43 protein-coding genes, 1 tRNA gene and 2 pseudogenes are annotated in these 43,929 nt (G+C 53.3%); 36 read left to right on the top strand and 10 right to left on the bottom strand.

The genetic code is table 11. The annotated features are described in order from the left end of the window. Positions 1–443 (bottom strand): annotated as a pseudogene (locus INF68_RS21270) (transposase); the annotation flags it as partial. Between the two features lie 261 nt (positions 444–704). Here INF68_RS21270 and INF68_RS21275 point away from each other — a divergent pair. The 6 genes from INF68_RS21275 to INF68_RS21300 are packed head-to-tail and all read left to right on the top strand — an operon-like array spanning position 705 to position 6,630. Then, a complete protein-coding gene (locus INF68_RS21275; protein ID WP_193525418.1) occupies positions 705–1,415 on the top strand; it encodes a molecular chaperone in 711 nt (236 codons plus the stop codon). A 9-nt stretch (positions 1,416–1,424) separates the two neighbouring features. Continuing rightward, the gene (locus INF68_RS21280) at positions 1,425–3,869 is read left to right on the top strand and encodes a fimbria/pilus outer membrane usher protein (protein WP_193525419.1); all 2,445 of its coding nucleotides are present in this window, start codon (positions 1,425–1,427) and stop codon (positions 3,867–3,869) included. After that, positions 3,866–4,828, top strand: coding sequence for a fimbrial protein (locus INF68_RS21285; protein WP_193525420.1), 963 nt, complete (start codon positions 3,866–3,868; stop codon positions 4,826–4,828). Before INF68_RS21280 ends, INF68_RS21285 begins: the two co-directional genes overlap by 4 nt. A 16-nt stretch (positions 4,829–4,844) precedes the next feature. Beyond that, positions 4,845–5,447: a fimbrial protein gene (locus INF68_RS21290; RefSeq protein WP_193525421.1), complete on the top strand. Its 603-nt coding sequence runs from the start codon at positions 4,845–4,847 to the stop codon at positions 5,445–5,447. Between the two features lie 58 nt (positions 5,448–5,505). Further along, positions 5,506–6,048 (top strand): fimbrial protein, encoded by a 543-nt coding sequence (locus tag INF68_RS21295; RefSeq protein ID WP_227412935.1) that lies wholly within the window; start codon positions 5,506–5,508, stop codon positions 6,046–6,048. Between the two features lie 30 nt (positions 6,049–6,078). Further along, positions 6,079–6,630 (top strand): fimbrial protein, encoded by a 552-nt coding sequence (locus INF68_RS21300; RefSeq protein WP_193525422.1) that lies wholly within the window; start codon positions 6,079–6,081, stop codon positions 6,628–6,630. Positions 6,631–7,198: 568 nt separating this feature from the next. Here the strand turns inward: INF68_RS21300 and INF68_RS23345 are convergent. From INF68_RS23345 to INF68_RS21310, 3 genes and pseudogenes are all read right to left on the bottom strand, one after another. Continuing rightward, positions 7,199–7,336, bottom strand: a pseudogene (locus INF68_RS23345) (hypothetical protein); the annotation flags it as partial. Positions 7,337–7,429: 93 nt separating this feature from the next. Beyond that, a tRNA-Arg gene (locus INF68_RS21305) sits at positions 7,430–7,504 on the bottom strand. 75 nt (positions 7,505–7,579) lie between these two features. After that, on the bottom strand, positions 7,580–8,509 hold the full coding sequence (locus INF68_RS21310; protein ID WP_029740160.1) for a formate/nitrite transporter family protein: 930 nt from the start codon (positions 8,507–8,509) through the stop codon (positions 7,580–7,582). Positions 8,510–8,824: 315 nt separating this feature from the next. On the opposite strand from INF68_RS21310, the gene mlaA reads away from it, so the two are divergent. Beyond that, positions 8,825–9,577: a phospholipid-binding lipoprotein MlaA gene (gene mlaA / locus INF68_RS21315; RefSeq protein WP_023312585.1), complete on the top strand. Its 753-nt coding sequence runs from the start codon at positions 8,825–8,827 to the stop codon at positions 9,575–9,577. A gap of 44 nt (positions 9,578–9,621) precedes the next feature. Here mlaA and fadL read toward each other — a convergent pair whose 3' ends face one another. Further along, positions 9,622–10,944, bottom strand: coding sequence for a long-chain fatty acid transporter FadL (gene fadL, locus INF68_RS21320; RefSeq protein ID WP_032659239.1), 1,323 nt, complete (start codon positions 10,942–10,944; stop codon positions 9,622–9,624). 372 nt (positions 10,945–11,316) lie between these two features. Here fadL and INF68_RS21325 point away from each other — a divergent pair, with 372 nt between their 5' ends. The 4 genes from INF68_RS21325 (at position 11,317) to sixA (ending at position 15,990) form a co-directional block, all read left to right on the top strand. After that, positions 11,317–11,601, top strand: coding sequence for a YfcZ/YiiS family protein (locus tag INF68_RS21325; protein WP_023312583.1), 285 nt, complete (start codon positions 11,317–11,319; stop codon positions 11,599–11,601). A gap of 236 nt (positions 11,602–11,837) precedes the next feature. Next, on the top strand, positions 11,838–13,148 hold the full coding sequence (fadI, locus tag INF68_RS21330; RefSeq protein ID WP_109846059.1) for an acetyl-CoA C-acyltransferase FadI: 1,311 nt from the start codon (positions 11,838–11,840) through the stop codon (positions 13,146–13,148). Then, positions 13,148–15,295, top strand: a complete 2,148-nt coding sequence (fadJ, locus tag INF68_RS21335) for a fatty acid oxidation complex subunit alpha FadJ (protein WP_193525423.1) — start codon at positions 13,148–13,150, stop codon at positions 15,293–15,295. The genes fadI and fadJ overlap by 1 nt, the downstream gene beginning before the upstream one ends. Positions 15,296–15,504: 209 nt before the next feature. Continuing rightward, positions 15,505–15,990 (top strand): phosphohistidine phosphatase SixA, encoded by a 486-nt coding sequence (gene sixA / locus INF68_RS21340; RefSeq protein WP_032659231.1) that lies wholly within the window; start codon positions 15,505–15,507, stop codon positions 15,988–15,990. Positions 15,991–16,035: 45 nt separating this feature from the next. Here the strand turns inward: sixA and smrB are convergent, their stop codons facing one another. Next, on the bottom strand, positions 16,036–16,587 hold the full coding sequence (gene smrB / locus INF68_RS21345) for an endonuclease SmrB (RefSeq protein ID WP_033146105.1): 552 nt from the start codon (positions 16,585–16,587) through the stop codon (positions 16,036–16,038). Positions 16,588–16,732: 145 nt separating this feature from the next. Here smrB and prmB point away from each other — a divergent pair, with 145 nt between their 5' ends. The 6 genes from prmB to INF68_RS21375 are packed head-to-tail and all read left to right on the top strand — an operon-like array spanning position 16,733 to position 21,281. Next, complete coding sequence (gene prmB, locus INF68_RS21350; protein ID WP_008502612.1) at positions 16,733–17,665, top strand: 50S ribosomal protein L3 N(5)-glutamine methyltransferase; 933 nt, start codon at positions 16,733–16,735, stop codon at positions 17,663–17,665. Positions 17,666–17,725: 60 nt separating this feature from the next. Further along, positions 17,726–18,811, top strand: coding sequence for a chorismate synthase (gene aroC, locus INF68_RS21355; protein ID WP_029742149.1), 1,086 nt, complete (start codon positions 17,726–17,728; stop codon positions 18,809–18,811). A 2-nt stretch (positions 18,812–18,813) separates the two neighbouring features. After that, positions 18,814–19,638 carry a penicillin-insensitive murein endopeptidase gene (mepA, locus tag INF68_RS21360; RefSeq protein ID WP_024908935.1) on the top strand — a complete coding sequence of 275 codons (825 nt, stop codon included), beginning with the start codon at positions 18,814–18,816 and terminating at the stop codon, positions 19,636–19,638. Next, positions 19,638–20,447 carry a sulfite exporter TauE/SafE family protein gene (locus INF68_RS21365; RefSeq protein WP_045354340.1) on the top strand — a complete coding sequence of 270 codons (810 nt, stop codon included), beginning with the start codon at positions 19,638–19,640 and terminating at the stop codon, positions 20,445–20,447. The genes mepA and INF68_RS21365 overlap by 1 nt, the downstream gene beginning before the upstream one ends. Then, complete coding sequence (locus tag INF68_RS21370) at positions 20,447–20,992, top strand: elongation factor P hydroxylase (protein WP_109846063.1); 546 nt, start codon at positions 20,447–20,449, stop codon at positions 20,990–20,992. Before INF68_RS21365 ends, INF68_RS21370 begins: the two co-directional genes overlap by 1 nt. A 13-nt stretch (positions 20,993–21,005) precedes the next feature. After that, positions 21,006–21,281, top strand: a complete 276-nt coding sequence (locus INF68_RS21375; RefSeq protein ID WP_032659220.1) for a YfcL family protein — start codon at positions 21,006–21,008, stop codon at positions 21,279–21,281. Between the two features lie 97 nt (positions 21,282–21,378). Here INF68_RS21375 and mnmC read toward each other — a convergent pair whose 3' ends face one another. Next, positions 21,379–23,376, bottom strand: coding sequence for a bifunctional tRNA (5-methylaminomethyl-2-thiouridine)(34)-methyltransferase MnmD/FAD-dependent 5-carboxymethylaminomethyl-2-thiouridine(34) oxidoreductase MnmC (gene mnmC, locus INF68_RS21380; protein ID WP_193525424.1), 1,998 nt, complete (start codon positions 23,374–23,376; stop codon positions 21,379–21,381). A 158-nt stretch (positions 23,377–23,534) separates the two neighbouring features. On the opposite strand from mnmC, the gene fabB reads away from it, so the two are divergent. Together fabB and INF68_RS21390 are read left to right on the top strand one after the other, a co-directional pair. Further along, complete coding sequence (fabB, locus tag INF68_RS21385; RefSeq protein ID WP_047652586.1) at positions 23,535–24,752, top strand: beta-ketoacyl-ACP synthase I; 1,218 nt, start codon at positions 23,535–23,537, stop codon at positions 24,750–24,752. 208 nt (positions 24,753–24,960) lie between these two features. Beyond that, positions 24,961–26,139 carry an MFS transporter gene (locus INF68_RS21390; protein WP_193525425.1) on the top strand — a complete coding sequence of 393 codons (1,179 nt, stop codon included), beginning with the start codon at positions 24,961–24,963 and terminating at the stop codon, positions 26,137–26,139. A 42-nt stretch (positions 26,140–26,181) separates the two neighbouring features. Here INF68_RS21390 and flk read toward each other — a convergent pair whose 3' ends face one another. After that, the gene (gene flk, locus INF68_RS21395) at positions 26,182–27,186 is read right to left on the bottom strand and encodes a flagella biosynthesis regulator Flk (protein WP_193525426.1); all 1,005 of its coding nucleotides are present in this window, start codon (positions 27,184–27,186) and stop codon (positions 26,182–26,184) included. A gap of 113 nt (positions 27,187–27,299) precedes the next feature. Here flk and pdxB point away from each other — a divergent pair, with 113 nt between their 5' ends. From pdxB to hisP, 15 genes are all read left to right on the top strand, one after another. Beyond that, complete coding sequence (pdxB, locus tag INF68_RS21400; RefSeq protein WP_193525427.1) at positions 27,300–28,436, top strand: 4-phosphoerythronate dehydrogenase PdxB; 1,137 nt, start codon at positions 27,300–27,302, stop codon at positions 28,434–28,436. A 67-nt stretch (positions 28,437–28,503) separates the two neighbouring features. Then, positions 28,504–29,517, top strand: a complete 1,014-nt coding sequence (locus INF68_RS21405) for an aspartate-semialdehyde dehydrogenase (protein ID WP_032659209.1) — start codon at positions 28,504–28,506, stop codon at positions 29,515–29,517. Then, complete coding sequence (truA, locus tag INF68_RS21410) at positions 29,517–30,329, top strand: tRNA pseudouridine(38-40) synthase TruA (RefSeq protein ID WP_193525428.1); 813 nt, start codon at positions 29,517–29,519, stop codon at positions 30,327–30,329. Before INF68_RS21405 ends, truA begins: the two co-directional genes overlap by 1 nt. A gap of 28 nt (positions 30,330–30,357) precedes the next feature. After that, positions 30,358–31,017 carry a DedA family protein gene (locus INF68_RS21415; RefSeq protein WP_039263236.1) on the top strand — a complete coding sequence of 220 codons (660 nt, stop codon included), beginning with the start codon at positions 30,358–30,360 and terminating at the stop codon, positions 31,015–31,017. Positions 31,018–31,171: 154 nt separating this feature from the next. Beyond that, entirely contained in the window at positions 31,172–32,077 is a 906-nt protein-coding gene (gene accD / locus INF68_RS21420; RefSeq protein ID WP_023312564.1) for an acetyl-CoA carboxylase, carboxyltransferase subunit beta, read from the top strand. Positions 32,078–32,147: 70 nt separating this feature from the next. Continuing rightward, complete coding sequence (folC, locus tag INF68_RS21425) at positions 32,148–33,416, top strand: bifunctional tetrahydrofolate synthase/dihydrofolate synthase (RefSeq protein WP_193525429.1); 1,269 nt, start codon at positions 32,148–32,150, stop codon at positions 33,414–33,416. Next, positions 33,406–34,098 (top strand): cell division protein DedD, encoded by a 693-nt coding sequence (dedD, locus tag INF68_RS21430; RefSeq protein WP_059446231.1) that lies wholly within the window; start codon positions 33,406–33,408, stop codon positions 34,096–34,098. Before folC ends, dedD begins: the two co-directional genes overlap by 11 nt. 229 nt (positions 34,099–34,327) lie before the next feature. Beyond that, the gene (gene cvpA, locus INF68_RS21435; RefSeq protein WP_000262116.1) at positions 34,328–34,816 is read left to right on the top strand and encodes a colicin V production protein; all 489 of its coding nucleotides are present in this window, start codon (positions 34,328–34,330) and stop codon (positions 34,814–34,816) included. Positions 34,817–34,849: 33 nt separating this feature from the next. Then, positions 34,850–36,367, top strand: a complete 1,518-nt coding sequence (gene purF, locus INF68_RS21440) for an amidophosphoribosyltransferase (RefSeq protein WP_021241570.1) — start codon at positions 34,850–34,852, stop codon at positions 36,365–36,367. 89 nt (positions 36,368–36,456) lie between these two features. Further along, positions 36,457–37,026, top strand: a complete 570-nt coding sequence (locus INF68_RS21445) for a UbiX family flavin prenyltransferase (protein WP_047346638.1) — start codon at positions 36,457–36,459, stop codon at positions 37,024–37,026. Between the two features lie 291 nt (positions 37,027–37,317). After that, a complete protein-coding gene (argT, locus tag INF68_RS21450; RefSeq protein WP_008502593.1) occupies positions 37,318–38,100 on the top strand; it encodes a lysine/arginine/ornithine ABC transporter substrate-binding protein ArgT in 783 nt (260 codons plus the stop codon). Positions 38,101–38,326: 226 nt separating this feature from the next. Beyond that, a complete protein-coding gene (gene hisJ, locus INF68_RS21455; RefSeq protein WP_109846070.1) occupies positions 38,327–39,109 on the top strand; it encodes a histidine ABC transporter substrate-binding protein HisJ in 783 nt (260 codons plus the stop codon). Positions 39,110–39,197: 88 nt separating this feature from the next. Beyond that, positions 39,198–39,884 carry a histidine ABC transporter permease HisQ gene (locus tag INF68_RS21460; protein ID WP_014832782.1) on the top strand — a complete coding sequence of 229 codons (687 nt, stop codon included), beginning with the start codon at positions 39,198–39,200 and terminating at the stop codon, positions 39,882–39,884. After that, positions 39,881–40,597, top strand: a complete 717-nt coding sequence (locus INF68_RS21465) for an ABC transporter permease (protein ID WP_014071132.1) — start codon at positions 39,881–39,883, stop codon at positions 40,595–40,597. Before INF68_RS21460 ends, INF68_RS21465 begins: the two co-directional genes overlap by 4 nt. Positions 40,598–40,605: 8 nt before the next feature. Further along, positions 40,606–41,379 (top strand): histidine ABC transporter ATP-binding protein HisP, encoded by a 774-nt coding sequence (hisP, locus tag INF68_RS21470; protein WP_045354320.1) that lies wholly within the window; start codon positions 40,606–40,608, stop codon positions 41,377–41,379. A 110-nt stretch (positions 41,380–41,489) separates the two neighbouring features. On the opposite strand, the gene INF68_RS21475 is transcribed toward hisP, so the two are convergent. Then, positions 41,490–41,999, bottom strand: coding sequence for a GNAT family N-acetyltransferase (locus INF68_RS21475; RefSeq protein WP_193525430.1), 510 nt, complete (start codon positions 41,997–41,999; stop codon positions 41,490–41,492). A gap of 83 nt (positions 42,000–42,082) precedes the next feature. Further along, positions 42,083–42,343 carry a helix-turn-helix transcriptional regulator gene (locus tag INF68_RS21480; RefSeq protein ID WP_047363525.1) on the bottom strand — a complete coding sequence of 87 codons (261 nt, stop codon included), beginning with the start codon at positions 42,341–42,343 and terminating at the stop codon, positions 42,083–42,085. A 122-nt stretch (positions 42,344–42,465) separates the two neighbouring features. Between INF68_RS21480 and INF68_RS21485 the strand changes: the two genes are divergently transcribed. After that, positions 42,466–42,711, top strand: a complete 246-nt coding sequence (locus tag INF68_RS21485; protein ID WP_193525431.1) for a helix-turn-helix transcriptional regulator — start codon at positions 42,466–42,468, stop codon at positions 42,709–42,711. Positions 42,712–42,741: 30 nt separating this feature from the next. Further along, on the top strand, positions 42,742–43,929 hold a 1,188-nt coding region (locus tag INF68_RS21490; RefSeq protein ID WP_216786943.1), incomplete at its 3' end, for a hypothetical protein.

Genomic DNA, 43,929 nt, shown 5'->3' on the forward strand with positions numbered 1-43,929 from the left:
TGAGTCACGGATAAGCGTTAGCAGGCGCTGGTTATCTTTATCGCGTGCCGAGACCGGGTTATGCAGTCACGCGTAGAACCCGGCCCGGTCGACATTCAATACCCGACACATTGTCATCACACCCCATACAGTGCGGTGCTCATTGATAAAGCGGTACTTCAGTCGGGCTCCCTTGCAAAGTACCGCGCGGCCTTTTTCAGGATATCCCGTTCTTCTTCGGTGCGTTTTAGCTGCGCCCGGAGTTTCAGGATCTCGCTTTTGGCTTCCAGTAAATCCCGGGCATGCTGTTCGCTGTTATCAGGTTTGATAGCCCGTTGCCACTTGTAGAGGCTGTGTGCAGACACGCCCAGGCGGTCAGATACTTCGGCAACGGAATAACCGCGTTCCGTTATTTGACGGACGGCTTCTTCCTTAAATTCAGGTGTAAATCGTGGTGTGCCCATACGCTCCTCCTATGCTCAAACTATAGGGCAGGATCGTCTACCGGGGTGGGGTCAGTCCAACTATAGGGCAGGATCGTCTACCGGGGCGGGGTCAGTCCAAGTGATGAATATTTTCATGGTGAATAGAATGATCTCCTGTTGCCTGAAAATAAAGCATCTTCAATAATCGCGGGCATAGAAGTCTAAAAAGAGACTCTTAAACATTTTGAATCTATAAAATCGTCCTTAAGATGAGCGCATGTTTTACTAAGGATGGCATGTATGAAAAAGGGAATCGGATTTATATCGGCGGTATCATTTCTGTTTTGTTTAAATGCTAATGCATCGTTGACATTAAGCGCCGATCGTCTGGTCTACAATGCAAAGTCTGATGAAGCTTCTGTTACTATTCATAATAGCGAAAGTCGTGGTTATCTTATTCAGTCATGGCTTGATACAGGCGACAGTACCAAAAAAACAGGTAATATTCCTTTTGTCGTTACTCCACCTCTTTTCAAATTAGCTCCGGGCACGGATAATCTTATCCGTATCGTTTATCTTGGCTCAGGATTGCCAGCCGATCGTGAAAGTTTGCTCTGGCTTGATGTAAAAGGGATCCCCGGTTTAAACGAAGAAGAGTCTAAAGCAAGTAGCCGCATGGTTGTCGCCATTAACAACCGAATTAAATTTTTCTATCGTCCGGCAAATCTAAAAGGCGAACCGGGAGAGGCTGCTAAAAATTTGACCTGGAGTAATGAAGGCCAGGTTGTTTCAGTAACGAACAATTCTCCCTACTACGCCGTTTTGAGTAAAATTGTCGTGGATAAAGAAGCAATTCCGGTATCTGTCGATACCAATAATACTGTTATCCCTCCATTTGGTAAAAAAACGTATAAATTAAAACATTCCTTGCCGCAAATAAGCGATGTTGAATGGCAGTCAATAAACGATTTTGGGTTGGAGTCAAAACCATATAAGTACAGCATGCATTAATGGTGACTCATGAGTACCATTAAATCTTCTGCGAAGATGGTTGCGCTGTTTTTTTTATTTAGTCGAGTGGTTGTATCAAAAGAATATTTTGACCCAATGTTGCTACAGTCGATAGATGGCAAACAAACAATAACAGATACCAGTATGTTTTCTACCGGTGGGCAGCCACCGGGAGTTTATCGGGTTAATGTTAAAGTTAACGAACAGACGGTTTTAAATACCAGCCTGGAATTTAAGCAAAACGACACTGATGAATTAGTGCCATGCATGTCGTTTGATTTATATAAAAAATTAGGACTGGATATGGAAAAACTGACAGCTAACGCGAAGGATAACGCTAAGAATTCATCATGTACGCCGATTGAATCTCAGTTTCCAGATGTTAAGGCAACGTTTAATTTTTCTAACCTTGAGCTTAATATTGCTGTTCCACAATCTATGCTGGATGAGCAATATGATGTTGTACCTGTAGAGGAATGGGATGACGGCGTACCCGCTATTCTCAGTAATTATCAACTTTCTGGTCAAAAATATATTGGCGGAAATACGAATAGTAGCGATAGTGTGTTCCTCAATCTACAAAATGGAATTAACATTGGGCGCTGGCGGTTACGAAATAATTCGACTGTTTCAGAAGAAGGTACTCAGAATTTAAGCACGTATATCGAAACTGCGATTAGTGAGATCAAAGGTGAACTCACCGTTGGCGACTCGAATACGTCCGGCGAGATTTTTGACAGTTATAGTTTAAGAGGAATACAGATCGCTTCGGATGATGATATGCGCGCTGACCAGCTTACCGGTTTTGCGCCGCTTATTCATGGGATAGCTAAAAGTAATGCTGTCGTCAAAATCCAGCAGAATGGGCATACTATTTATCAGCGGAATGTGCCTGCGGGGCCTTTTACCATCAACGATCTTTCTTCTGTATCGGATGGTGGAAAACTGGATGTGATCGTTACAGAAGCGGACGGTTCGGAAACACATACTACCGTCTCTTATGCCAATGTTCCGCAATTGCTCAGAACAGGGCAGGTAGAATACAACGTCGCGTTGGGAAAGGCACAGTCCAGTTCAGCCAATGCGCAAGATAAAGATATTATTCAGTCATCGCTTTCGGTTGGCTTGCCTCTTGATACGACTTTGTATGGCGGGATCCAATATCAAAATAAATTCAGTGCTGTCGATGCCGGGTTGGGGGTTAATCTCCATAGCAATGGCGGTATTGCGATTGATATGATGAAAAACGAAAGCCATTTTAAGAGTCGCGATCATAGTGGAAAAATGATCCGCATGGCATACCGCAATTACCTGGATGCGACGAATACACAGATTGAACTGGACCAACGATTTTATCAGGACCAGTTTATCTCTTTTAGCGACTGGTCTTCCGAGAATTATGATTCATTCTCTTCACAGAAAAAGAACGAGTACAATCTGAATATCAATCAGAGTGTGGATGATAAAAATAACTTCTTTATTACCTTAAACAGGTCAGAAAATAAAGATGACTCTGTTTCACGTTCCTGGATGTTGGGATGGAATAGTTCATGGAAATATATAAGTTACTCAATTAATTATAGTATGAGCAAAGATAGTAGTAATCCTGAATGGGACAAACAATTGTCTTTGAATTTATCAGTTCCCTTTTTTGATTTGTTTCCAAAGACTCATCCTGTTTTGAACTACACTGCCACAAGTGGGTTAAAAGGTGATTTAAGCAATCAGTTAGGGATGACCGGAACAATTAACGGCGATTCTAATTTAAACTGGAATACGCAGGTTAGCTATGCATCTCAACCTGGGCAAACGGATACCACATCTGGATCTGCGGGGATTGATTATCAGGGAAGCCGTGGTGATATGAATGTTACCTACAACGCTGACAGGAATAATTATATTTCGTGGAACGCATCAGGGAGTATAGTGGGTCATCGACATGGTATTACGTTTGGTCGAACTATTTCAGGAAGCGCGGCAATAGTGGCGGTACCTGGAATAGACTCTGTACCACTCTCCGGTGGTTATAATATCACCACCGATCGGTTTGGTTATGCTATTTATCCGGACTTACGCCCTTACCATCGTAATACCGTTAACGTTGATGTTCAGAATGATGACCGCAAACTTGATTTTGACACGACATCAAAAAATGTTGTTCCGACAAAGGATGCTATCATCTGGGCTCCATTTAAAGCTATTAACGGTCATAAAGCCGTGTTTAATGTTATATATAACCAAGAACCATTACAATTTGGTATTCGTGCGAAAGTGGATGGCGATGATAAGACCTATTATATTGGTGATAATGGGCAGCTTTACGTAAACGTTGAAAATGACTCTGGAAATATTAAATTTTATCTGGATGATGGGCTGACATGTAATGCGTCCTACGATTTTCCGCCTACTAACGACCGGACGAAAATACTTGTTAAGCAACTGGAGTGCAGATGATGAAAAACGCGACTATTTTATTTTGTGCATTTATATTTTTTTCTCGTTTTTCGTTTGGCAGCGAATGCCGCTATCAGCCAGAGGGCGGGTTAACAACTATCCCGATCTCGTTTCGCATTCCTGATGATATTCAATCTAAATCTATCGGGACAGTATTGTTTAGAAAAGAGGCTACGCTGACGGAATTAACCGGAAAAAGTAAGGATTTAACAAGCGATTGCATTGCCAAAGCAAGTCAGGTTTTTACCGGTCGTTTACCTGATGTTAAATCAGGAAATAATGTATTTAAGACACGTGTCGATGGTGTTGGTATCAGAATAACGGTTGTTTTTTCGAAGAAAGGTGTTGTTCATAAAGAGCTCTTCATACCATTTGCGATTTCTCTTGGGCAGTATGCAAATAAACAGATTAAGACGGATGATATTAGTATCAGGCTTGAACTTGTTAAAATAGGTAATGTTGAAACACAGGGTGTTGAAACGTTCAATATTCCTGATTTACTGACATTAAATGACGGATCTTTCATTGCCGGTTTGGCAGTAAAAATCGCGCCAGCCAGCCCGCATTGCGCTATAAAAATGAACGCGCCGCAGGTCGTTCTCACGGCAGTGAAAACCAGTCAGTTTAAAAATAGCCCGGCCAGTCCGCCACAGCCTGTTGAAATAGGTGTTGAGTGTATCAATACCACTCATGCCAGTATCAGTATCGAAGGAATGTCTAAAATAGACTCCGGTTGGGTATTAGAGAATTTACTGAAAGAGAAGGCATCCTCTGGCGTTGGTATTGAGCTTTTATACGATGGAAAAACGATTATACCACATCAGATTATTGACATCGGCCTTTCAAAGGAGAACCAGTCAAAATCTTTACCTTTTACGGCGCGATATTTAAAGATTGCTGATGAAGTTAAAGCTGGTGAAGTAAAAACTCAATTTACACTACGGCTTGATTATTTATGACAATACGGAAGAACACTTGGAAAGTATTCTTCGCTTATTATCAATTAAGAAGGAATTTAAAGTGAAAAAGTCAATTATTGGGATGTTTGTATCTGCAATGTTTGTTATGGGTACGGCGCACGCTGCTGATACATCTGCAGTTGTAAGTATCACCGGTACTGTGGTTCAGGACATTGATGACGCTTGTACGGTTGTTCCGTCTACTAACGTGATCAATTTAACCAGCGATATTAATGTTCTGCCTACGCAGGGTAATAATGCGACCAGTTCTGTTCCGGGATCACAGACTCTCAGTCTGACCGTTACTGGTGCTGGGAACTGCTTAGATAAAGTCGCTGAGGGGCACATTTCCTACAAATTTGTAGGACAAGCTGATGCTTCCTTAGGTACCGTGCTTGCAAATACTGCAACAGGTGATAATGCTGCTCAGAATATCGGTGTGGGTATTTATGATCAGGCACTTCATACTGTTGCTGTCAATTCTACCCTCATCCCGGCTAAGAAAGATGAAGCCACGACTGTAACGCTTCAACTGGTGAAACTGGCTGGCTCAGAAGATATGGTTTACAAGGCAGGTGCTGTTGACGCCGGCGTAACTATTGAAATTGAGCGTTTGTAATAATGAGCGCCCCCTCGGGGGCGTTTTCATTGGTTATTGTATTAACAAGGTAGTGACTATGAAAAAGATTATTCTTGCTATCGGCCTTTCATCATTAGGCTTGATGAATGCCTATGCACAAGATTCGACTGATATATCTGTTTCAGGTTATATTTCTGACACAGCAGGCGCTTGTGCGGTACAAATTGATAAATCTTCAATTCAGCTTTACGCGGATCCCGCACATATTAACAAGCAGGCTGAACAAAAGCTGAACTATTACAGCCCGGATGGTGTAGTCAATATTACCGTTGACGGTGATGAAGGTTGTCATAACACCTTAAAGTCAGGCCGTATCTACCTGAAATTTACAGGTGTTGCGGATAATGCCGATGGCACCGTACTGGCTAATACAGCGGAAGGTGAAAATGCTGCAAAAGGCGTAGGTGTAGGCATTTTCTCTGGTAGCTACAGTAATATCATGTTTCACGTAAATCAATCTATCATGCCGGTTTACGATAAGCCGACGAGTGTGAATTTAGGAGTTGTACAATTAAGCAACCAGAGCGTTGTCCCTGGAGATGTACAGACCTCAATGACTGTTAACATTGAGCGTTTATAACTTAACCTTCAAGGAAAACTGGGAACTATTATGAATAAAATTATTAAAGGAATTGTTATTCCTGCACTATTAGTATCAGGTTCAGCCATGGCAGTGGGATCAACAACCGATAACTCGGCTTATGTTTCAATAACCGGCTCGGTATCAGATTCTTCTGCGGCAGAATGTACAGTGACTTCTTCAGTTCATACTGTAAGTATTCATAGTGATATTTCTAATATGATTGAGGCTGGGGATAATGCAACTAATATGAGCTTTGTACCTATTCAGGTCTCAGGCGATATTGGATGCCGGCAGCTTATTGATCAAGGCAGAATCGGATATAAAATTACAGGGATTGCAGACGAATCTGACGCAACTGTCCTGAAAAACGCCGATTCAACCGATACTCATGCTGGCGGAATCGGCATTGGCCTCTTTTCTCTCGATCAAAGTCCTTATGAGCTTGGCAAAACGGTGGTCGTGACCAGCGAGAATATGTCAAAGACCGGTATTGGCTTCCAGGCTGTTAAATTGCCGGGACAAACCGTCACCAGCGGCTCCTTATTGGGCAATGTGACCGTTGAAATTGAACGTCTCTAACTGCTGTTAATTAATAAACAATGGGGTTTATACCCGTAATAGTTCAGGTTGCATGGGCGTTGGCTGCACTCGTTCACTCCAGTCACTTACTTATGTAAGCGCCTGGGATTAATGTGAGACATCCTGTCTCTTACCGAATGCCAGCCTGCTGCTGGTCAAATTCGTTCCCGACGAATTTGTCACTTTTTTGCCGCCTTACCGCAACGCGTATTATTTAGGGTGTACATACCCCATTGTTATTCCTTCCAAGTTTATACGATGTGCCTGCCGAGGAAAACGTGCTGTTCGGCCACCATGTTGTGACGATTGCCGGGCAGACAAAGCCTTCAGTCCGAATGACAGGGTGAGTGTTCTGACGATTGCCAATAAGTTCCAGATGATGATCGGCAGCGGCGCTCTTCCTCTTTATCAAATCAACGCTCACCTTGCTGAAAGAAAATGAGCCGTCGGCGAAAGAAACGCTGTAGGAGCCGAGGCCGGAAAATGCGCATGAGATAGTGGTATATACTGTTGCTGGCGCTTGCGCACGTGAGGCCGGAAAGCATACACGCGATCAGGTGTTTAGGTTTTATTTCACCATCCCGGCTTTGGAGGAGCGGCAGCCGGCAAACAACATCAGGAGTCCGTTAATCTGTTTGAGGCGTGAAAGTTCATCGGCATCCATTCCCAGCTCCTGAACGATCTTTTCATCGCTCCACCCCAGTAAAGTGGTTGATGGGGATGGATGAAGGTTATTGACAATAAGGAAGGGGAGAAATTCGTAATTGGCAGATTTTAAAGGATAGTATTAGCATCGGTATGGTGTCCCCTGCAGGAATCGAACCTGCAACTAGCCCTTAGGAGGGGCTCGTTATATCCATTTAACTAAGGGGACGAGGCGGCACGAGTATAGCCTTATTTACACTTTGCGTTAAGCGCATCGCCGCCTGACTGCTCAAAGAGTCACCATTCAGGTCGATTTTTTTGTCGATTTATCATCATTTTCCCGTGCCTTAAGCTCAGCTTTGCGTTTGTTCGACATGTCGTTACGAATTTGGGCATGGCTTAACAGCGCGAAGATAAACGTTCCGCCGCAAATGTTTCCCGCCAGCGTCGGAAGGGCAAACGGCCAGAAGAAATCGCTCCAGTGAAGCGTACCGTTAAAGACCAGATAGAGGATTTCAACGGTACCGACCACAATATGCGTGGTGTCCGCCAGCGCAATTAGCCAGGTCATCAATATGATCACCACAATTTTGGCGCTTCCCGCTGAAGGAAACATCCAGACCATCGTGGCGATAATCCAGCCAGAAATGATGGCGTTTGAGAACATCTCGACCGGCGTGTTTTTCATCACGTCCATGCCGATTTTCACAAACGCATCCCGGGTGGGTTCATCAAAGATCGGCATATATTCAAACGCCCATGCCGCGATGCCCGTGCCAATGATATTACCCAGCAGGACCACGCTCCAGAGCCGCATCAATAAACCGAAATTACCGAGTGTGGGGTTTTGCATCACCGGCAGAACGGCGGTCACCGTGTTTTCGGTAAACAGCTGCTGGCGGGCCATGATGACAATAATAAAGCCGAAGGTATAGCCGAGGTTTTCCAGTAAAAATCCACCGGGCACGCCTTCCAGCTGCACATGAAATATCCCTTTCGCAAGAAGAGATGCGCCCATTGATAGCCCGGCAGCGATGGCTGACCAGAAGAGGGCCATCGCGTCGCGCTCCATCTCTTTTTCACCATCCTGGCGTATATGCTCGTGGATGGCCATTGCGCGGGAGGGGAGGCGATCTTCATCAATTTCTATCTTCTCGCCGCGCGCCTTCTCCTCGCTTTCAATTTCAAGCTCCTCAGTGCTCTCGCCAATTTTTTCTTCGCCTACATCTTTCATATCTGCTCCCGGAGGTTGATCTTTCTGTTAAGCGTAGCGGCTTTTGTCGGGATGCCTGTGGGGATGCTCTTAATTTGGCTGCAATGACAACAAAGGTGATACATCTCTTTCAAAGACATTATAAAATTGCCAGCGAAACGAATTCCAAAAGCCAGGCTATGCTGAGATCAGAGTCACGGTGGTTACTGCCCGTAATTGTGCTCATAGACATCGGTAAACGTGCTGTTACAATCACTTGCACGTTTACAGACGGAGCGTCAACGGCTCCGTTACGGATGGCAATCAACGATAGCCATACTGAACAGGGAGATATTTATGAAACTTCGGCTGTCGGCGCTTGCGCTTGGCGCGACGATGCTTGTGGGCTGCGCCAGCTCCGGGGAGCAAACGGGACGCTCCGATCCTCTCGAAGGATTTAACCGCTCAATGTATAGCTTCAACTACAACGTACTGGACCCGTATGTGGTTCGTCCGGTGGCAGTAGCATGGCGCGATTATGTTCCACAACCCGCGCGTAACGGGTTAAGTAACTTTACCAGCAACCTCGAAGAGCCTGCGGTCATGGTGAACTACTTCCTGCAGGGCGACCCCTATCAGGGGATGGTCCACTTTACCCGCTTCTTCCTGAACTCCATTCTGGGGATGGGTGGCTTTATTGATGTTGCAGGTATGGCTAACCAGAAGCTGCAGCGTGAACAGCCGCACCGTTTCGGCAGTACGATGGGACACTATGGCGTCGGGTATGGTCCGTACGTGCATTTACCGTTCTACGGTAGTTTCACCCTCCGTGATGATGGCGGCGATATGGTGGATACGCTGTATCCGGTCCTGTCGTGGCTGACCTGGCCGCTGTCGGTGGGTAAATGGACGGTGGAAGGGATTGAAACTCGCGCGCAACTGCTCGACTCTGATGGTCTGCTGCGCCAGTCTTCTGATCCGTACATTATGGTGCGCGAAGCGTACTTCCAGAATCATGACTTTATTGCCAACGGCGGCAAGCTGAAGCCTGAAGAGAATCCAAACGCGAAAGCGATCGAAAACGAACTAAAAGATATCGATTCGGAGTAAATAAAAAAGGTGAGCAATGCTCACCTTTTTTGATTCCAGCGCGATTAGAACGCGTAGTTGAAGTTCATGCCGTACAGCCAGGCTTTACCTTCGGAAGAGAACTCATACGGACCTTCCTTGAAGTTAACTTTTTGACCGTGCATATAAGATATGCCCGCATCAATAGAAGCATCCTTGTTGAATGCATAGGTCGCACCAGCGCTCAGCCAGAAGCGGTCCTGATCGGGAATCGAGATAGAGCGTTTGTCTGCTGGTACCGGACTATCATCGAAGGCAATACCGGTGCGGAATGTCCAGTTGTCATCCATATAGTAGGTTGTCCCCAGCGCGATGCGGTAAGCATCACGGAAGCTCTCATCTTTATAGAAGAGCGTGTCGCCGTTGCTATTGGTCGCCTTCAGCTCCTGGAACTGGCTCCAGCTGGTGTAGGTCAGGCTATAGTGAACTGCCCACTGTGGCGCCACTTTGTTATAACCTGACAATTCCCACATTTCTGGTAAGTGCAGGCTCAGAGAGCCGCCAGTGGTTTGTCCATTGGTTCCCATCGGAAGACCGAAGTTGCCGAGGATCTGGTTATAAGCAGAAGGGAGGCTGCTTTTATAATCTCCATCAAAATCGATTTTTACTTCTGAACGGTAGGTAAAGCCGTAACGGTTGTTTTTATCGAGTTCATAAAGGATACCGGCGTTCCAGCCAAAGCCCCACTCATCGCCCTTCAGATAAGCGATCTGAGTATCTGCTGGGATTCCAGCCACACGCTGTGCCAGGGCTGGTGGAAGTGCGCCTGAGCCAGCGACGACTTTGCCCAGGTCGCCCGCGTAACGTTCGATCTTCGCTTTAGCATACACAGCGTCAAAGCCAACGCCGAAACTCCAGTGATTATCCAGACGGTAAGCACCGCTCAGGTTCAGGTTCAGGGTTTCGAGGTCGGTTTTACCGCCAAACGCCCCAGCTGCATAGTCGTTATTGAACTCGGTTGCTAAACCGTAGTTAGAGGTCACGGATGCGCCCCAGCCGAACTGGTCGTTAATTGGCGCCACGAAGTGCATGTTTGGAACCCATGCCGTTGGGGCAATGTTATCCGACTTCAGATCGGCACCTGTCGGAGAACGGCCCGAGATATCAACACCTGGATCGACAAAAATTGCACCGGCAGAGAAAGTCGGACGATCGAACATCATGATCAACGCGGGGTTACGACTCGCGTTACCCGCATCATCAGCAATGGCGCCTTCCCCTGAATACGCGCGGCCAAGGCCAGAGGAAGAAAATTCGTTTAACTGAAAGCCCGCTGACCAGGCGGAAGTGGAGACGAGTGCCACTGCGACTGCCAGCGCAGTCTTGTTGAACAGGGTTTTCTGGCTCATGACCATAACCTCATTGAGTTATTTTTATTCAATAATTGTTACATACCGTAACAGGAGCGCGAAGTGTAGGGTCTGAGGTATGACAGACAAATCAGACCAGTGGCCAGAGTATAGGTCCGACCAGCCTGAATGTTGCAAGTTTGTTTATTAATATTTTCAAACATGTTTCGTGAAACGAGATCTGCTTGGCAAAATTGTGACCATCGCGACTCACCCAAAAGGGTGGTTTTTGTTTTAGATCATTTTTTAGTGTGATATTGGTCACTTAACCGGTTTTGCGCCATTAACGGCTGGAGAGAGCCCGCGCCGGGGCGTAAAATATCAGCATCGTGTTTATCTCGCGCTCTGCGCGAATACAGAGGAAATTGAGCTATGAGTAAATGCAGTGCTGATGAAACCCCGGTTTGCTGCTGTATGGATGTTGGGACCATCATGGACAACTCCGATTGCACCGCGTCTTACAGCCGCGTGTTCACTACCCGCGCTGAAGCGGAAGAGACCCTGACCGCGCTGAGCAAGCGTGCGCGTGACGTTGAATCCGATCCGTGTGAAATCAAGTCAACCTTTACCGAAGTGGAAGGCGGCGTGAAGCTGGACATTGACTTTGTTTTCGCCTGCGAAGCGGAAACGCTGATTTTCCAGCTGGGCCTGCGTTAATTTCTGCGGTCGGATCCCTCTCCCTAACACTCTGCCACGGGAGAGGGCTCAAACATCAAAAACGGTAACCTCAGGGTTACCGTTTTGCTTTTATCACGCCGGCATTTTCTTTTTCTTCTCTGTGTTTTAGCTCGCACTTTTTCGTTTCCCCGATTGGCTGAATGTAAAAAAATGGTTAAGACTATTATCAGGTCAGACCACTTTATGTTGGCGAAAATTTTTTACAGGGGAGTGTTATGAGTCAGGCATTACCGCTTATTACCCGTCAGGGCGATCGCATTGCCATAGTCAGTGGATTGCGCACGCCGTTTGCGCGGCAGGCAACGGCGTTTCATGGCATACCGGCCGTTGACCTGGGCAAAATGGTAGTGGGGGAGATGCTGGCTCGCAGCGAAATTCCGCCGGAGGTCATCGAACAGCTGGTCTTCGGTCAGGTCGTGCAGATGCCTGAAGCCCCCAATATTGCGCGTGAAATCGTCCTCGGTACCGGGATGAACGTGCATACCGATGCCTACAGCGTCAGTCGCGCCTGCGCGACCAGCTTCCAGGCCGTGGCTAACGTCGCTGAAAGCCTGATGGCGGGTACGATTCGCGCCGGGATCGCGGGTGGAGCGGATTCCTCTTCGGTGCTGCCGATTGGCGTGAGTAAAAAGCTGGCGCGCATCCTGGTGGATGTCAATAAAGCCCGCACGACGGGTCAGAAACTCAAGCTCTTCTCGCGTTTACGCCTGCGCGACCTCATGCCCGTGCCGCCTGCCGTAGCGGAATATTCTACTGGCCTGCGCATGGGCGATACCGCCGAGCAGATGGCAAAGACGTACGGCATTACGCGTGAACAACAGGATGCCCTGGCACATCGCTCGCATCAGCTTGCGGCAAAAGCCTGGTCGGAAGGCAAGCTAACCGACGAGGTCATGACCGCCTATATTCCCCCCTACCGTGAACCGCTTGTGGAAGATAACAATATTCGCGGCACCTCAACGCTGGCGGATTACGCCAAACTGCGCCCGGCGTTTGACCGCAAGCACGGCACGGTGACGGCGGCGAACAGTACGCCGCTGACGGATGGCGCCGCCGCCGTGATCCTGATGACCGAATCCCGCGCGAAGGAGCTGGGCATCACTCCCCTGGGCTATTTACGCAGCTATGCCTTCACCGCCATTGATGTCTGGCAGGACATGCTGTTAGGTCCGGCGTGGTCCACGCCGCTGGCGCTGGAGCGCGCGGGGCTGACGCTGGCTGATTTAACCCTGATTGATATGCACGAAGCGTTTGCCGCGCAAACCTTGGCAAACGTACAGCTGCTGGCAAGCGAGCGTTTCGCGCGCGATGTGCTGGGCCGCGCCCATGCCACGGGCGAAGTGGATCAGAGTAAATTCAACGTGCTGGGCGGCTCTATCGCCTACGGTCATCCGTTTGCCGCCACAGGGGCGAGGATGATCACGCAAACATTACATGAACTCCGTCGCCGCGGCGGCGGGTTTGGCCTCGTTACCGCCTGTGCGGCGGGTGGCCTTGGCGCAGCAATGGTTCTGGAGGCTGAATAATGGATATGCCATCTGCATTTAATCTAACGGTTCGCCTCGATAACGTGGCCGTTATCACTATTGATGTGCCTGATGAAAAGATGAATACCCTGAAGGCCGAATTTGGTGTTCAGGTGCGCGCGATGCTAAAGCAGATCCGCGACAACAAAGCGATTCGTGGTCTGGTCTTTATCTCTGCCAAGCCGGATAACTTTATCGCCGGCGCGGATATCAACATGATCGCCCGGGCGCAAAGCGCTCTGGAAGCCGAAGAGTTGGCGCGTCAGGGCCAGCAGGTGATGGCGGAGATCGGCGGCCTGCCGATCCCGGTCATTGCCGCAATCCACGGCGCCTGTCTGGGCGGTGGGCTTGAGCTGGCGCTGGCCTGTCACAGCCGAATTTGCACCGACGATGCGAAAACGATTCTGGGCCTGCCGGAAGTGCAGCTGGGCCTGCTGCCTGGCTCCGGCGGAACGCAACGGTTGCCGCGCCTGGTGGGCGTTAGCACGGCACTGGAGATGATCTTAACCGGTAAACAGCTGCGTGCCCGTCAGGCGCTGAAAGCCGGTCTGGTCGATGACGTCGTGCCGCAGTCCATTTTGCTGGAGGCCGCCGTTGAGCTTGCGCTGAAAGGGCGTCAGGCAAAACGTCCTCTGCCGGTACGCGAGCGCGTGCTGGCCGGCCCGCTGGGAAGAACGCTCCTGTTCAACATGGTGGGCAAAAAGACCGAACAAAAAACCAAAGGCAATTACCCGGCGGCAAAGCGGATCCTGGAAGTGATCGAAACCGGGCTGTCGCAGGGCAGCAGCAGCGGCTATGCAGCGGAGGCCAAAGCCTTCGGCGAACTGGCGATGACGCCACAGTCACAGGCGCTGCGCAGCATCTTCTTCGCCAGCACGGAAGTGAAAAAAGATCCGGGCAGCGAGGCGCAGCCTGCGCCGCTGCGTGCCATTGGCGTACTGGGTGGGGGGCTCATGGGTGGCGGAATCTCTTTTGTTACCGCCAGCAAAGGCAAATTGCCTGTACGAATTAAAGACATTAATCCTAAGGGGATCAACCACGCGCTGCAGTACAGCTGGCAGAACCTTGATCAAAAGGTCAAGCGCCGCCATATCAAGGCAAGCGAGCGTGATAAAACCCTGGCGATGATATCCGGTACGACGGATTACAGCGGTTTTGCGCACCGCGATCTTGTGATTGAAGCCGTGTTTGAAGATCTGGCGCTTAAACAACAGATGGTGGCAGACGTTGAGCAACATTGCGCCCCGCACACCATTTTTGCCTCTAACACGTCGTCATTACCGATTGGCGATATCGCGGCGAAAGCCGTGCGTCCGGAGCAGGTGATCGGACTGCACTTCTTTAGCCCGGTAGAAAAAATGCCGCTGGTGGAGGTTATTCCTCACGCGACTACCAGTCCGCAAACTGTTGCCACCGTGGTGAAGCTGGCGAAAAAACAGGGCAAAACCCCGATTGTGGTAGCGGACAAAGCTGGCTTCTACGTCAACCGCATACTGGCGCCCTACATTAATGAAGCCATGCGGTTGCTGACGGAAGGGGAGAAGATTGAGCACATCGACGAGGCGCTGGTAAAGTTTGGTTTCCCCGTTGGCCCAATCCAACTTTTGGATGAGGTGGGAATAGACACCGGCACTAAAATTATACCAGTGCTGGAGGCCGCATATGGCGATCGTTTTAGCCCACCAGCAAACATTGTTTCTGCGATTTTGAAGGACGATCGCAAAGGTAGAAAAAATGAACGCGGTTTCTATCTTTACGGCGCGAAAGGGCGTAAAAGCAGGAAACAGGTCGACCCTTCGGTATATGGACTCATTTCGACCACAGGTCAGGGAAAACTGTCCGCCGTTCAGTGCGCTGAGCGCTGCGTGATGATGATGCTCAATGAAGCGGCGCGCTGCTTTGATGAGCAGGTGATCAAGAGTGCACGCGATGGCGACATCGGCGCGGTATTTGGCATTGGTTTCCCGCCGTTCCTTGGCGGCCCGTTCCGTTACATGGATACGCTCGGCGCGGGTGAAGTGGTTGCAATCCTGCAACGTCTGGCTTCGCAATATGGCCCCCGGTTTACGCCGTGTGACGAATTATTGCAGATGGCGGAACGCGGCCAGACATTTTGGCCTGCAAGGGAAACTGTCCTCGTAAGCTGAGGTCAAAGAAGGGTAAATCCTGAAGTGAATGGACCTGTTCTGGCGATTTTGTAAACAGAGATTGACTATACTTACGCCATTGAGGTAAAAAACAGCGTTTCATTCACCGAATGGATCAGGCACAATGCCCGGCCATCGGGTTTTCTACCTCACAGCATTTATCGCGGGTAGTTAACGCCGGTGATTCTGGTTAACAAAAGCGGTGCAATATGCAAGTTTTTATCATGCGTCACGGCGACGCGGCACTCGATGCCGCCAGTGACTCAGTACGTCCTTTGACCGTCTGTGGCTGCGACGAATCTCGTCTGATGGCGACCTGGCTTAACGGTCAAAAAGTGGACATCGAACGCGTTCTGGTGAGTCCGTTCCTGCGTGCAGAACAGACGCTGGATGTGGTAGGGGAGTGTATGAACCTGCCGACCAGTGTGGATGTTCTCCCTGAACTCACCCCGTGTGGCGATGTAGGCCTTGTCAGCGCTTATCTTCAGGCGCTGTGCAATGAAGGTGTCGCTTCCGCGCTGGTCATTTCCCACCTGCCACTGGTTGGCTATCTGGTATCTGAGCTGTGCCCGGGCGAAACCCCGCCGATGTTCACGACATCCGCCATTGCCAATGTTTCTCTCGACGAAACGGGCAAAGGTGTCTTCAACTGGCAAATGAGTCCGTGCAACCTGAAGATGGCAAAAGCGATCTGACGTGACGTGCGATATGGCGGGTGCAATGTGCTTCCCGCCATTCTGTCAGGGCAACTCTGGCGGCTGCCACTCTTCCACTTCAATCAACACCAGCAACGCGGCATCTCCGCCGTACTCTTTCGGTGCCTGATGAAAAGCCATTACGTGTGGGTGCTGAGCCAGCCACAGCGGCGTCTGTTGTTTAAGGATATGTTTACCGTGGCCGTGCATCACGCAGGCGCAAAAAACATGTTCACGGCGACAGGCGGCGATCAATGCCCCCAGCTCCTGTTTCGCCTGCATCTGCGTTAAACCGTGCAGATCGAGAAACAGCTCCGGCGAATAATCTCCGCGGCGTAATTTTTTCAGTTCAAAATGGCTGACGTCTTCGCGTACGTACTTCACAGCCCCTTGCGTGTTGAGCAGCGGCTGAAATTCATCTGAAAAATAGTGGCTGTTATCCGCCTGCTCCTGCAGAAGACGCTTGACCGGTACTTCGCTGATTTTTTTACGCAGCGGGCGATGGACAATCGTGTCCTGCGTGATTTTACGCGTCCCGGTCATCAGCTGACGGAAGAGCGCCTGATCCTCCTCGCTAAGCGATGTTTTCTTTTTCATTCGTCATTCTCATCTCGTATTTCCGACAGTGTACCCGACTAAACGCATTTTTTAACCTCAAGCGCGACGTGTCATTGCTGATTTATCGCCGTCTTCATGGCAAACTAGCCGCCGAAAATTATGCGAGCATGCCCTGGAGGAAAGAGTGGATAAAATATTTGTCGATGAAGCAGTAAACGAGCTGCATACCATACAGGACATGTTGCGCTGGTCGGTTAGCCGCTTCAGCGCCGCCAATATCTGGTACGGTCACGGTACCGATAACCCGTGGGATGAAGCCGTGCAGCTGGTGCTGCCGTCTCTCTACCTGCCGCTGGATATTCCGGAAGACATGCGCACCGCGCGCCTGACCTCCAGCGAAAAACACCGCATCGTTGAGCGTGTGATCCGCCGCGTGAACGAGCGCATTCCGGTCGCCTACCTGACCAACAAAGCCTGGTTCTGCGGTCACGAGTTCTATGTCGATGAACGCGTACTGGTGCCGCGCTCGCCGATTGGCGAGCTGATTAACAACCACTTTGAAGGCTTGATTGGCCATCAGCCGCAGCACATTCTCGATATGTGTACCGGCAGCGGCTGCATCGCGATTGCCTGCGCGTACGCCTTCCCGGAAGCGGAAGTAGACGCGGTAGATATTTCCACCGACGCGCTGGCCGTGACCGAGCATAACATCGAAGAGCATGGGCTCATCCATCACGTTACGCCAATTCGCTCCGACCTGTTCCGCGATCTGCCGACGCTGCAGTACGATCTGATCGTTACCAACCCGCCGTACGTCGATGCGGAAGACATGTCCGATCTGCCGAACGAATACCGTCACGAGCCGGAGCTCGGTCTGGCGTCAGGCTCTGACGGCCTGAAGCTGACGCGCCGCATTCTGGCCTGCGCGCCGGATTACCTGACCGACGACGGCGTTCTGATTTGTGAAGTGGGCAACAGCATGGTACATCTGATAGAGCAGTACCCGGATGTGCCGTTCACCTGGCTTGAGTTCGACAACGGCGGTGACGGCGTCTTTATGCTGACCAAAGCGCAGCTGCTCGACGCGCGCGAACACTTCAGCATCTATAAAGATTAATCCAGCGGGCTTCGGCCCGTTTCACAACGCTCAAACACAAACAACAACATCGGAGCCGTGATGGCAGGAAACAGTATTGGACAGTTATTCCGCGTGACCACCTTTGGCGAGTCACACGGGCTGGCGCTGGGCTGTATCGTTGATGGCGTACCGCCAGGCATCGAACTGACCGAAGCCGATTTACAGCACGACCTCGACCGTCGTCGCCCGGGCACCTCTCGCTACACCACGCAGCGTCGCGAGCCGGACCAGGTCAAAATTCTCTCCGGCGTCTTTGAAGGCCGCACCACCGGGACCAGCATCGGTCTGCTGATCGAAAACACCGATCAGCGTTCTCAGGACTACGGCGCCATCAAAGACGTCTTCCGTCCGGGCCACGCCGACTACACCTACGAACAAAAGTACGGCTTCCGCGACTATCGCGGCGGCGGACGTTCTTCCGCGCGTGAAACCGCGATGCGCGTGGCGGCAGGGGCGATTGCTAAGAAATACCTGCAGCAGAAATTTGGCATCGTTATCCGCGGCTGTCTGACCCAGATGGGCGACATTCCGCTGGCGATCAAGGACTGGGACCAGGTCGAGCAAAACCCGTTCTTCTGCGCCGATGCCGACAAGCTTGAGGCGCTGGATGAACTGATGCGTGGCCTGAAAAAAGAGGGCGACTCCATTGGCGCGAAAGTGACCGTGGTGGCAGACGGCGTCCCGGCGGGCTGGGGCGAGCCGGTATTTGACCGTCTCGACGCCGACATTGCCCACGCGCTGATGAGCATCAACGCGGTGAAGGGCGTAGAGATTGGCGACGGCTTTGACGTGGTTCAGCTTCGCGGCAGCCAAAACCGCGATGAGATTACGAAAGCGGGCTTCCAGAGCAACCATGCGGGCGGCATCCTGGGCGGTATCAGCAGCGGGCAGCAGATTGTTGCCAACATCGCGCTGAAGCCAACTTCCAGCATTACCGTGCCGGGCCACACGATTAACCGCGATGGCGAAGAAGTTGAGATGATCACCAAAGGACGTCACGATCCGTGCGTGGGGATCCGCGCGGTGCCGATCGCAGAAGCGATGCTGGCGATCGTGCTGATGGATCACTTCCTGCGCCAGCGCGCGCAGAATGCGGATGTGACGACCACCATTCCACGCTGGTAAACATGAAAAAAACCGCAATTGCTCTGCTGGCGCTGCTTGCCAGTGGAGCCAGTCTGGCCGCGACGCCATGGCAAAAAATCACCCACCCGGTGGCGGGGAGCGCGCAGTCTATTGGCGCCTTTTCCAACGGCTGTATCGTCGGTGCCCAGGAGCTTCCTCTCCAGTCTGATACCTATCAGGTGATGCGCACCGATCAGCGACGTTATTTCGGCCACCCGGATCTGGTGCTGTTCATCCAGCGTCTGGGCAATCAGGTGCATAACCTGGGGCTGGGCACGATGCTGATTGGCGATATGGGAATGCCTGCCGGCGGCCGTTTTAACGGTGGGCACGCCAGCCACCAGACCGGACTGGATGTCGATATCTTCCTGCAGCTGCCGAAAACGCGCTGGACCTCCGCCCAACTGCTGAAACCGCAGGCGCTGGATCTGGTGGCGAGCGACGGTAAGCGCGTTGTGCCATCACTCTGGACGCGGGATGTTTCCAGCATGATCAAGCTGGCGGCTGAAGATAACGACGTCACGCGGATTTTCGTTAACCCGGCCATCAAGCAGCAGCTCTGCCTGGATGCCGGAACCGATCGCGACTGGCTGCGCAAAGTGCGCCCGTGGTTCCAGCATCGTGCGCACATGCACGTTCGTCTGCGCTGCCCGGCGAATAGCCTGGAATGTGAAGATCAGCCGCTACCTCCGCCAGGCGATGGCTGCGGTGCGGAACTGCAAAGCTGGTTTGAGCCGGCAAAACCTGGAACCTCTAAGCCTGAGAAGAAGACACCGCCTCCGTTGCCGCCTTCCTGCCAGGCGCTACTGGATGAGCATGTACTTTAATGGATAATTTCGTCGATCTGTTTATGGTGTCACCGCTGCTGCTGGTGGTGCTGTTCTTTGTGGCCATGCTGGCCGGTTTTATCGACGCGCTCGCGGGCGGCGGCGGGTTGTTAACCGTGCCCGCTCTGCTGGCGGCGGGCATGAGCCCGGCGCAGGCGCTTGCCACCAACAAGCTGCAGGCCTGCGGCGGCTCGCTCTCGGCGTCGCTCTATTTTATCCGCCGTAAGGTGGTGAGTCTGGCCGATCAGAAGCTCAATATCCTGATGACCTTTATCGGCTCCACATCGGGCGCGCTGCTGGTTCAGCACGTGCAGTCCGATATTTTGCGCCAGATCCTGCCGATTCTGGTCATCTGCATCGGGCTTTACTTCCTGCTGATGCCAAAGCTCGGTGAAGAAGACCGCCAGCGTCGCCTGTACGGCCTGCCGTTTGCCCTGGTTGCCGGGGGCAGCGTGGGTTTTTACGACGGTTTCTTCGGCCCGGGGGCGGGTTCATTTTATGCGTTGGCGTTCGTGACGCTGGCTGGGTTTAACCTCGCCAAATCCACCGCCCATGCCAAAGTGCTCAACGCGACCTCAAACGTCGGCGGCCTGCTGCTGTTTATCATCGGCGGCAAGGTTATCTGGGCCACCGGATTTGTGATGATGGCAGGGCAGTTCCTGGGCGCGCGCGCGGGCTCGCGTCTGGTGTTGAGCAAAGGACAAAAACTTATTCGCCCGATGATCGTCATCGTCTCGGCCGTAATGAGCGCCAAACTTCTTTATGACAGCCATGGACAGGAGATCCTCACCTGGTTGGGGATGCACTAATGAACAGTACGCATAAATACGAACAGCTGATTAAGATTTTCGACGGCTGTTTTGCTGACGATTTTAATACCCGTCTGATTAAAGGCGACGACGAACCGATCTATCTTCCTGCTGATGCAGAGATTCCGTATAACCGCATCGTCTTTGCCCACGGCTTTTACGCCAGCGGCTTGCACGAGATTTCGCACTGGTGCATTGCGGGTAAAGCGCGGCGCGAGCTTGTGGACTTCGGTTACTGGTACTGCCCGGACGGACGTGATGCCGCCACTCAGGGCCAGTTTGAAGATGTGGAAGTGAAGCCGCAGGCGCTGGAATGGCTATTCTGCGTCGCGGCGGGTTTCCCGTTCAACGTCAGCTGTGACAACCTCGAAGGCGACTTCGAGCCAGACCGTATTGTCTTCCAGCGCCGCGTTCACGCGCAGGTGATGGAATATCTTGAGAAAGGCATCCCCGAACGTCCGGCACGCCTGATCGAGGCCTTACAGAATTATTACCACACGCCGGTTATCACGGCGGAATGCTTCCCTTGGCCGGAAGATCTTTAACAGAGGAAAGAAGATGATCGCAGAATTTGAATCACGCATTCTGGCGTTAATTGATGACATGGTGGAACACGCCAGTGATGATGAGCTGTTCGCCAGCGGTTATCTGCGTGGTCACCTGACGCTCGCGGTAGCCGAGCTAGAAGCGGGGGACGATCACTCTGCCGACGCCGTTCACGCCGAAGTGGCCCGCAGTCTGGAGAAAGCCATTCAGGCCGGAGAGCTCTCGCCGCGCGATCAGTCTCTGGTGTTAGGCATGTGGGACACTTTGTTCCAGCAGGCTAAACGCTAAGTCATCGTATTTCGCCCGGTGGCGCTGCGCTTACCGGGCCTGTGAATATCCCCTCTCCCTGTGGGAGAGGGTTAGGGTGAGGGCACCAGACCGCACCCTACTTAACCTTCTTCCCCTTCAGCAGTTTCCGTACCCACAATCGATTCGGATTCAGCCCCGCAAGCGTAACCCTGTCCAGCGGAATCGGCTCGCCGCTCATTTGCGCGGCTAACACTTCTGCCAGCAGCGGTGCGGAACAGAGCCCGCGAGATCCTAATCCACCCAGCATAAACAGCTCCTGATACACCGGCGAGGCCGCCGCCGTTTCCTTGCGTTCAGCAAGATCCTGATAGGCCTCAAGCGTTGCCTCATAGTCCGGCACATTTCCAGCCATCGGCAGATGATCGCGGGTGGCGCAGCGCACGCCGCAGCGCGCGTCACCCTCGCTGACGTCAACCTCTTTCGCCCACGCCGCATCCGGGAAGCAGTCAATCAGGCGCTGGCGGTTCTGGGCCTGATCCGCTTCGCTGTAGCGCATATCCGTTTCGCCACGATGATAGCTGGCCCCGATGCAGTGGTGGTCGTTAGACGGATTTTGCGGCGTCAGATAGCCGTCATAGCACAGCACCTGACGCAGTTTGCTCAGTTCAGGCGCGGAAGGAATATGGCTTACCTGGCCGCCGACCGGATAAACCGGCAATGACTCTGTCTGGATAGACTGGCTGATGTTATGCCCGTTTGCCAGCACAACGCTGGCATGACTCGCCTCTTTGCCATCGGCAAAACGCAGATTCCAGCGTTCTGTCCGGCTCAACGATTCAACCTTGTGAGCATAATGCGCCGTCAGCCCGCGCGACTGCGCCAGGGCAATGACCGCCGCGGTCAGTTCAGCCGGGCACAGCCAGCCGCCGAGCGGATACTGAATGCCCCCACACCCGGTTTCCACGCCAGCGGTCTCTGCCACCTCTTGCGCACCTACCGCACGGGCAATCTCGTCAGGCAGACCCAGCGACAGCATCTGCGTGATTTTTTGCTGGCTTTTTTCATCCCAGCCGAGCTGCGTCACGCCGCACCAGTCATGGTCAAACGCCACCGGCAGGGCATCGTACAGGCGACGAGCGAAGGTAAATGCCGCCGGGAAAAACCGGAACAGGGCCGGGTCGTGCGCGCTTAAAAGCGGATAGAGCGCCCCCTGGCGGTTGCCGGACGCGCCGCTTGCTGGCGCGTCGTCAGCACAGTAGAGCGTGACCTGCCAGCCGCGGTGAAGAAGCGCGAGAGACAGCAGGGCGCTGGCGATCCCCCCGCCGACTATCGCCACCTCACGTGATGCGCTGGCGTGGCGCGCAAACCAGGGTGCACTGGCGGGGATATCCAGCGTCTGCTCCATTCTGCCGACCAGCATGTCGCGCTTGCGGCCAAAACCTTTGGTCTTCTGCATGGTAAAGCCCGCCTCCTGCAGTCCGCGGCGGACAAAGCCTGCCGAGGTGAAGGTGGCGAGCGTTGCGCCCGGGCGCGCCAGCCGCGCCATCGCGCTAAACAGATGCTGGCTCCACATGTCCGGGTTTTTGGCGGGGGCAAAGCCGTCAAGGAACCAGGCGTCCACCGTCTGGTTCATCGAATCATCGAGCGTATCGGTCAGGTCATTGATGTCGCCAAGCCATAAATCCAGCGTCACGCGTCCGCCGTCCAGAATCAGACGGTGGCAGCCGCCGATGTGGGGCGGCCACTGCGCCTGAAGCTGCTCCGCCCAGGCTGCAAGCTCTGGCCAGCGCTGATGAGCGAGCCGCAGATCGTGCGCGGTGAGCGGGAATTTTTCGAAACTGATGAAATGTAATCTTTGTAGCGTAGCCTCAGGGTGGGCAGCGTGAAACTGGTCAAACGCCTGCCAGAGGGTCAGAAAATTGAGCCCGGTGCCGAATCCGCTTTCCGCTACAACGAACAGGCTCCGCGGATGCTCCGGGAAGCGGGTGCTGAGCTGGTTTCCGTCGAGGAAAACATAGCGAGTTTCTTCGAGTCCGTTATCATTAGAAAAATAGACGTCATCAAAATCTCGGGAAACAGGTGTACCCTCAGCGTTGAATTCCAGGTTGGCGGGTTGTATAGCGTTTTGTTTCACGTAAGTTACTCGTCTGACAGGCAGTGGCACGATCTTAACGATGTGAGTCCATCGGTGCAAATTTCCGCAGAAAATGTCTGATCGGACTTGTTCGGCGTACAAGTGTACGCTATTGTGCGACTCGAAACTTACTATAGTGCGACTTACAGAGGTATTGAATGAAACGTGCAGTGATTACTGGCCTGGGCATTGTTTCCAGCATCGGTAATAACCAGCAGGAAGTCCTGGCATCTCTGCGTGAAGGACGCTCCGGGATCACTTTCTCTGAAGAGTTTAAAGATTCAGGTATGCGTAGCCACGTATGGGGTAACGTCAAACTGGACACCACCGGTTTGATTGACCGCAAAGTGGTTCGTTTCATGAACGATGCCTCTATTTATGCTTATCTCTCCATGCAGGAAGCGATCAAAGATTCCGGCCTGAGCGAAGAGGTTTATCAGAACAACCCGCGCGTGGGTCTGATCGCCGGTTCCGGTGGCTCATCAAAAGCGCAGGTATTCGGCGCTGACGCAATGCGAAGCCCGCGTGGTCTGAAAGCAGTAGGTCCGTACGTGGTAACCAAAGCTATGGGTTCTGCGGTTTCCGCGTGCCTGGCGACCCCATTCAAAATCCACGGTGTGAACTACTCCATCAGCTCCGCGTGTGCGACCTCCGCGCACTGCATCGGTAATGCTGTTGAGCAGATCCAGCTGGGTAAACAGGACATCGTATTTGCTGGCGGCGGCGAAGAGCTGGGCTGGGAAATGGCCTGTGAATTCGACGCGATGGGCGCACTGTCCACCAAATACAATGAAACCCCGGATAAAGCCTCCCGTACCTATGATGCGCACCGTGACGGTTTCGTTATCGCGGGCGGCGGCGGTATGGTTGTGGTTGAAGAGCTGGAGCATGCCCTGGCACGTGGCGCGCACATCTACGCTGAAATCGTGGGCTACGGTGCAACGTCTGACGGCGCCGACATGGTTGCGCCATCCGGCGAAGGCGCGGTGCGCTGCATGAAGATGGCGATGCACGGCGTTGACACCCCAATCGACTACCTGAACTCCCACGGTACCTCTACTCCGGTAGGCGACGTGAAAGAGCTGGGTGCGATCCGTGAAGTCTTCGGCGACAACAGCCCGGCAATCTCTGCGACCAAAGCCATGACCGGTCACTCTCTGGGTGCGGCTGGCGTGCAGGAAGCGATCTACTCTCTGCTGATGCTGGAAAACGGCTTTATCGCGCCAAGCATCAACATTGATGAGATGGACGAGCAGGCTGCAGGCCTGAACATCGTGACCAAACCAACGGACGCGACGCTGACTACCGTCATGTCAAACAGCTTCGGCTTCGGTGGCACCAACGCCACGCTGGTAATGCGTAAGCTGAAAGCATAAGTTTTACGTTTGAATCCGGAAGGGAGCCATAAGGCTCCCTTTTTTTATGCATTGACAAGCGGCTGATCTCACAGGCAAACTTCACCACTCAACATTATCCTCACGATAATGCGTAAGCGTTTAACGTCAACCAACGCACCTTAATCCTGATTATCAGGTAGAGGGGGCGTGGCATTTCCCCGCCTTACTCTTCATTTCGGAGTAAAGCATGACTGCAGTAACTCAAACAGAAACAACCCCTTCAGCGAACGTCTCGCTGTTCCGTATCGCTTTTGCGGTATTTCTGACCTATATGACCGTTGGCCTGCCGCTGCCGGTGATCCCGCTGTTCGTTCATCAGGAACTGGGCTATGGCAACACCATGGTCGGCATCGCCGTGGGCATTCAGTTTTTAGCCACGGTATTAACCCGCGGTTACGCCGGACGGCTGGCGGATCAGCACGGTGCAAAACGCTCGGCGTTACAGGGGATGTTTGCCTGTGGGCTCGCGGGCGGCGCATGGCTGCTGGCTGCTCTCCTGCCGGTAGATGCCGCGTATAAGTTTGCGCTGCTGGTGCTGGGCCGTTTAATCCTTGGCTTTGGTGAAAGCCAGCTGCTGACCGGCACCCTGACCTGGGGAATGGGGCTGGTGGGGCCCGCACGCTCCGGCAAGGTGATGTCCTGGAACGGTATGGCCATCTATGGCGCGCTGGCCGCAGGCGCACCGCTTGGGTTGCTGATCAATAGCCAGTTTGGGTTTGCGGTGCTGGCTGCCACCACGATGGCTTTACCCCTGCTGGCGTGGGCGTTTAACGGTTCGGTGCGTAAGGTGCCCGCGCACAAAGGCGAGCGACCTTCCCTGTGGAGCGTGGTCGGCCAGATCTGGCAGCCGGGTCTTGGCCTGGCGCTGCAGGGCGTGGGTTTTGCGGTGATTGGTACCTTCGTCTCGCTCTATTTTATGAGCCGCGGCTGGGCGATGGCCGGTTTTACGCTCACCGCGTTTGGCGGCGCGTTTGTGCTAATGCGCGTCTTCTTCGGCTGGATGCCGGATCGCTTCGGCGGCGTGAAGGTGGCGGTGGCGTCGCTGGTCATTGAAACCATCGGTCTTCTGCTGTTGTGGAATGCACCCGTGGCATCCGTGGCGCTTCTGGGGGCGGCGCTGACTGGCTGCGGCTGTTCTCTGATCTTCCCGGCGCTGGGCGTTGAAGTGGTGAAGCGCGTGGCCCCTCAGGTGCGCGGGACGGCGCTGGGCGGCTATGCGGCGTTTCAGGATATCTCATACGGCGTTACCGGGCCGCTGGCCGGGCTGTTAGCGACCTCGTTTGGCTATCCGTCCGTCTTCCTGGCCGGTGCGGTTTCCGCGGTGGTGGGGATCGTGGTGACACTGGTGGCGTTTCGCAGGACTTGAGCCGCTGTAGGCCCGGTAAGCGCAGCGCCACCGGGCAAATCCTCAGGCAACCAGCCAGAAAATCGCCAGCGCAATCAGTAGTGCAATAAACATCAGTCCCGGACGCGCAGAGAGCGTTCTGAAGGACTCCACGACCGGCGCAAACAGCGGGCTGTAGATCGGCTGAATGTTTCTCACCTCGGGCACGCCGCCTTCGCGCTCGGCGCGGCGAACGAAGATTTGATTGAGCAGATCCTGCACCTGCGCGGTGGTCAGTACCGTTTGCGGCGTGGCCTGCCAGTTTTGCTGGGCGTAATCACGAATGACTTCAAACTCGTGCGGCTCAAGCGGCTGCTTCAGTGCCGCCTGGACGGTATGCAGGGTAGGGGCATTCTGGGTGCTGAGCGTCTGGCGCGCCTGAAGCCAGGTCACCAGATGGGTAAACTGTCTGGCCGGGATTAACTCACCCGCCTTCACGCCGGACAGCTCCAGCATGGATTGCCAGATAAGCTTCGTCGGTTCGCCGGTGGCCGCAGCCAGCTTCGTCACCATCTGCTTGAGCGTGTTGTGCTCGGCTGGCAGCAGCGGACGCTCGGTTGCCTGGCGCACCTGAGGCTGCGGAATAGACAGCTCGTTGTTCTGCAGCAGGGTCAGCACGGTTTTGAGCTGGTCGGGCGTCAGCTGGCCCAGCGCGGTCTGACCATACTGCTGGCGAATAAAATCGCTCACCGCCTGGCGGTTATTTCCCTGGCCCAGCAGCTCCGTCAGCTGAGCAACAATCTGGCGGGTGGTGTGGTTCTGCTGCGCGGTCGTAATACGCTGGTTCAGATTTTGTTCGGCCGCCGGGAAATGGCGCGACTGCAGCGGTGCGTCGTTCCTCACGCCTAAATCATGCTTTACCCCGGCCCAGACTTCCGCGTTTTGCTGCGAAGTCAGCGCAATCAGGCGCGTGATCAGTCGCTCCAGCACGGTGCGCTGTTGCGTGGATAGCGGTTGTTCACCGGCAACGTTTGGCGTGACCGGGCCTTCACCCGGAGGGCGTGGCGGCGTACCTGAAATGGGCTGCATCGTCAAAAATCCTTAAAGTCAAAACTCAGCGTAAACCAGGCATACATATATGCCTGGCGGCCAGATTATGGCACACTTGGCAGGTTTTCTTCCTCTCAAACAGGTACTCAGACGTGAAAATCCTCGTTGATGAAAATATGCCTTACGCCCGTGAGCTGTTTAGCCGCCTGGGTAACGTTAAGGCTGTCCCTGGTCGCCCGATCCCGGTCAACGAACTGGATGACGCAGACGCGCTGATGGTGCGCTCGGTGACTAAAGTAAATGAGGCGTTGCTCGCCGGTAAAGCGATTAAGTTTGTCGGAACCGCAACGGCAGGGACCGATCATGTGGATGATAAATGGCTGAAGCAGGCCGGAATCGGTTTTTCCGCCGCGCCGGGCTGTAACGCCATCGCCGTTGTGGAATACGTCTTCTCCTCCCTGCTGATGCTGGCCGAGCGCGACGGGTTTGCGCTTAAGGACCGCACCGTGGGGATTGTCGGGGTGGGTAACGTCGGCGGGCGCCTGCAAAAGCGCCTTGAAGCGTTAGGGATCCGCACGCTGCTGTGCGATCCGCCGCGTAAAGACAACGGCGATGACGGGGATTTCCGCTCGCTGGATGAGCTGGTTGAACAGTGTGACGTGCTGACTTTCCACACGCCGCTGTTTAAAGAGGGGCCGTATAAGTCGCTGCATCTTGCTGACGAGGCGCTGATCCGTCGTCTGAAGGCTGGCACTATTCTGATAAATGCCTGTCGTGGTCCGGTCGTCGATAACGCCGCGCTGCTGACATGCCTGAACGAAGGTCAAGACCTCAGCGTGGTGCTGGACGTCTGGGAGCCGGAGCCGGATCTCAGCGTTGAGCTGCTTAACAAGGTGGATGTGGGCACGGCGCACATCGCCGGTTATACCCTGGAAGGCAAAGCACGCGGTACCACGCAGGTCTTCGAAGCCTACAGCGCCTTTATTGGCCATCCGCAGCAGGTAGCGCTGGATACCTTACTCCCCGCGCCTGAATTTGGCCGCATTACCCTGCACGGCCCGCTCGATCAGGCAACGCTGAAAAGGCTGGTGCATTTGGTGTATGATGTGCGCCGCGATGATGCGCTGCTGCGTAAAGTGGCGGGGATCCCGGGTGAGTTTGATAAGCTGCGCAAGAACTACGTAGAGCGCCGCGAGTGGTCTTCCCTGTATGTAATATGCGACGACGCGTCGGCGGCGACGCTGCTGCATAAGCTGGGATTTAACGCCGTTCATCACCCGGCGCATTAATGTCTTCTTAATGCTCCCTGTCGGATACTCCGACAGGGACGCTTTTTTATTTCTGGAGTAAACCACCATGTCTGAAGGCTGGAACATTGCCATTTTAGGTGCCACGGGTGCCGTGGGCGAAGCCCTGCTCGAAACCCTTGCTGAGCGTCAGTTCCCGGTGGGCGATATCTATGCGCTGGCCCGTACCGACAGCGCAGGTGAGCATCTGCGTTTTAACGGTAAATCCGTCATGGTCCAGGACGCGGCCGCGTTCGACTGGACGCAGGCGCAGCTGGCGTTTTTCGCCGCGGGCGCTGAAGCGACGGCTGCGTACGTTGAAGAGGCGACTAACGCAGGCTGCCTGGTGATCGACCTGAGCGGTCTGTTCTCAATGGAGCCGGATGTGCCGCTGGTGGTGCCGGACGTGAACCCGTTTGTGCTGGCTGACTACCGCAACCGTAACGTTATTGCGGTTCCGAACAGCCTAACCAGCCAGCTGCTGACCGCCCTGAAACCGCTGATCGACGACGGCGGCCTGTCGCGCATTTCCGTCACCAGCCTGCTGTCCGCGTCCGCGAACGGCAAAAAGGCCGTTGACGCGCTGGCCGGGCAGAGCGCGAAGCTGCTGAACGGTATCCCGATTGACGAAGATGATTTCTTTGGCCGCCAGCTGGCGTTCAACATGCTGCCGCTGCTGCCGGACCGCGAGGGCTCCGTGCGCGAAGAGCGTCGTATCGTCGATGAAGTGCGCAAAATTCTGCAGGACGATGGCCTGATGATCTCCGCGAACGTCGTGCAGTCCCCGGTCTTCTACGGCCATGCGCAGATGGTCGGCTTTGAAGCCCTCCGTCCGCTGGCGGCAGAAGAGGCGCGCGACGCGTTTGGCCGCGGTGAAGACATCGTGCTCTCTGAAGAGAGCGAGTTCCCGACCCAGGTTGGCGATGCCACCGGTAGCGCGCATCTTTCCGTTGGCTGCGTGCGTAACGATTACGGCATGCCGGAGCAGGTTCAGTTCTGGTCCGTTGCTGATAACGTTCGCTTCGGCGGCGCGCTGATGGCGGTCAAAATCGCTGAAAAACTGGTGCAGGAGTACCTGTACTGATGTCAGACGTGGAACAAAAGTCGGTCCATAGAATTGCCCTCGGAATTGAGTACGATGGCAGTAAATATTATGGCTGGCAGCGTCAGAACGAGGTGCGCAGCGTCCAGGAGAAGCTGGAGAAAGCGCTCTCTCAGGTGGCAAACGAGCCGATTAACGTCCTGTGCGCGGGCCGTACGGACGCGGGTGTTCACGGTACGGGGCAGGTGGTTCACTTTGAAACCACCGCCGTGCGTAAGGATGCCGCCTGGACGCTGGGTGTAAATGCGAATTTGCCTGGTGACATTGCGGTGCGTTGGGTAAAAGCTGTGCCGGATGATTTTCATGCGCGCTTTAGCGCCACGGCGCGTCGCTACCGTTATGTCATCTACAACCAGCGCCTGCGTCCTGCAGTGTTAAGCCAGGGCGTCACGCATTTTTATGAACCGCTTGATGCAGAACGTATGCATCGCGCGGCGCAGTGTTTGATTGGTGAAAATGACTTTACGTCGTTTCGTGCGGTGCAGTGTCAGTCCCGCACGCCGTGGCGAAACGTCATGCACATAAACGTCAGCCGTTTTGGCGCATATGTGGTGGTGGATATCAAAGCCAATGCCTTTGTACATCATATGGTTCGGAATATTGTAGGCAGCCTGATGGAAGTGGGTGCCGGACACCAGCCGGAGAGCTGGATTGCAGACCTGCTGGCAGCGAAGGACAGAACGCTTGCGGCAGCCACGGCGAAAGCGGAAGGATTGTATCTGGTCTCAGTAGACTATCCGGATCGATTTGACCTGCCGAAACCGCCAATGGGCCCGCTATTTTTAGCGGACTAAACAAAGGTGCAATTAGGGCTTAGACAATATGGACGTAATACGTTTTCTGATTGATTTCATTCTGCATATTGATGTTCACCTGGCAGAGCTGGTCGCGCAGTATGGCGTCTGGGTTTACGCCATTCTGTTCCTCATTCTGTTTTGTGAAACCGGTCTGGTCGTTACCCCATTCCTGCCAGGGGATTCACTGCTGTTCGTGGCTGGGGCGCTATCGGCGTTACCCACTAACGATCTGAACGTGCATCTTATGGTTGTGCTGATGGTGATTGCCGCCATTGTCGGTGATGCGGTCAACTATACGATTGGACGGGTGTTCGGTGAGCGGCTTTTCAGCAATCCTGATTCGAAAATTTTCCGTCGCAGCTATTTAGATAAAACCCATGCGTTTTATGAACGCCATGGCGGCAAAACCATTATCCTTGCGCGCTTTGTGCCTATTGTGCGCACATTTGCACCGTTTGTGGCGGGAATGGGGCATATGTCCTATCGTCATTTTGCGGCATACAACGTGGTTGGCGCGCTGCTGTGGGTACTGCTGTTTACCTACGCAGGCTATCTGTTTGGCGATCTCCCGGTGGTGCAGGAAAACCTTAAGTTACTGATTGTAGCGATTATTGTGCTTTCCGTACTGCCGGGCGTTATCGAAATCATTCGTCACAAACGTGCGGCGGCAAAACAAGCGAAGTAAATGCACGCTGGCGGTTCGACCACTTTTTTATCCAAAGTTTCGGGCTGTTATGTTTTAATGTGCAACATTCATGGTCTGTTGGAGGCAAAAATGGCATTATTCGCCTCTTATAGCAAAACTGGCATACGACCAGGTTCAGGCAGAAAGGTTATCAATGAGCTGGATTGAACGAATTAAAAGCAACATTACCCCAACGCGCAAAGCGAGCATTCCTGAAGGGGTATGGACGAAGTGTGATAGCTGCGGTCAGGTTCTGTACCGCGCAGAGCTGGAGCGCAACCTTGAGGTGTGTCCGAAGTGTGACCACCATATGCGTATGTCGGCGCGCAACCGCCTGCATAGCCTGCTGGACGAAGGCTCTCTGGTAGAGCTGGGTAGCGAACTTGAGCCAAAAGATGTGCTGAAGTTCCGCGATTCCAAAAAATATAAAGATCGTCTGGCCTCTGCACAGAAAGAGACCGGCGAGAAAGATGCGCTGGTCGTTATGAAAGGCACCCTGCATGGGATGCCGGCTGTTGCCGCTGCGTTTGAGTTCTCCTTCATGGGCGGCTCGATGGGCTCCGTGGTCGGTGCGCGCTTCGTGCGTGCCGTTGAGCAGGCGCTGGAAGACAACTGTCCGCTGATCTGCTTCTCTGCCTCCGGCGGTGCGCGTATGCAGGAAGCTCTGATGTCGCTGATGCAGATGGCGAAAACCTCTGCTGCGCTGGCGAAGATGCAGGAGCGCGGTCTGCCGTACATCTCCGTGCTGACCGACCCAACCATGGGCGGCGTCTCCGCGAGCTTCGCGATGCTGGGCGATCTGAACATCGCTGAGCCAAAAGCGCTGATCGGCTTTGCCGGTCCTCGCGTTATCGAGCAAACCGTTCGTGAAAAACTGCCGCCGGGCTTCCAGCGCAGTGAGTTCCTCATTGAGAAAGGCGCTATCGATATGATCGTCCGCCGTCCGGAAATGCGCCTGAAGCTGGCGAGCATCCTGGCGAAGCTGATGAATCTGCCAGCGCCGAACCCGGATGAGCCGCGCGAAGGCGTGGTGGTACCGGATCAGGAACCCGAGGCCTGATAACTGAAAAGGGCAGGGCCGGTTGGCGCTGCCCTTTTGCTTTCTAATCTGTTAATGACAACCGGGCATTATGGAAAATAAAAGCATTCCCCAAGCCACGTCGCCCCTGGCCGCGTGGCTTTCTTATCTGGAAAACCTGCACAGTAAAACCATCGATATGGGGCTTGAGCGCGTAAGCCAGGTCGCCGCGCGTCTTGATGTGCTCAAACCGGCACCTTTCGTGTTCACCGTCGCGGGTACCAACGGTAAAGGCACGACCTGCCGCACGCTGGAATCTGTCCTGATGGCCGCGGGTTACAAAGTTGGCGTGTACAGCTCTCCACACCTGGTCCGCTACACCGAGCGCGTTCGCGTGCAGAACAGCGAGCTGCCGGAATCGGCGCATACGGCGTCGTTCGCGGAAATTGAAGCCGCACGCGGTGAGATCTCATTAACCTATTTTGAATACGGCACCCTATCGGCGCTGTGGCTGTTCAAACAGGCGCAGCTGGATGTCGTGATCCTTGAGGTCGGCCTCGGCGGACGTCTTGATGCGACCAATATGGTGGATGCGGACGTGGCGGTGGTCACCAGCATCGCGCTGGACCATATCGACTGGCTGGGACCGGATCGTGAAAGCATTGGCCGCGAGAAGGCAGGTATTTTCCGGGCGAATAAACCCGCCGTGGTCGGCGAGCCGGACATGCCGTACACCATTGCTGACGTGGCAAACGAGAAGGGCGCGCGTCTGCTGCGCCGCGGTGTTGACTGGCAGTATGAGGTTCAGGATAACGGCTGGCGCTTCAGCGATGGGCAGGGCGCGCTGGACAACCTGCCGCTGCCGCAGGTGCCGCAGCCGAACGCGGCAACCGCGCTGGCGGCACTGCGCGCCAGCGGCCTCGTGGTCAGCGAGCGGGCGATCCGCGACGGTATTCAGAGCGCAATTCTGCCCGGGCGTTTCCAGATTGTCAGCGAGTCACCGCGCCTGATTCTGGACGTGGCGCATAACCCGCATGCGGCGGCGTATCTCGCGGGACGTCTCAAATCGTTACCAAAAACCGGGCGCGTGCTGGCGGTTATCGGTATGCTTCATGATAAAGATATCGGCGGGACGCTGGCCTGCATGGAGAGTATGGTCGATAGCTGGTATTGTGCTCCTCTGGAGGGGCCGCGCGGCGCGACGGCTGAGCAGCTGATGGAACATCTCGGCAAAGGCGCAATCTATAGTAGCGTGGCTCAGGCCTGGCATGCCGCGATGGCGGATGCTAAACCAGAAGATACCGTGCTGGTGTGTGGTTCATTCCACACGGTGGCACATGTCATGGAAGTGATGGACGCGGGGAGAACCGGTGGCGAGTAAGTTTCAGAACCGTTTAACAGGAACCATTGTGCTGGTCGCGCTCGGGGTGATTATTCTCCCGGGTCTGCTCGACGGGCAGAAAAAGCATTATCAGGATGAGTTTGCCGCTATTCCGCTGGTGCCGAAGCCGGGTGACCGCGATGAGCCGGATATGCTGCCCGCGGCGACGCAGGCGCTGCCTGCCCAGCCGCCGGAAGGGGCGGCGGAAGAGGTGCGGGCAGGCGATGCCGCCGCACCGTCGCTCGATCCGTCTCGCCTGGCGGCAGCGAGCAGCAGCGATATCGATCCGGTGCCGGTAGAGCAGCCTAAACCTGTTGAAAAACCGAAGCCGGTTGAGAAGCCGCAGCCGCAGTCGAAACCGCAGCGGGATAAAGCCGCAGAGCAGCTGGCTGCCGCGTCAGAAACCCCGCCGCCGGCAAAACAAGACGCGGCGCCGACCGGAAAAGCTTACGTTGTGCAGCTCGGCGCGCTGAAAAACGCCGATAAGGTCAACGAGGTCGTGAGCAAACTGCGCAGTGCGGGATATCGTGTTTACACTTCACCTTCCACGCCGGTGCAGGGTAAAATTACCCGCATTCTCGTGGGGCCAGAAGCGTCCAAAGATAAGCTTAAAGGTTCGCTCGGTGAGCTGAAGCAGATCTCCGGCCTGAGCGGTGTGGTGATGGGCTACAGCGCGAACTGATAAGATCTACCCCTCCCCGGAGTGGTTTGCTCTCTCTCCCTAGAGTGAGAGGGCTGGGGTGAGGGGGAATGGCAGACGTCCAAAGAGACGTAATGAGCCAACGGCGTTGAACATTTTTTCAGCGCCTTTTTTATTTACGCGCGGGAAGGAAATCCCTACGCAAACGTTTTCTTTTTCTGTTAGAATTCGCCCCGAACTGGATGACAGGGCGTTAAATCGTGGGACACATATGGTCTGGATTGATTACGCCATCATTGCGGTGATTGGTTTTTCCTGTCTGGTTAGCCTGATCCGTGGCTTTGTTCGTGAAGCGTTATCGCTGGTAACCTGGGGTTGTGCTTTCTTTGTTGCCAGTCATTACTACACTTACCTGTCTGTCTGGTTCACGGGCTTTGAAGATGAACTGGTCCGAAACGGAATTGCCATCGCGGTGCTGTTTATCGCAACGCTGATTGTCGGCGCTATCGTGAATTACGTGATAGGTCAGCTGGTCGAGAAAACCGGTCTGTCAGGAACGGACAGGGTGCTCGGGATCTGTTTCGGGGCGTTACGAGGCGTGCTGATTGTGGCCGCGATCCTGTTCTTCCTGGATACCTTCACCGGGTTCTCCAAAAGCGAAGACTGGCAGAAATCGCAGCTCATTCCAGAATTCAGCTTCATCATCAGATGGTTCTTTGACTATCTGCAAAGCTCGTCGAGTTTTTTGCCCAGGGCATAAACCCTGAGATGTGGCTTAACGAGGAAAAGACGAATGTGCGGTATTGTCGGTATCGCCGGTTTCATGCCGGTAAACCAGTCGATTTATGACGCGTTAACGGTGCTTCAGCACCGTGGGCAGGATGCTGCGGGTATCATCACCATTGATGCAAACAACTGCTTCCGTTTACGCAAGGCCAATGGTCTGGTAAACGATGTGTTTGAAGCCCGCCATATGCAGCGTCTGCAAGGTAATATGGGGATCGGTCACGTTCGTTATCCTACTGCTGGCAGTTCCAGCGCCTCCGAGGCACAGCCTTTCTACGTCAACTCACCGTATGGCATCACCCTTGCTCATAACGGCAACCTGACCAACGCGCATGAGCTGCGTAAAAAGCTGTTCGAAGAGAAACGTCGCCACATTAACACCACCTCTGATTCTGAAATCCTGCTCAATGTGTTCGCCAGCGAGCTGGATAACTTCCGTCATTACCCGCTGGAAGCAGACAACATCTTTGCTGCGATTGCCGCGACCAACCGCCAGATCCGCGGCGCGTACGCCTGCGTGGCGATGATCATTGGTCACGGCATGGTTGCCTTCCGCGATCCAAACGGCATTCGTCCCCTGGTGCTCGGCAAGCGCGACCTTGGCGATGGCCGTACCGAATATATGGTTGCCTCTGAGAGCGTGGCGCTGGATACCCTGGGCTTTGAGTTCCTGCGTGACGTTGCGCCGGGCGAAGCGGTCTATATCACCGAGAAGGGCCAGCTGTTTACCCGCCAGTGTGCCGATAACCCGGTCAGCAACCCGTGCCTGTTTGAATACGTTTACTTCGCCCGCCCGGATTCCTTCATCGATAAGATTTCCGTCTACAGCGCGCGCGTGAACATGGGTACCAAGCTGGGCGAGAAGATTGCCCGCGAGTGGGACGATCTCGACATCGACGTGGTTATTCCTATCCCGGAAACCTCCTGCGATATCGCGCTGGAGATCGCCCGCATTCTGGACAAGCCATACCGTCAGGGCTTCGTGAAGAACCGCTACGTTGGCCGCACCTTTATCATGCCGGGCCAGCACCTGCGCCGTAAGTCAGTGCGCCGCAAGCTGAACGCCAACCGCGCGGAATTCCGCGACAAGAACGTTCTGCTGGTGGATGACTCCATCGTTCGCGGCACCACCTCTGAGCAGATTATCGAGATGGCGCGCGAAGCGGGTGCGAAGAAAGTCTACCTGGCCTCTGCCGCGCCGGAGATTCGCTTCCCGAACGTGTACGGCATCGATATGCCAACCGCCAACGAGCTGATCGCTCACGGGCGTGAAGTGGATGAAATTCGCCAGATCATCGGTGCCGACGGCCTGATTTTCCAGGATCTGAACGATCTCATCGACGCGGTGCGTGCCGAGAACCCGGAAATCCAGCAGTTTGAATGTTCCGTGTTCAACGGTATTTACGTGACCAAAGACGTTGACCAGCAGTATCTCGACTATCTTGATTCGCTGCGCAACGACGATGCGAAAGCCGTTCAGCTGCAGAACGATCTCGAAAGCTTAGAGATGCACAACGAAGGTTGATGCTCCGGCAAGTGAGGGCTTATGCCCTCACTTGCAACTCCCCGCAAAATCCTGCACAGTCTGCCCTGAAATCAGTAAGGGCGAAAATCATGAAACGACTCATTGTTGGGCTCAGCGGCGCCAGCGGCGCGATCTACGGCGTACGTCTGTTACAGGTTCTGCGTAACGTGGCGGAAGTCGAGACCCATCTGGTGATGAGCCAGGCGGCGCGGCAGACCCTCTCTCTGGAAACCGATCTCTCCCTGCGCGATGTTCAGGCACTGGCGGACGTGGTTCACGATGCCCGTGATATCGCCGCCAGCATCTCCTCAGGCTCGTTTAAAACGGCCGGCATGGTTATCCTGCCCTGTTCAATTAAAACGCTCTCCGGCATTGTGAACAGCTATACCGACACCCTGGTGACGCGCGCGGCGGATGTGGTGCTGAAGGAGCGTCGTCCTCTTGTGCTCTGCGTGCGGGAAACGCCGCTGCATCTCGGTCATCTGCGTTTAATGACCCAGGCCGCCGAACTTGGGGCCGTCATCATGCCGCCGGTACCGGCGTTTTATCATCGCCCGACCTCGCTGGATGACGTGATTAATCAGACCGTTAACCGCGTGCTGGATCAGTTTGACATCGACCTGCCCGAAGATCTCTTCACCCGCTGGCAAGGGGCCTGATTCTGTGCACAAACAGAGTGCATGAAAAGAGACGTTGCCCTGTTTCAGGGCAATTATGCAACGGCGATCATATCCTCGACATTTAATTCGTTTTTTCCCTTTTTCTCTTTCCGGTTCGTTCGGCAGACCTGCTATCTTTCACCATTAAGGCAATATCGCAACGTTTTATTAACATATTTAACGTCGAAGTTTTGACCAGACGGCAATGTGGCATAAGACCTGCAAGATGAAGCCTGCAACACAACACACAACACAATACATAATAAAATCACGGTACTTGAGGGTAAATGTATGAAGAAGACGGTTCTGGCTCTGTCTTTGCTCGTGGGGTTAAGTGCGGCGGCAGGTAGCTACGCAGCGCTTCCACAGACGGTTCGTATCGGTACAGACGCAACCTACGCGCCATTCTCTTCCAAGGATGCGAAAGGCGATTTCGTGGGGTTTGATATCGATCTGGGAAATGAAATGTGCAAACGCATTGCGGTGAAATGCACATGGGTGGGCAGCGACTTTGACGCGTTAATCCCGTCGCTGAAAGCCAAGAAAATCGACGCCATTATCTCTTCTCTCTCCATCACCGAAAAACGCCAGCAGGAGATTGCCTTCTCTGACAAGCTCTACGCCGCGGATTCTCGCCTGATTGCGCCGAAAGGCTCCCCGATTAAGCCAACCATCGATTCGCTGAAGGGCAAACACGTCGGCGTACTTCAGGGATCGACGCAGGAAGGTTATGCCAATGCTAACTGGCGCGAGAAGGGCGTAGACGTGGTGGCTTACCAGAACCAGGATCTGATTTACTCTGACCTGGCCGCAGGCCGTCTGGATGCCGCATTCCAGGATGAAGTCGCCGCGAGCGAAGGCTTCCTGAAACAGCCTGCGGGTAAAGATTATGCGTTTGCGGGCCCGTCGGTAAAAGACAAAAAATACTTTGGTGACGGCACAGGTATTGGCCTGCGCAAGGATGATACCGAGCTGAAAGCCGCCTTCGACAAAGCCTTTGCAGAGCTGCGTAAAGACGGGACTTACGACAAACTGGCGAAGAAATACTTCGACTTCAACGTATACGGTGAATAATACCTGGCGCTAACGCACCGCAAAGGTGCGTTGCGGGAGCGGTTGATCCAATGCGGTGCATTTGTTGCACCGTATTGGATCGCTTTGTGCATACTTACGCATTTATAATGCAAAAATTCCCGCCTGAAGGGCATTAGTCTTTGCCTGACAGAGGGGATTGATGGCACATTAGCACCACCCCGTCGTCGTAAAAATCCCGTATGAAGACAGTTTGTTGAGGACAAATATGAAAAAACTCGTGTTGTCACTATCTCTGGTGCTGGCCTTTTCCAGTGCCACCGCGGCATTCGCAGCCATTCCGCAGAAAATTCGGATTGGTACCGATCCAACCTATGCGCCTTTCGAATCGAAGAATTCAAAGGGTGAACTGGTCGGTTTTGACATCGATCTGGCCAATGAGCTGTGCAAACGCATCAAAGCACAGTGTACCTACGTTGAGAACCCGCTGGATGCGCTGATCCCGTCCCTGAAAGCGAAAAAAATCGACGTAATCATGTCCTCGCTCTCCATCACCGAAAAACGCCAGCAGGAGATTGCCTTCACCGACAAACTCTACGCGGCCGATTCTCGTCTGGTGGTGGCTAAAGATTCTGACATTCAGCCAACGCTGGAGTCGCTGAAAGGCAAACGCGTCGGCGTGCTGCAGGGCACCACGCAGGAAACCTACGGCAACGAACACTGGGCGCCGAAGGGGATTGAAATCGTCTCCTATCAGGGCCAGGAAAATATCTACGCTGACCTGACGGCAGGCCGAATTGATGCGGCATTCCAGGATGAAGTCGCGGCGAGCGAAGGCTTCCTGAAAACGCCGGTGGGTAAAGATTACAAGTTTGGCGGCCCGTCTATTAAGGACGTGAAGTTGTTTGGTGTGGGCACCGGTATGGGCCTGCGCAAAGAAGACAACGAGCTGCGTGAGGCGCTGAACAAAGCGTTCGCTGAAATGCGCGCTGACGGCACCTACGACAAGCTGGCGAAAAAGTACTTTGATTTTAATGTTTACGGCGGCTAATCGCCCCGTCATATAACGTGCAGCCCCTCCCGCTACGGGAGGGGAAAAGACACGGTTCCACCACTCACGATACGACAGGGCTTGCGGTATGCTGTACGGATTTTCTGGCGTTATTTTACAGGGCGCGCTTGTCACCCTTGAGCTGGCTATCAGCTCCGTGGTGCTGGCGGTGCTGATAGGTCTGGCAGGCGCAGGGGCGAAGCTTTCGGCTAACAAACCGCTGGCGCTCATATTTGAAGGCTACACCACGCTTATTCGCGGCGTTCCCGATCTGGTGCTGATGCTGCTTATCTTTTACGGTCTGCAGATTGCGCTGAACAGCGTAACGGATGCGATGGGCATGGGACAAATTGATATCGACCCGATGGTGGCCGGTATTATTACCCTCGGTTTTATCTACGGTGCCTACTTCACCGAAACCTTCCGTGGTGCCTACATGGCCGTGCCGAAAGGCCACATTGAGGCGGCAACCGCATTTGGTTTTACCTCTTCACAAACGTTTCGTCGGATTATGTTCCCGGCCATGATGCGTTATGCGCTCCCGGGCATCGGCAACAACTGGCAGGTTATCCTCAAAGCGACAGCGCTGGTCTCGCTGCTCGGTCTGGAAGACGTCGTAAAAGCGACTCAGCTGGCGGGCAAGAGCACCTGGGAGCCGTTCTACTTTGCGGTGGTCTGCGGCGTGATTTATCTGGTCTTTACGACCGTCTCCAATGGTGTGCTGCTTCTGCTCGAGCGTCGCTACTCCGTGGGTGTGAAGAGGGCTGACCTGTGATTGAGATTATTCAGGAATACTGGAAATCGCTGCTGTGGACGGACGGCTACCGCTTTACCGGCGTGGCGATTACGCTCTGGCTGCTGATCTCCTCCGTGGTGATGGGCGGCGTTCTGGCGGTGTTTCTTGCCATCGGCCGCGTATCGAACAATAAATTTATCCAGTTCCCGATCTGGCTGTTTACCTACGTGTTTCGCGGTACGCCGCTGTACGTGCAGCTGCTGGTGTTCTATTCGGGGATGTACACGCTTGAGATCGTAAAAGGCACTGAGATGCTGAATGCGTTCTTCCGCAGCGGCCTGAACTGTACGGTGCTGGCATTGACGCTCAACACCTGCGCCTACACCACCGAGATTTTCGCCGGGGCAATTCGCTCTGTCCCTTACGGTGAGATTGAAGCGGCGCGCGCGTACGGCTTTTCCTCGGTGAAACTTTATCGCTGCATTATTCTGCCGTCGGCCCTGCGTATCGCGTTACCGGCGTACAGTAACGAAGTGATTTTGATGCTGCACTCCACCGCGCTCGCCTTTACCGCGACGGTGCCGGATCTGCTCAAAATCGCGCGCGATATTAACTCCGCGACCTATCAGCCGTTTACCGCGTTTGGCATTGCGGCGGTGCTTTATTTAATTATCTCTTATGTTCTGATTAGCCTGTTCCGTAAGGCTGAAAAACGCTGGTTGCAGCATATAAAACCTTCTTCGACGCACTGAGAAAGATGATGGCTGAGAACAAATTAAACGTTATTGATTTGCACAAACGCTACGGCGAACATGAAGTGCTGAAAGGGGTGTCGCTGCAGGCGAATGCGGGCGACGTGATCAGTATCATCGGCTCATCCGGCTCGGGTAAAAGTACCTTCCTGCGCTGCATTAACTTCCTCGAAAAGCCGAGCGAAGGCTCGATTGTGGTGAGCGGGCAGAATATTAACCTGGTCCGTGACAAAGACGGCCAGCTGAAGGTCGCGGATAAAAACCAGCTGCGACTGCTGCGTACGCGCCTGACGATGGTGTTCCAGCACTTCAACCTCTGGAGCCACATGACGGTGCTGGAGAACGTGATGGAAGCGCCGATCCAGGTGCTGGGTCTGAGCAAGCAGGAAGCCCGCGAGCGTGCGGTGAAATACCTGGCGAAAGTGGGTATCGATGAGCGCCAGCAGATGAAATACCCGGTGCATCTCTCCGGCGGTCAGCAGCAGCGTGTCTCTATCGCGCGCGCGCTGGCGATGGAGCCCGAAGTGCTGCTGTTTGACGAACCGACTTCCGCGCTGGACCCTGAACTCGTCGGCGAAGTGCTGCGCATCATGCAGAAGCTGGCTGAAGAGGGCAAAACGATGGTGGTGGTGACGCACGAGATGGGCTTCGCCCGTAACGTCTCGAACCACGTTATCTTCCTGCATCAGGGGAAAATTGAAGAGCAGGGCCACCCGGACGAGGTGCTGGCGAACCCGCAAAGCCCGCGCCTGCAGCAGTTCCTCAAAGGATCTCTGAAGTAAAGAGGGCATCAGCCCGCAGTGCAGCCCAATCGCCCGGTGGCGCTTCGCTTACCGAGCCTGCGGGCTGGATGTTCTCCCTCTCCCTGTGGGAGAGGGTCGGGGTGAGGGTATCAGACCGCACCGCACTCCAGTCGATACACCCAGTCGTCATAGCGCACGCCGTCAATTTCATACGCCTTTTCCAGCACCTGCGTACGCACAAACCCTGCTTTCTCCAGCACGCGCACCGAACCGCCGTTGTCCGCCAGGACGTACGCGTTAATCGCCTTTACGCCGGTCTGGTTGAACGCATAATCACACACCGCGCGCAGCGCCTCGCTGGCAATCCCTTTTCCCTGCGCGGCAGGCACAACCGTATAGCCGATATCCGCCTCTTCACGATTCTCTGCGCTGATTTGCAGGCCGATATCGCCCAGCGGCGTATCATCATCCCGGGCGCGAATGACAAACACATGAGCAGCAGCGAGTCGCGCGGCAAACACGCGTCGGGTCTCTTTTTCCGGGGCGATGGCGGCCATATAGCGCATGATGCGGCGATCTTCACGTAGCGAGCGGAAGAAGGCCCAGTCAGCGGGTTCAAAAGGGGTGAGGTGAAGCCGGGGTGTGGTGATGGTTGCCATTGTTACGCCATTCCGATGGATCAGGCTTATTACCTTAACACCGGAATGGAACTGGCGAACAGAATGGATTTTTGTGATGGGGGCTAGCGTTTGGTTCTCATGAGCTTCGAACGATCGACATAATTGCCATATTGATCGTAATAGCGACTGGGCCAGATAGATGCCGCATCTCTTTCTAGTGCCTCCGCGATGATCTGTTCCCCCTTGGGCCATGGCCTGGAGAGCGCGTTTGCAAGCGTAGAAGAACTTAAACCCGCCTGGCGTGAAAGCGCTGCAAGTGACAGCTTACGCTTATGGAGCATGGCGATAATATCCGCTGGGTGCATATCCTGATCTCTGTTCATACATTTTCCTTTATATATGATTTTGTTCAAATTGTAGATACGAATACTAAGTAATACTTAGTGCATTTTCAATAACGTGATACCAGAATCATGACTCTACTTCCAGATTTTGAAGAGTCATCATGCTTCCCCATCGACTAAAAGCGGCTCGACTGAAGGCCGGACTATCACAGCAAAAACTTGGGATCCTCGCGGGGATTGATGAAGCGACGGCAAGCGCACGTATGAACCAGTATGAGAAGGGGATCCACACGCCTGACTTTGCGCTGGCATGCAAGTTGGCGGAAGTATTGAATATCCCGGCTTGTTATTTTTATACGGTAGAGGATGATTTGGCTGAATATATTTATGGTTATTATCTTAAATAATGTTGATCATTATACGAAAAAGGCATTTGAATGAGAATAGAGCAAAGATTGAGGAAATTGGCTGACGAAAATCCTAATTATTCGTTATTATGGGCCCAGTGGGAATTTGATAAAAAATTATTATCTAGAGCTTTGAATACAATCTCAAGAGATTTCCCCCATTATAGTCTCCATGACTCCTCGCACTCGTCAACAATAATCACGCAAATTGAAAAAATCATTTCACCTAATATTGATGACTTATCGGCCACTGATTGTTGGCTATTACTAGAGTCTTGTTATTGGCATGATGCAGGAATGGTTATAACAAATGAGGAGAAAAAAAATTTATTAAGTGATCAGGGTTTTTTATTTTATCTTCAAGAACTATCCTGCCAAAATAGTGAATTGTCTTGCCACGCGAAAGAAATTTTAGAAAGCAAAGATGAAAATGACATTGAGAAAGCTTTAAATATATCAAATTCACTAACATTTATTATTGCTGATTATTTTAGAACTTTACATGCCAATAGATCCGGAGTTTTTGTCAATGAGCCTACAAGAATAAATGTATTTTCACCTCGGACTTCTTTGATTCCACAAAGATTATTTAATTTTGTAGCTCAAATTGTGCAATGCCATGGTAAAGATTATTCAGCTATTCTGGATCTTGCAAAATATAATGATGGTATGGATGCGGAGGATTATGCTCATCCGCGATATATTGCTGCTCTTTTGAGAATAGGTGATTTACTGGATATTGATGATGGAAGATTTTGTCCGACCCTACTTGCCAATATAGGTGATAGGCCTATTTCTTCTTATCATCATCATGAGAAACATGCATCAATTAAACATTTGCTAATTAATAGTGAAGTCATTGAAATTAAGGCAGAGTGCGAACATTACGGTGCTTATCATGTTCAGCAAGGTTGGTTTAATTATATACAAAATGAATTTGATTATCAAAAACGAATATGGAATGAAATTGTCCCTAAAAGTGAGTATCGAGCGCTCCCAACAATTGGAGTGCTTGAATGTAGTATAAAAGGTTATATTGCAATTGATGGTAAAATCCCTAAAATAACGTTGGATCCAAAAAGAGTCTATGATTATATAACAGGCTCACAAATTTATAGTGAAAAGTATCCCTTTGTAAGAGAGTTGTTACAAAATTCAATTGATGCGACGTATTATAAAATTTGGGATGATTTATTTTCAACAGACATGTTATTAAAT

The organism is Enterobacter cloacae complex sp. P16RS2 (assembly GCF_014982155.1).
GTDB classification, from domain to species: Bacteria; Pseudomonadota; Gammaproteobacteria; order Enterobacterales; family Enterobacteriaceae; genus Enterobacter; species Enterobacter cloacae_M.

Bases quoted from the DNA above. Each gene is read 5' to 3' on its own strand.
- INF68_RS21275 (WP_193525418.1), top strand. From the start codon at position 705: ATGAAAAAGGGAATCGGATTTATATCGGCGGTATCATTTCTGTTTTGT.
- INF68_RS21280 (WP_193525419.1), top strand. From the start codon at position 1,425: ATGAGTACCATTAAATCTTCTGCGAAGATGGTTGCGCTGTTTTTTTTA.
- INF68_RS21285 (WP_193525420.1), top strand. From the start codon at position 3,866: ATGATGAAAAACGCGACTATTTTATTTTGTGCATTTATATTTTTTTCT.
- INF68_RS21295 (WP_227412935.1), top strand. From the start codon at position 5,506: ATGAAAAAGATTATTCTTGCTATCGGCCTTTCATCATTAGGCTTGATG.
- INF68_RS21300 (WP_193525422.1), top strand. From the start codon at position 6,079: ATGAATAAAATTATTAAAGGAATTGTTATTCCTGCACTATTAGTATCA.
- INF68_RS21310 (WP_029740160.1), bottom strand. From the start codon at position 8,509: ATGAAAGATGTAGGCGAAGAAAAAATTGGCGAGAGCACTGAGGAGCTT.
- mlaA (WP_023312585.1), top strand. From the start codon at position 8,825: ATGAAACTTCGGCTGTCGGCGCTTGCGCTTGGCGCGACGATGCTTGTG.
- fadL (WP_032659239.1), bottom strand. From the start codon at position 10,944: ATGAGCCAGAAAACCCTGTTCAACAAGACTGCGCTGGCAGTCGCAGTG.
- INF68_RS21325 (WP_023312583.1), top strand. From the start codon at position 11,317: ATGAGTAAATGCAGTGCTGATGAAACCCCGGTTTGCTGCTGTATGGAT.
- fadI (WP_109846059.1), top strand. From the start codon at position 11,838: ATGAGTCAGGCATTACCGCTTATTACCCGTCAGGGCGATCGCATTGCC.
- fadJ (WP_193525423.1), top strand. From the start codon at position 13,148: ATGGATATGCCATCTGCATTTAATCTAACGGTTCGCCTCGATAACGTG.
- sixA (WP_032659231.1), top strand. From the start codon at position 15,505: ATGCAAGTTTTTATCATGCGTCACGGCGACGCGGCACTCGATGCCGCC.
- smrB (WP_033146105.1), bottom strand. From the start codon at position 16,587: ATGAAAAAGAAAACATCGCTTAGCGAGGAGGATCAGGCGCTCTTCCGT.
- aroC (WP_029742149.1), top strand. From the start codon at position 17,726: ATGGCAGGAAACAGTATTGGACAGTTATTCCGCGTGACCACCTTTGGC.
- mepA (WP_024908935.1), top strand. From the start codon at position 18,814: ATGAAAAAAACCGCAATTGCTCTGCTGGCGCTGCTTGCCAGTGGAGCC.
- INF68_RS21365 (WP_045354340.1), top strand. From the start codon at position 19,638: ATGGATAATTTCGTCGATCTGTTTATGGTGTCACCGCTGCTGCTGGTG.
- INF68_RS21370 (WP_109846063.1), top strand. From the start codon at position 20,447: ATGAACAGTACGCATAAATACGAACAGCTGATTAAGATTTTCGACGGC.
- INF68_RS21375 (WP_032659220.1), top strand. From the start codon at position 21,006: ATGATCGCAGAATTTGAATCACGCATTCTGGCGTTAATTGATGACATG.
- fabB (WP_047652586.1), top strand. From the start codon at position 23,535: ATGAAACGTGCAGTGATTACTGGCCTGGGCATTGTTTCCAGCATCGGT.
- INF68_RS21390 (WP_193525425.1), top strand. From the start codon at position 24,961: ATGACTGCAGTAACTCAAACAGAAACAACCCCTTCAGCGAACGTCTCG.
- flk (WP_193525426.1), bottom strand. From the start codon at position 27,186: ATGCAGCCCATTTCAGGTACGCCGCCACGCCCTCCGGGTGAAGGCCCG.
- INF68_RS21405 (WP_032659209.1), top strand. From the start codon at position 28,504: ATGTCTGAAGGCTGGAACATTGCCATTTTAGGTGCCACGGGTGCCGTG.
- truA (WP_193525428.1), top strand. From the start codon at position 29,517: ATGTCAGACGTGGAACAAAAGTCGGTCCATAGAATTGCCCTCGGAATT.
- INF68_RS21415 (WP_039263236.1), top strand. From the start codon at position 30,358: ATGGACGTAATACGTTTTCTGATTGATTTCATTCTGCATATTGATGTT.
- accD (WP_023312564.1), top strand. From the start codon at position 31,172: ATGAGCTGGATTGAACGAATTAAAAGCAACATTACCCCAACGCGCAAA.
- folC (WP_193525429.1), top strand. From the start codon at position 32,148: ATGGAAAATAAAAGCATTCCCCAAGCCACGTCGCCCCTGGCCGCGTGG.
- cvpA (WP_000262116.1), top strand. From the start codon at position 34,328: ATGGTCTGGATTGATTACGCCATCATTGCGGTGATTGGTTTTTCCTGT.
- purF (WP_021241570.1), top strand. From the start codon at position 34,850: ATGTGCGGTATTGTCGGTATCGCCGGTTTCATGCCGGTAAACCAGTCG.
- INF68_RS21445 (WP_047346638.1), top strand. From the start codon at position 36,457: ATGAAACGACTCATTGTTGGGCTCAGCGGCGCCAGCGGCGCGATCTAC.
- argT (WP_008502593.1), top strand. From the start codon at position 37,318: ATGAAGAAGACGGTTCTGGCTCTGTCTTTGCTCGTGGGGTTAAGTGCG.
- hisJ (WP_109846070.1), top strand. From the start codon at position 38,327: ATGAAAAAACTCGTGTTGTCACTATCTCTGGTGCTGGCCTTTTCCAGT.
- INF68_RS21460 (WP_014832782.1), top strand. From the start codon at position 39,198: ATGCTGTACGGATTTTCTGGCGTTATTTTACAGGGCGCGCTTGTCACC.
- hisP (WP_045354320.1), top strand. From the start codon at position 40,606: ATGGCTGAGAACAAATTAAACGTTATTGATTTGCACAAACGCTACGGC.
- INF68_RS21475 (WP_193525430.1), bottom strand. From the start codon at position 41,999: ATGGCAACCATCACCACACCCCGGCTTCACCTCACCCCTTTTGAACCC.
- INF68_RS21480 (WP_047363525.1), bottom strand. From the start codon at position 42,343: ATGAACAGAGATCAGGATATGCACCCAGCGGATATTATCGCCATGCTC.
- INF68_RS21485 (WP_193525431.1), top strand. From the start codon at position 42,466: ATGCTTCCCCATCGACTAAAAGCGGCTCGACTGAAGGCCGGACTATCA.